The 55791-nt window shown below is 71.5% G+C and carries 54 protein-coding genes (2 of these 54 running past the window's edge); 25 read left to right on the top strand and 29 right to left on the bottom strand.

What is annotated here, in order from left to right; all coding sequences use genetic code 11:
- The 6 genes from ACTMVF_RS10380 to ACTMVF_RS10355 all read left to right on the top strand — a co-directional run.
- Positions 1-514: the 3' portion of an HpcH/HpaI aldolase/citrate lyase family protein gene (locus tag ACTMVF_RS10380; protein WP_030948307.1), read on the top strand. Its footprint begins 449 nt before the window's first position; the window shows 514 of its 963 coding nt (coding positions 450-963); its start codon lies beyond the left edge, outside the window; the stop codon is at positions 512-514.
- Positions 515-519: 5 nt separating this feature from the next.
- Positions 520-1032 carry a MaoC family dehydratase gene (locus ACTMVF_RS10375; protein WP_030948303.1) on the top strand — a complete coding sequence of 171 codons (513 nt, stop codon included), beginning with the start codon at positions 520-522 and terminating at the stop codon, positions 1030-1032.
- 2 nt (positions 1033-1034) lie between these two features.
- Positions 1035-2240, top strand: coding sequence for an acyl-CoA dehydrogenase family protein (locus ACTMVF_RS10370; protein ID WP_031475707.1), 1206 nt, complete (start codon positions 1035-1037; stop codon positions 2238-2240).
- Between the two features lie 170 nt (positions 2241-2410).
- On the top strand, positions 2411-3070 hold the full coding sequence (locus ACTMVF_RS10365; protein WP_301995591.1) for a phosphatidylserine decarboxylase: 660 nt from the start codon (positions 2411-2413) through the stop codon (positions 3068-3070).
- Positions 3071-3092: 22 nt separating this feature from the next.
- Positions 3093-3911: a CDP-diacylglycerol--serine O-phosphatidyltransferase gene (gene pssA, locus ACTMVF_RS10360; RefSeq protein WP_441270947.1), complete on the top strand. Its 819-nt coding sequence runs from the start codon at positions 3093-3095 to the stop codon at positions 3909-3911.
- 201 nt (positions 3912-4112) lie between these two features.
- Positions 4113-5327: an alpha/beta hydrolase gene (locus ACTMVF_RS10355; protein WP_441270653.1), complete on the top strand. Its 1215-nt coding sequence runs from the start codon at positions 4113-4115 to the stop codon at positions 5325-5327.
- Positions 5328-5331: 4 nt separating this feature from the next.
- Here the strand turns inward: ACTMVF_RS10355 and ACTMVF_RS10350 are convergent, their stop codons facing one another.
- The gene (locus tag ACTMVF_RS10350) at positions 5332-6450 is read right to left on the bottom strand and encodes a glycerate kinase (RefSeq protein WP_441270946.1); all 1119 of its coding nucleotides are present in this window, start codon (positions 6448-6450) and stop codon (positions 5332-5334) included.
- A 235-nt stretch (positions 6451-6685) separates the two neighbouring features.
- Between ACTMVF_RS10350 and ACTMVF_RS10345 the strand changes: the two genes are divergently transcribed.
- The gene (locus ACTMVF_RS10345) at positions 6686-7765 is read left to right on the top strand and encodes an ADP-ribosylglycohydrolase family protein (protein ID WP_441270652.1); all 1080 of its coding nucleotides are present in this window, start codon (positions 6686-6688) and stop codon (positions 7763-7765) included.
- A gap of 80 nt (positions 7766-7845) precedes the next feature.
- Positions 7846-8340 (top strand): NUDIX domain-containing protein, encoded by a 495-nt coding sequence (locus ACTMVF_RS10340; protein ID WP_441270651.1) that lies wholly within the window; start codon positions 7846-7848, stop codon positions 8338-8340.
- Positions 8341-8353: 13 nt separating this feature from the next.
- Here the strand turns inward: ACTMVF_RS10340 and ACTMVF_RS10335 are convergent, their stop codons facing one another.
- Positions 8354-8554 carry a DUF2191 domain-containing protein gene (locus ACTMVF_RS10335; protein ID WP_441270650.1) on the bottom strand — a complete coding sequence of 67 codons (201 nt, stop codon included), beginning with the start codon at positions 8552-8554 and terminating at the stop codon, positions 8354-8356.
- Positions 8555-8593: 39 nt separating this feature from the next.
- On the opposite strand from ACTMVF_RS10335, the gene ACTMVF_RS10330 reads away from it, so the two are divergent.
- The 3 genes from ACTMVF_RS10330 (at position 8594) to ACTMVF_RS10320 (ending at position 9934) form a co-directional block, all read left to right on the top strand.
- Positions 8594-8731 carry a hypothetical protein gene (locus ACTMVF_RS10330; RefSeq protein ID WP_441270649.1) on the top strand — a complete coding sequence of 46 codons (138 nt, stop codon included), beginning with the start codon at positions 8594-8596 and terminating at the stop codon, positions 8729-8731.
- A gap of 64 nt (positions 8732-8795) precedes the next feature.
- The gene (locus ACTMVF_RS10325) at positions 8796-9521 is read left to right on the top strand and encodes an SIR2 family NAD-dependent protein deacylase (RefSeq protein WP_441270648.1); all 726 of its coding nucleotides are present in this window, start codon (positions 8796-8798) and stop codon (positions 9519-9521) included.
- A gap of 44 nt (positions 9522-9565) precedes the next feature.
- On the top strand, positions 9566-9934 hold the full coding sequence (locus tag ACTMVF_RS10320) for a VOC family protein (RefSeq protein WP_441270647.1): 369 nt from the start codon (positions 9566-9568) through the stop codon (positions 9932-9934).
- Positions 9935-9944: 10 nt separating this feature from the next.
- Here the strand turns inward: ACTMVF_RS10320 and ACTMVF_RS10315 are convergent, their stop codons facing one another.
- The gene (locus ACTMVF_RS10315; protein WP_441270646.1) at positions 9945-10433 is read right to left on the bottom strand and encodes a methylated-DNA--[protein]-cysteine S-methyltransferase; all 489 of its coding nucleotides are present in this window, start codon (positions 10431-10433) and stop codon (positions 9945-9947) included.
- 13 nt (positions 10434-10446) lie between these two features.
- Positions 10447-11928, bottom strand: coding sequence for a DNA-3-methyladenine glycosylase 2 family protein (locus ACTMVF_RS10310; protein WP_441270645.1), 1482 nt, complete (start codon positions 11926-11928; stop codon positions 10447-10449).
- A gap of 155 nt (positions 11929-12083) precedes the next feature.
- Between ACTMVF_RS10310 and ACTMVF_RS10305 the strand changes: the two genes are divergently transcribed.
- Positions 12084-12452, top strand: coding sequence for an ArsR/SmtB family transcription factor (locus ACTMVF_RS10305; protein WP_128434192.1), 369 nt, complete (start codon positions 12084-12086; stop codon positions 12450-12452).
- Positions 12453-12494: 42 nt separating this feature from the next.
- On the opposite strand, the gene ACTMVF_RS10300 is transcribed toward ACTMVF_RS10305, so the two are convergent.
- Together ACTMVF_RS10300 and ACTMVF_RS10295 are read right to left on the bottom strand one after the other, a co-directional pair.
- Entirely contained in the window at positions 12495-12941 is a 447-nt protein-coding gene (locus ACTMVF_RS10300) for a hypothetical protein (RefSeq protein ID WP_441270945.1), read from the bottom strand.
- Between the two features lie 107 nt (positions 12942-13048).
- Positions 13049-14581, bottom strand: coding sequence for an FAD-dependent monooxygenase (locus ACTMVF_RS10295; protein ID WP_441270644.1), 1533 nt, complete (start codon positions 14579-14581; stop codon positions 13049-13051).
- Positions 14582-14865: 284 nt separating this feature from the next.
- On the opposite strand from ACTMVF_RS10295, the gene lanKC reads away from it, so the two are divergent.
- The 4 genes from lanKC (at position 14866) to ACTMVF_RS10275 (ending at position 21393) form a co-directional block, all read left to right on the top strand.
- A complete protein-coding gene (lanKC, locus tag ACTMVF_RS10290) occupies positions 14866-17493 on the top strand; it encodes a class III lanthionine synthetase LanKC (RefSeq protein WP_441270643.1) in 2628 nt (875 codons plus the stop codon).
- Positions 17490-17630, top strand: a complete 141-nt coding sequence (locus ACTMVF_RS10285; RefSeq protein WP_441270642.1) for a SapB/AmfS family lanthipeptide — start codon at positions 17490-17492, stop codon at positions 17628-17630. Before lanKC ends, ACTMVF_RS10285 begins: the two co-directional genes overlap by 4 nt.
- Before the next feature lie 128 nt (positions 17631-17758).
- Positions 17759-19480 carry an ABC transporter ATP-binding protein gene (locus ACTMVF_RS10280; protein WP_441270641.1) on the top strand — a complete coding sequence of 574 codons (1722 nt, stop codon included), beginning with the start codon at positions 17759-17761 and terminating at the stop codon, positions 19478-19480.
- Positions 19480-21393: an ATP-binding cassette domain-containing protein gene (locus ACTMVF_RS10275; protein ID WP_441270640.1), complete on the top strand. Its 1914-nt coding sequence runs from the start codon at positions 19480-19482 to the stop codon at positions 21391-21393. Before ACTMVF_RS10280 ends, ACTMVF_RS10275 begins: the two co-directional genes overlap by 1 nt.
- Here ACTMVF_RS10275 and ACTMVF_RS10270 read toward each other — a convergent pair.
- From ACTMVF_RS10270 to ACTMVF_RS10225, 10 genes are all read right to left on the bottom strand, one after another.
- On the bottom strand, positions 21323-21919 hold the full coding sequence (locus tag ACTMVF_RS10270; protein ID WP_441270944.1) for a response regulator transcription factor: 597 nt from the start codon (positions 21917-21919) through the stop codon (positions 21323-21325). The two genes, ACTMVF_RS10275 and ACTMVF_RS10270, sit on opposite strands and share 71 nt — an antisense overlap.
- A 108-nt stretch (positions 21920-22027) precedes the next feature.
- Positions 22028-22537, bottom strand: a complete 510-nt coding sequence (locus ACTMVF_RS10265) for an O-acetyl-ADP-ribose deacetylase (RefSeq protein ID WP_441270639.1) — start codon at positions 22535-22537, stop codon at positions 22028-22030.
- A 41-nt stretch (positions 22538-22578) separates the two neighbouring features.
- Positions 22579-23763, bottom strand: coding sequence for a cytochrome P450 (locus ACTMVF_RS10260; RefSeq protein WP_441270638.1), 1185 nt, complete (start codon positions 23761-23763; stop codon positions 22579-22581).
- A complete protein-coding gene (locus tag ACTMVF_RS10255; protein ID WP_441270637.1) occupies positions 23760-25181 on the bottom strand; it encodes an alkaline phosphatase family protein in 1422 nt (473 codons plus the stop codon). Before ACTMVF_RS10255 ends, ACTMVF_RS10260 begins: the two co-directional genes overlap by 4 nt.
- Positions 25178-26335 carry a metabolite traffic protein EboE gene (gene eboE, locus ACTMVF_RS10250; RefSeq protein ID WP_441270636.1) on the bottom strand — a complete coding sequence of 386 codons (1158 nt, stop codon included), beginning with the start codon at positions 26333-26335 and terminating at the stop codon, positions 25178-25180. The genes ACTMVF_RS10255 and eboE overlap by 4 nt, the downstream gene beginning before the upstream one ends.
- A gap of 7 nt (positions 26336-26342) precedes the next feature.
- Positions 26343-27197 carry a TatD family hydrolase gene (locus tag ACTMVF_RS10245; RefSeq protein WP_441270635.1) on the bottom strand — a complete coding sequence of 285 codons (855 nt, stop codon included), beginning with the start codon at positions 27195-27197 and terminating at the stop codon, positions 26343-26345.
- Positions 27198-27199: 2 nt separating this feature from the next.
- Positions 27200-27877, bottom strand: a complete 678-nt coding sequence (locus tag ACTMVF_RS10240) for an EboA domain-containing protein (protein ID WP_441270634.1) — start codon at positions 27875-27877, stop codon at positions 27200-27202.
- 64 nt (positions 27878-27941) lie between these two features.
- Positions 27942-28802 carry a sugar phosphate isomerase/epimerase family protein gene (locus tag ACTMVF_RS10235; RefSeq protein ID WP_441270633.1) on the bottom strand — a complete coding sequence of 287 codons (861 nt, stop codon included), beginning with the start codon at positions 28800-28802 and terminating at the stop codon, positions 27942-27944.
- Positions 28803-28837: 35 nt separating this feature from the next.
- A complete protein-coding gene (locus ACTMVF_RS10230) occupies positions 28838-29944 on the bottom strand; it encodes an SCO3242 family prenyltransferase (RefSeq protein WP_441270632.1) in 1107 nt (368 codons plus the stop codon).
- Between the two features lie 162 nt (positions 29945-30106).
- Positions 30107-31519 (bottom strand): phytoene desaturase family protein, encoded by a 1413-nt coding sequence (locus tag ACTMVF_RS10225; protein WP_441270631.1) that lies wholly within the window; start codon positions 31517-31519, stop codon positions 30107-30109.
- A gap of 97 nt (positions 31520-31616) precedes the next feature.
- Here ACTMVF_RS10225 and ACTMVF_RS10220 point away from each other — a divergent pair, with 97 nt between their 5' ends.
- A complete protein-coding gene (locus ACTMVF_RS10220) occupies positions 31617-32219 on the top strand; it encodes a hypothetical protein (protein WP_441270630.1) in 603 nt (200 codons plus the stop codon).
- On the opposite strand, the gene ACTMVF_RS10215 is transcribed toward ACTMVF_RS10220, so the two are convergent.
- The 4 genes from ACTMVF_RS10215 to ACTMVF_RS10200 form a co-directional block, all read right to left on the bottom strand.
- The gene (locus ACTMVF_RS10215; protein ID WP_441270629.1) at positions 32155-33000 is read right to left on the bottom strand and encodes an inositol monophosphatase family protein; all 846 of its coding nucleotides are present in this window, start codon (positions 32998-33000) and stop codon (positions 32155-32157) included. The two genes, ACTMVF_RS10220 and ACTMVF_RS10215, sit on opposite strands and share 65 nt — an antisense overlap.
- 167 nt (positions 33001-33167) lie before the next feature.
- Positions 33168-34994, bottom strand: coding sequence for a gamma-glutamyltransferase family protein (locus ACTMVF_RS10210; protein WP_441270628.1), 1827 nt, complete (start codon positions 34992-34994; stop codon positions 33168-33170).
- 274 nt (positions 34995-35268) lie between these two features.
- Positions 35269-35958, bottom strand: coding sequence for a response regulator (locus ACTMVF_RS10205; RefSeq protein WP_441270627.1), 690 nt, complete (start codon positions 35956-35958; stop codon positions 35269-35271).
- 19 nt (positions 35959-35977) lie between these two features.
- Positions 35978-37081: a sensor histidine kinase gene (locus ACTMVF_RS10200; protein WP_441270626.1), complete on the bottom strand. Its 1104-nt coding sequence runs from the start codon at positions 37079-37081 to the stop codon at positions 35978-35980.
- Positions 37082-37248: 167 nt separating this feature from the next.
- Here ACTMVF_RS10200 and ACTMVF_RS10195 point away from each other — a divergent pair, with 167 nt between their 5' ends.
- Positions 37249-38256 carry a carboxymuconolactone decarboxylase family protein gene (locus tag ACTMVF_RS10195; RefSeq protein WP_441270625.1) on the top strand — a complete coding sequence of 336 codons (1008 nt, stop codon included), beginning with the start codon at positions 37249-37251 and terminating at the stop codon, positions 38254-38256.
- A 150-nt stretch (positions 38257-38406) separates the two neighbouring features.
- On the top strand, positions 38407-39069 hold the full coding sequence (locus ACTMVF_RS10190) for a hypothetical protein (protein ID WP_441270624.1): 663 nt from the start codon (positions 38407-38409) through the stop codon (positions 39067-39069).
- 30 nt (positions 39070-39099) lie between these two features.
- Here the strand turns inward: ACTMVF_RS10190 and ACTMVF_RS10185 are convergent, their stop codons facing one another.
- The 9 genes from ACTMVF_RS10185 to ACTMVF_RS10145 all read right to left on the bottom strand — a co-directional run bounded on the left by ACTMVF_RS10185 (position 39100) and on the right by ACTMVF_RS10145 (position 50440).
- A complete protein-coding gene (locus ACTMVF_RS10185; protein ID WP_441270623.1) occupies positions 39100-40647 on the bottom strand; it encodes an NCS1 family nucleobase:cation symporter-1 in 1548 nt (515 codons plus the stop codon).
- 166 nt (positions 40648-40813) lie between these two features.
- Entirely contained in the window at positions 40814-41836 is a 1023-nt protein-coding gene (locus tag ACTMVF_RS10180) for a TIGR03842 family LLM class F420-dependent oxidoreductase (protein ID WP_441270622.1), read from the bottom strand.
- Between the two features lie 11 nt (positions 41837-41847).
- Positions 41848-43251 (bottom strand): dihydropyrimidinase, encoded by a 1404-nt coding sequence (hydA, locus tag ACTMVF_RS10175; RefSeq protein WP_403334036.1) that lies wholly within the window; start codon positions 43249-43251, stop codon positions 41848-41850.
- Positions 43252-43282: 31 nt separating this feature from the next.
- Positions 43283-44125, bottom strand: a complete 843-nt coding sequence (locus tag ACTMVF_RS10170) for a nitrilase-related carbon-nitrogen hydrolase (protein ID WP_441270621.1) — start codon at positions 44123-44125, stop codon at positions 43283-43285.
- Positions 44126-44280: 155 nt separating this feature from the next.
- The gene (locus ACTMVF_RS10165) at positions 44281-45849 is read right to left on the bottom strand and encodes a PucR family transcriptional regulator (protein WP_441270620.1); all 1569 of its coding nucleotides are present in this window, start codon (positions 45847-45849) and stop codon (positions 44281-44283) included.
- A 23-nt stretch (positions 45850-45872) separates the two neighbouring features.
- Positions 45873-47156, bottom strand: coding sequence for an aspartate aminotransferase family protein (locus ACTMVF_RS10160; RefSeq protein WP_441270619.1), 1284 nt, complete (start codon positions 47154-47156; stop codon positions 45873-45875).
- Complete coding sequence (locus tag ACTMVF_RS10155; RefSeq protein WP_441270618.1) at positions 47153-47995, bottom strand: nitrilase-related carbon-nitrogen hydrolase; 843 nt, start codon at positions 47993-47995, stop codon at positions 47153-47155. Before ACTMVF_RS10155 ends, ACTMVF_RS10160 begins: the two co-directional genes overlap by 4 nt.
- A 180-nt stretch (positions 47996-48175) precedes the next feature.
- Positions 48176-50047: a hypothetical protein gene (locus ACTMVF_RS10150; RefSeq protein WP_441270617.1), complete on the bottom strand. Its 1872-nt coding sequence runs from the start codon at positions 50045-50047 to the stop codon at positions 48176-48178.
- Positions 50048-50179: 132 nt separating this feature from the next.
- Positions 50180-50440, bottom strand: coding sequence for a helix-turn-helix domain-containing protein (locus tag ACTMVF_RS10145; protein WP_062700034.1), 261 nt, complete (start codon positions 50438-50440; stop codon positions 50180-50182).
- 65 nt (positions 50441-50505) lie between these two features.
- Between ACTMVF_RS10145 and map the strand changes: the two genes are divergently transcribed.
- The 6 genes from map to ACTMVF_RS10115 form a co-directional block, all read left to right on the top strand.
- The gene (map, locus tag ACTMVF_RS10140) at positions 50506-51282 is read left to right on the top strand and encodes a type I methionyl aminopeptidase (RefSeq protein ID WP_441270616.1); all 777 of its coding nucleotides are present in this window, start codon (positions 50506-50508) and stop codon (positions 51280-51282) included.
- A 343-nt stretch (positions 51283-51625) separates the two neighbouring features.
- Positions 51626-51736 carry a keywimysin-related RiPP gene (locus tag ACTMVF_RS10135; RefSeq protein WP_441270615.1) on the top strand — a complete coding sequence of 37 codons (111 nt, stop codon included), beginning with the start codon at positions 51626-51628 and terminating at the stop codon, positions 51734-51736.
- A 25-nt stretch (positions 51737-51761) separates the two neighbouring features.
- A complete protein-coding gene (locus tag ACTMVF_RS10130; RefSeq protein ID WP_441270614.1) occupies positions 51762-53606 on the top strand; it encodes a lasso peptide isopeptide bond-forming cyclase in 1845 nt (614 codons plus the stop codon).
- A gap of 30 nt (positions 53607-53636) precedes the next feature.
- A complete protein-coding gene (locus ACTMVF_RS10125; RefSeq protein WP_441270613.1) occupies positions 53637-53891 on the top strand; it encodes a lasso peptide biosynthesis PqqD family chaperone in 255 nt (84 codons plus the stop codon).
- A complete protein-coding gene (locus ACTMVF_RS10120) occupies positions 53888-54313 on the top strand; it encodes a lasso peptide biosynthesis B2 protein (RefSeq protein ID WP_441270612.1) in 426 nt (141 codons plus the stop codon). Before ACTMVF_RS10125 ends, ACTMVF_RS10120 begins: the two co-directional genes overlap by 4 nt.
- Positions 54310-55791, top strand: the 5' portion of a protein-coding gene (locus ACTMVF_RS10115; RefSeq protein ID WP_441270611.1) for an ABC transporter ATP-binding protein. Its footprint extends 363 nt past the window's final position; the window shows 1482 of its 1845 coding nt (coding positions 1-1482); it begins with the start codon at positions 54310-54312; the stop codon falls past the right edge of the window. The genes ACTMVF_RS10120 and ACTMVF_RS10115 overlap by 4 nt, the downstream gene beginning before the upstream one ends.

The following is a 55791-nucleotide window of genomic DNA, read 5'->3' as shown; positions in this document are numbered from 1 at the left end:
GACGGCGTCCCAGCGCGTCGAGACGATCATCTTCGGCCCGGCCGACTTCATGGCGTCCATCAACATGAAGTCGCTGGTCGTGGGCGAGCAGCCGCCCGGCTACCCGGCGGACGCCTACCACTACATCCTGATGAAGATCCTCATGGCGGCCCGCGCCAACAACCTCCAGGCGATCGACGGCCCCTACCTCCAGATCCGCAACATCGACGGCTACCGCGAGGTCGCCCAGCGCGCCGCGGCCCTCGGCTTCGACGGCAAGTGGGTGCTGCACCCGGGCCAGGTCGAGGCGTCCAACGAGATCTTCTCGCCCTCGCAGGAGGACTACGACCACGCCGAGCTGATCCTGGACGCGTACGACTACTACACGTCCGAGGCGGGCGGCAAGAAGGGCTCCGCGATGCTCGGCGACGAGATGATCGACGAGGCCAGCCGCAAGATGGCGCTGGTCATCTCCGGCAAGGGCCGTGCGGCCGGCATGCAGCGCACCAGCAAGTTCGAGATCCCGGAGGCCTGACCGCCATGCAGTTCGGACGCACCTACGAGGAGTTCGAGGTCGGGGCGACGTACAAGCACTGGCCGGGCAAGACGGTCACGGAGTACGACGACCACCTGTTCTGTCTCCTCACCATGAACCACCACCCGCTCCACATGGACACCAACTATGCGGAGAAGACGACCGACTTCGGCAAGAACGTCGTCGTAGGCAACTACATCTACTCCCTCCTGCTCGGCATGAGCGTGCCGGACATCTCCGGCAAGGCGATCGCCAACCTGGAGATCGAGTCGCTCAAGCACGTGGCGCCGACCTTCCACGGCGACACGATCTACGGCCAGACGACCGTGCTCGACAAGTGGCCGTCCAAGTCGAAGAACGACCGCGGCATCGTCTACGTCGAGACCAAGGGCTACAAGCAGGACGGCACGCTGGTCTGCGTGTTCCGCCGCAAGGTCATGGTGCCGACCGAGACGTACATCAAGGAGCGCGGCGGCGAGCAGCCGGGCCGCCCCGAGCTCAAGGAGCAGGAGAAGTAGCCATGGCGCGACTCGCCCAGACCGCCGGTCTGACCGACATTCAGCAGGAGATCCTCTCCACCGTCCGCGACTTCGTGGACAAGGAGATCATCCCGGTCGCGACCGAGCTGGAGCACCGCGACGAGTACCCGCAGCAGATCGTCGACGGCCTCAAGGAATTGGGCCTCTTCGGTCTGATGATCCCCGAGGAGTACGGCGGTCTGGGCGAGTCCCTCCTGACGTACGCGCTGTGCGTCGAGGAGATCGCTCGCGGCTGGATGTCGGTGTCCGGCATCATCAACACGCACTTCATCGTGGCGTACATGCTCAAGCAGCACGGCACGCAGGAGCAGAAGGACCACTTCCTGCCGAGGATGGCGGCCGGCGACATCCGTGGCGCCTTCTCGATGTCGGAGCCGGGCCTGGGCTCCGATGTGTCGGCCATCACGTCGAAGGCGGTGAAGGACGGTGAGGAGTACGTCCTGAACGGCCAGAAGATGTGGCTGACGAACGGCGGAACGTCGTCTCTGGTCGCCGTACTCGTCCGAAGTGACGAAGGACACCCCGAGGGCACCGCGCCCCACAAATCGATGACGACCTTCCTGGTGGAGAAGGAGCCCGGCTTCGGAGAGGTCCGCCCCGGCCTCACCATCCCGGGCAAGATCGACAAGATGGGCTACAAGGGCGTCGACACGACCGAGCTCATCATGGACGGCCTGCGCATTCCGGCCAATCGGGTGCTGGGTGGCGTAACGGGCCGAGGTTTTTACCAGATGATGGACGGCGTCGAAGTCGGGCGCGTCAATGTGGCGGCGCGTGGCTGTGGCGTCGCTCAGCGTGCGTTCGAGCTCGGCGTCCAGTACGCCCAGCAGCGACACACCTTCGGCAAACCGATCGCCCAGCACCAGGCGATCCAGTTCAAGCTGGCCGAGATGGCTACCAAGGTCGAGGCCGCGCATGCCATGATGGTGAACGCGGCACGCAAAAAGGATTCAGGGGAACGAAACGACCTTGAGGCTGGGATGGCGAAGTACCTCGCCTCCGAGTACTGCAAGGAGGTCGTGGAGGATGCCTTCCGGATCCATGGCGGCTACGGCTTCTCCAAGGAGTACGAGATCGAGCGCCTCTACCGTGAGGCTCCGATGCTGCTTATCGGTGAAGGTACCGCCGAGATCCAGAAAATGATCATCGGTCGCAGGTTGCTCGAAGAGTATCGGTTCCAGGGCTGATTATCCGCATACGGGGTGTTTTCTTGGAGAAGAAGATCACACCCCGTCAGCACTCTTCAGCCGCCGACTCGACTTCCTGGCTTGCCCAGTTGTGGCCCGCGACCGGTACGATCCCGGGAAAGCCGCCGTCCCCTGATACCGCGCGGCATCATCCGCTACGAAGGTCATCCATGCCCCACAGCCAAACCTCTGCACCACGCGACAGCCAGGTCGGCGGCGTACGCCTCGCGCGCGGAGCATCGCCGTGGCTTCTCCCGACTGTCGCCACCGCAGCCGTCAGCCTGCTGCGCGCACGCCGCTCCGGCGTCGCCAAGGCCGTCGCCGTGCCCGCCACCGCTCTCGCGGCGGGCATGCTGTGGTTCTTCCGCGACCCCGAGCGCGAGATCGCCCAGGGCCGGGTCATCTCGCCCGCCGACGGTGTGGTGCAGAGCATCATGCCGTGGAAGGACGGCCGCACCCGCGTCGCGATCTTCATGAGCCCGCTCAACGTCCATGTGAACCGCGCGCCGCTCTCCGGCACGGTCACGTCCGTGGAGCACATCCCCGGCGGGTTCGTTCCGGCGTTCAACAAGGAGAGCGAGAACAACGAGCGCGTTGTCTGGCACTTCGACACCGAACTCGGCGACATCGAGATGGTCCAGATCGCCGGCGCGGTGGCCCGTCGCATCGTCCCCTACATCCCGCAGGGCACGAAGGTCGAGCAGGGCGACCGTATCGGTCTGATCCGCTTCGGCTCGCGTGTCGACATCTACCTGCCCGAGGGCGTGGAGGTCGCGGTCGAGGTGGGGCAGAAGACCGTGGCTGGGGTGACTCGCATTGACCGTGATTGATCCTGAGACCCAGGCGGGCTGGGTGCCCGAGGCCGACGAGGTGGACGACGAAGAGGAGATGCCCCTCTCTCTCCGCCTGTCGATAGCGGACACCCTCACGCTCGGCAACGCCACGTGCGGCTTCATGGCGGTGTACTTCACCACCACCGGCATCCTGATCCCGGACCTCACCGGTAGCACGGAGACCGGCATGACCCGCCACAGCGCGGCCACGGCGGTCATCCTGATGCTGTGCGCGGCGGTCTTCGACCTGTTCGACGGCCTGGTGGCGAGGAAGCTGCGCTCCTCGCCCATGGGCGCGGAGCTGGACAACCTCTCGGACCTGATCAGCTTCGGGCTGGCCCCGGCGTACTTCGTCCTGGTCTACGGCATGGTCGCCGACGACGCGCACCAGCGGGTGGCGGCGGTCGGCGCGATCGTCGTTCTGCTCGCGGTGGTGCTGCGGCTCGCGAGATTCTCCTGCGTGACGCCGCCGAACGGCATGTTCCAGGGGATGCCGTCGCCGTTCGGCGCGCTGACCGTGGTCTCGATCGTCCTGCTGGAGCTGCCCTTCGTGGCGACGCTGCTGGCGATCCTGGGCACCGCGTGGCTGATGGTGAGCCGGGTCGAGTACCCGAAGCCGCGGGGGCGGCTCGCGGTGGCGATGCTCGCGTGGATCGTGGTCAGCATGGGCCTGCTCGCCGCCTGGGCCTTCGACGCCCCGAGCGGCCAGCTGCTGCTGCAGACGGGCTGCGCGCTGCAGCTGGTCATGGGCGCGGTGATCCCGCTGTTCGCCACGGCTCGCCGGGTGAACAACTTCCGTGACAATCGGCGTGAGGCGCGGGCGGCGCAGCTGCCCTGACCTTCGCTCCGTTGCTGACAGGTGTGGCCCGAGCCTTCCCGGCTCGGGCCACACCTGTTTCCGGTTCAAGGGCGTCGGGGGTTTGCCCTTGAGGGGTCAACTACCTCGTGCGGGTGCCCAGTTGCTGGGGGTGGGGAAGGGGAGGACGGTGGAAGGGGGAGATTTCACAGCAGTTGCCCCCTTTCATCCCGGGAGATGAGCATGTCTTCATACGAACTCAGGGAGCACAAGGTCAAGCACCTCTCGAAGATCCCAAACTTCGAACACGAAGTGGAGCTCCCTGTGCGGGAGTACGACGGCACCCCCACCGGGCACGACCGCAGGCCGGTGCTGATGCTGCACGGCCGCAGCGTGCCGGCGCTGGCGGGCTTCGACCTCGCGCCGGTGCCCGGCGGCGACCCCAACCGGTACAGCTGGGCTCAGGAACTGGCGCAGGCCGGTCTCGACGTCTTCATCATGGAAATCCGGGGCTCCGGACGGTCGCCGCGCCCGGGGGTGATGGACGATCCGTACAACACCAACCCGGTCCAGCAGCAACCGGTCCTCGTGGACCACACCATCCCGGCGCCCGGCACGCCCTCGTACAAGTCCGAGCTGGGCAATTCGGAGAGTGAATGGGCAGAGCTGGCGGCGGTGGTGGCGTTCATCAAGACCCAGGTCGGCTCGGAGAAGCGCATCCACTTCGTCGGCTGGTCCGCAGCCTCGTTCGTCATGGGCCCCTACACCCTCAACCACCCCGACCATGTCGAGAGCCTGTTTCTGCTCGCCCCGATGTTCCCGCCGCGGGGACGGTGGTCGGGAACGCTGGATGCCCCCTTCGGGCGCCCGCCGGAGGCCGCGACACTGCCTGTGGGCAAACCGCCCGAACAGTTCGGTTTTCCGATGAATGTCACCAGCAAGGTCGGATTCAAGAGGTCGTTGAGCGGCACTCCCGCCCTGTGGGAGCCCGGCATCGACGAGCTTGCATGGGCGGCCTGCATGGAGGACGACCCCGTCGGCAGCAAGTGGGGCCGCAAGGTGAATGGCGAGCCCGAGGGCGTCCTGCGCTCCCGGAACACCTACTGGTGGGGCTGGAACAGCAAGACGGCGCCGCTCAAGGACTCGCAGGGCAAGCACATACTCGGCGACCGGGTACCCGTACTCATCCTCTACGGGGAGCTGGACCGGACGGCCAACAGCCCGACGCTGATGCAGGACAACCTGCACTTCTCCGTTCCGGACCTTTATGCGGCCATCGGGGGATCCCGGAAGCTGATGTTCTGCTTCGAGGGATCGAGCCACTCCCTGGTCTGGGAGACCACCGCCGAAGCCATCCACCACTACTCGAAGCTGTGGTTCAAGCACGGCAAGGTGGAGGGCCTCGACAGCGGCAAGTACTTCAGGGAACTGGACGGCAATCTGATTCCCCTGCCGTAGCGGATCAGCCCAGGAAGTCCCGCCCGATCCGCTCCGCCACCCGCTCCAGAATCGGCCCGGCGTCCGCGATGCACTTCGCGACGTCGGGCTCGACCTCCGTCAACGGGTACGCCCGGCGGATCCCTGCCCGGCCCAGCGCCTCCGGCGGGAGCGCGAGGCGGCCGCACACCGCGACGACCTCCTTGTTCGCGGCCCGGGCCGCCGCCGCGACCCCCGCCGGGGCCTTGCCGTGGAGGGTCTGCTCGTCCAGGGAGCCCTCGCCGGTGATGACCAGGTCGGCCCGCTCCAGGGCGGGCGCGAAGCCCAGGACGTCCAGCATGACCTCGATGCCGGGGCGGAAGCGTGCGCCGATCAGGAGGGCGCCGTAGCCGATGCCGCCCGCGGCGCCGGCGCCGGGGGCAGCGGCATGCTCGGCGGCCCGGGGGCCCACGGCTTCCTCCAGCACCTTCGCGTAGTGCGCGAGCGCCGTGTCCAGCGTCTCCACGTCGTCCGGCGAGGCACCCTTCTGCGGGCCGTACACCGCCGGCGCGCCCTTAGGGCCGGTGAGGGGGTTGTCGACGTCGCTGGCGAGCACCAGTTCGACGGAAGCCAGTCGCGGGTCCAGGCCCGACAGGTCGGCCGTGGTCAGGTCACCCAGGCCCCCGCCGCCCGGCGTCACCGGCTCCCCGTCCGCGTCCAGGAAGCGCGCGCCCAGCGCGGTCAGCATGCCGGCGCCGCCGTCCGTGGTGGCGCTGCCGCCGACGCCGAACACGATCGTGCGGGCGCCCGCGTCCAGCGCGGCCCGCAGCAGTTCACCGGAGCCGTACGTGGAAGCCGTGAGCGGCGCGAAGACGCCCGCGGGCAGCCGCTGCAGGCCGCTGGCCTCCGCCATCTCCACGACCGCCGTGTCGCCGCGCAGCGCGAACGCCGCCGTCACCTCGTGCCCGAGGGGCCCGGCGACCCGTACCTCGCGGCGCTCGAACCCGGCCGCGACCGCGGCGTCCACGGTCCCGTCACCGCCGTCGGCCACGGGCATGGCCTCGACCTCGATGCCCGGCACGACCCGGCGCAGACCGGCCGTCACCCGCTCGGCGACCTGCACGGCCGTGAGCGAGCCCTTGAACTTGTCCGCGGCGATGAGCACCCTCTGGGCACCGTTCACTGCAGCGTCCGCCACCTTGTCTTCCCCTTGCTCTCCGGGCCCGGCGCATGCCAGGGCCAGTCGCGCCGCTGTGACCTTAACCGGAGGACACCCCCGCCGTCATGCGCTGCCCGGACCGTGAGAACGCCGTACGAGCGCCCCGTGAACGTCCTGTGCGCCCCCTGAGCGGCCGGCCGGACCCCGCGCGGACGCCCCCGGAATTGGGTAAACCGGTCCTATGACCCCTGTGGGCACTGAGCCAGAGCTCGCCGACCGCGTCCTCGGGGGCTGGCTGGGCCGGATCGCGGGCAACATGCTCGGCAAGCCGGTCGAGCAGGGCGACCTGTGGACGCGGGACCGTATCGATCAGTATCTGCGGCAGGCCGCCGCCCTGCCCCTCACCGACTATCTTCCCGAGCCGATCAGCGAGGACGACGGCTTCGAGCTGCGCCCCGAGTGGCGCCAGTGCGTGCGCGGCCGGATCCACGGCAGCTGCCGCGACGACGACGTCGACTACGCCATCCTCGGCCTCGACCTGCTGGAGACGCACGGCTTCGGCTTCAGCACCGAGCAGGTCGGCGACCTGTGGCTGCTGCGGCTGCCGTATCTGCAGACCTTCACGGCGGAGCGGGCCGCGTACCGCAACCTCGCGAACGGGCTGAAGCCGCCGCTGACGGCGACGTACGACAACCCGTACCAGGAGTGGATCGGCGCCCTCATCCGCGCCGACATCTACGGCTGGACCTGCCCGGGCGACCCGCGCCGCGCCGCCTCCCTCGCCCGCCGGGACGCGGTGCTGTCGCACACCGGCAACGGGGTGTACGGCGCGATGTGGGCGGCGGCGCTCGTCGCGGCGGCGTTCACGGCGTCCACGGTCCGGCAGGTGGTCGACCGGGCACTCGCCGTCATCCCGGCGAGCAGCCGCCTCGCCCGCACCGTACGCCGGGTCGTCTCGCTCCACGACACCCGGATGACCTGGGAGGACACGCTCACCACGGTCGCCGAGGAGACCGCCGGGCTCGGCTGGATCCACACCGTCCCGAACGCCGCCGTGCTCACCGCCGGGCTCCTGTACGGCGACGGCGACTTCACCCGCACCATCACGCTCACCGTGCGCGGCGGGCTGGACACCGACTCGAACGGGGCGACGGCCGGTTCGGTGGCGGGTGTGCTGACGGGGGCGGCGGCGATCCCGGGCCAGTGGACCGAGCCGCTGGAGGACACGGTGCGCAGTGCGGTGTTCGGGTTCGACGGGGTGCGGATCAGCGAGCTGGCGGAGCGGACGGTGCGGCTGGCGGAGACGGAGGCGGAGGTCTAGCAACGGTGCGCCCGGGAGACGCTTCCCTGCGCGGGGCGTGCGGCCGAGGCACGGTCGGGCAGGCTGGTTACCCTTCCTCAATGACCACCACGCCAGACTTCGCCACGTACATCGCGAGTCTCCCCCGCGTCCTCGCCGGCGCCGCCGCCCTCTTCCGTGACGCGGAGGGCCGCGTCCTGCTCGTGGAGCCCAACTACCGTGAGGGCTGGGCGCTTCCGGGCGGCACGATCGAGTCCGACGACGGTGAGACCCCGCGGCAGGGCGCACGCCGTGAGACGGCCGAGGAGATCGGCCTCGACCGCGAGCTGGGCCGGCTGCTGGCGGTGGACTGGTCGCACGGCACGGGACGGCCGCCGGTGGTGGCGTATCTGTACGACGGCGGAGTCCTCGGCGAGGACGACTTCAAGGCGATCCGGTTGCAGGAGGAGGAGCTGCTGTCCTGGCGGCTGGTTCCGCGCGAGGACATCACGGCTCATCTGCCCGGCTCCCTGGGCCGCCGTGTCCTGGCCGCCCTGGACGTCCTCGCGGACGGCGGGGGGACGGTGGAGCTGGAGAACGGTCACCGGGTGGGGTGACCGGAGGGCGGTTTCAGCCCTCGACGTCCCGGGGCTTGGCATCCACCGCGCGCAGCGCCTCGTCGCGTTGGGCGAGCCGGGCCTCCGTGCGGTGGCTGCGCTCGATGTAGTCGCGGACGACGAGCTCGACGGCGTCCTGCGGGTTGCCGACCCCCGCGAGGACCATGACTTCCACGACGAGTTCGGCATCGAGTGACACGGTGACCTTGGCCATGGCGGGACGCTAGCACCACATCGGCCCCGTCGGATATGCATGCGCCGCCGGGAGAACCGGGCGCCACATGGGCCGGAGGGCGGCCGCCGTGACCTGACCACCGAGGCCGGCGAGACGGTCACGGTCCTGGGCCACAGCCCCGAGTGGATCCACCGCGACGCCGTCATCACGGACTGACGAGCCCTCGCCCCTGACGGATACTCGCTCGCCGCACGGCGGTCCACCGCCTTACTCTCGGCCCATGAACAGGCCCCTCGTAGCCATCCTCAGCGGCGCAGGCATCTCCACCGATTCCGGGATCCCTGACTATCGCGGGCCGAACGGGCTGTGGCGGCGGGATCCGGAGGCCGAGAAGCTCGTGACGTACGAGTACTACATGGGCGATCCGGAGATCCGGCGGCGCTCCTGGCAGATGCGGCGGCAGAACCGGACGCTCAAGGCCGAGCCCAACGCCGCGCACCGGGCGGTGGCCGAGCTGGAGCGGTCCGGGGTGCCGGTGCGGGTGATCACGCAGAACGTGGACGGGCTGCACCAGCTCGCCGGGATGCCGGCCCGCAAGGTACTCGAACTGCACGGCAGCGCGCGCAGTGTGCTCTGCACGAAGTGCCATGCGCGCGGGCCGATGGAGGACGCCCTCGCGCGCGTGGCGGCCGGGGAGGAGGATCCGGCGTGCCTGGAGTGCGGTGGCATCCTCAAGTCGGCGACCGTCATGTTCGGTGAGCGGCTCGATCCGGTAGTCCTCGGTGAGGCGGTCGCGATCACCAAGGCGTGCCAGGTGTTCATCGCCGTCGGCAGCAGCCTGCAGGTCCAGCCCGCCGCCGGGCTCGCCGGCGTCGCCGCCGACCACGGGGCCCGGCTGATCATCGTCAACGCCGAGCCGACGCCGTACGACGACCGCGCCGACGACGTCGTACGGGAACCCATCGGCACGGCGCTGCCGAAGCTGCTGCGCGAACTCGCCGGGTAGAAATGCGGGTGCGGGGGCTCACCGAGCAGATCAGAATCCGTGTCATGACTTCTGCGATCCGCCATGTGACGATCGACTCCACCGACGCCTACACCCTCGCCCGCTTCTGGTCCCAGGTGCTGGACCTGCCCGTGCACGAGGACGACAAGCCCGGCGACGAGGACGTGCTGATCGAGGGCGCGGGCCTGCTGTTCGTCACCGTCCCCGAACCCAAGACGGTCAAGAACCGGGTGCATGTGGACCTTCAGCCGCAGGACCGCACCCGTGACGAGGAGGTCGAGCGGCTTCTGGCCATCGGCGCCACGCTGGTCGACGACCGCCGCACCCCGGACGGCAGGGGCTGGGCGGTCCTCGCCGATCCGGAGGGCAACGAGTTCTGTGTGGAGCGCGGTGCGGCGGAGCGGGCCGACTGAACCGACGGGTTCAGAACAGCGCCGCTCCGCTCTCGAAGTCCAGCAGCCGCTTCTTGCGGTCCAGGCCGCCGCCGTACCCGGTGAGGCCGCCGCCCGCGCCGACGACGCGGTGGCAGGGGACGATGATGCCGATCGGGTTCCTGCCGTTGGCGAGGCCCACGGCGCGGGAGGCGGCCGGGTTGCCGAGGGCGTCGGCCAGTTGGCCGTAGGAGCGGGTCTCGCCGTAGGGGATGTGGCGCAGCCGGTCCCAGACGCGGCGCTGGAACTCGGTTCCGTTCAGCCGCAGTTCGAGGGTGAACTCCTTCAACTCGCCCACGAAGTAGGCCTCCAGCTGGTCGATCGCCGTACCGAAGGGCCTGTCGTCTCGCTCGCCGAAGGTCTCCTCGGGTGGGCGGTGGCGCTGTTCGGTCATGTAGAGGCCGCTCAGGACGCCGTCGTCGGCGACGAGGGTCAGGGGGCCGTACGGGCTGTCGATGACGGTGTGGTGCTTCGTCGGCATGTCCTTGAGGTCCTTATACGGGGAGGAAGTTGATCGGGTGGCTGTCCGTCGCCCACAGGTACTGGACGGCGTACGCCCGCCAGGGGCGCCACGCGGCTGCCCGGGCCGTGAGGGCCGCCGGGGTCGAAGGCAGGCCCAGCTCCTGGGCGGCGCGGCGAATTCCGAGGTCGGTGGGGAGGAAGGCGTCGGGGTCACCGAGGGCGCGCATCGCGATGACGTCGACCGTCCAGGGCCCGAAGCCGGGGAGGGCGAGGAGGCGGGCTCGGGTCTCCGGCCAGTCACTGTCGGGCCCCAAACGCACCGCGCCGTCGGCGAGTTGGCGTACCAGTGTCGTGAACGTCGTGCGGCGTGTGCGGGGCATCGCCAGTGACTCCGGGTCCACGGACGCCAGTGCCTCGGGGGACGGGAAGAGATGGGTGAGGCCGCCCTCCGGGTCGTCGACGCGCTCGCCGTGGGCGCTGACCAGGCGGGCCGCGTGGGTGCGGGCGGCGGCCGTGGAGACCTGCTGGCCGAGGACCGCCCGTACGGCGAACTCGGCCTCGTCGACCGTGCGCGGAACCCGGCGGCCGGGAGCCTTGTCGACCAGCGGGGCGAGCAGCGGATCCGTGCGCAACTGGTCGTCGATGGCGACCGGATCGGCGTCCAGGTCGAGCATCCGGCGGCACCGGCTGATCGCGACGGTCAGATCGCGCAGGTCGCTGAGGATGAGGCGGCAGGCGATGTGGTCGGGCTGCGGGGTCAGGGCCACGATGCCGTGGCCGTACGGCAGCCCGAGCGTGCGCCGGTACGCGCCGTCCCGCCACTCCTCGACCCCGGGGACGGCGGTCGCCGCGAGGTGGCCGAAGAGGTTGTCGGGGTTGAGGGGGGCGCGGAACGGCAGGCGCAGGGTGAGCGCGCCGGCGGCGTTGCCCGGACTGCTGCGGGGTGCGCGGGCGCGCAGGTCGGTCGGGGCGAGGGCGAAGACCTCGCGCACGGTGTCGTTGAAGGTGCGGATGGAGGCGAAGCCCGCCGCGAAGGCGATGTCCGCCATGGGCAGGGGCGTCGTCTCGATGAGGAGGCGGGCCGCCTGGGCGCGCTGGGCCCGGGCCAGGGCGAGCGGGCCGGCGCCCAGCTCGGCGAGCAGCTGGCGTTCGATCTGCCGGGTGCTGTAACCGAGCCGGGCGGCCAGGCCGGGCACGCCCTCGCGGTCCACGACGCCGTCGGCGATCAGCCGCATCGCGCGGGCCACGAGGTCGGCGCGCTGGTTCCACTCCGGGGAGCCGGGGCTGGTGTCCGGGCGGCAGCGCTTGCACGCCCGGAACCCGGCCTGCTGGCAGGCGGCCGCGCTCGGGTGGAAACGCATGTTCTCCGGCTTGGGCGGGACCACCGGGCAGCTGGGCCGGCAGTAGATCCCGGTGGTCACGACCGCCGTGAAGAACCAGCCGTCGAAGCGGGCGTCCTTGGACTGGACGGCGCGCACGCAGCGCTCCGTGTCGATGTGCATCCCCTTCTGCATGCGTCCAGCATCGACCAGCGGGGGCGCCGAGGGCTGGCGAGAATCCGACATCGACCTCGGCTGGGCTGGGCGCTGCCGGATCGCCGGAGTCGAAGAACCCGGAGACACATGAAGGATCATTCATGTGTTCAGGTACGATGAGTAAGATACCCGCCATGGGTCATGGAGCCGTCACCGCCGCGCAGGACGCCACCGAGCGCGTACGTCTGGACGCGGCCAACGTAGCCAAGGTGGCCACCACCCTCCAGGCCCTGTCCACCCCCTCCCGCCTGTTGATCCTGGCGCGGCTGCGGGAAGGTCCGCTGCCCGCCACGGAGTTGGCCGCCGAGGTGGGCATGGAGCAGTCCGCCTGCTCGCACCAGCTGCGGCTGCTGCGCAATCTGGGCCTGGTGGTGGGTGAGCGGCGCGGCCGGTCGGTCGTGTACGCGCTGCACGACCACCATGTCGCCGAGCTGCTCGACCAGGCCGTGTACCACGTGGAGCATCTGCGGTTGGGAATCAGCGACGCGGCCGAGGCCGAGTGAGCCGCGTCGGTCGTCGAGTGAGCCGCGCGGCCGACCTGGGCCTTACGACGCCGTCGGAGCGGGGGTCGGGCCCACGCCCCGCAACTGCTGGATCTTTCCGCCCAGTTGGGGCCGGAGCCGCTCCAGCACCTCCGGTTTCGCGCTGACCACCCAGCGGGTGCCGACGAGGTACTGGCCGCCGTAGACGGCGGCGGCGTCCAGCCAGGTCAGCTTGTACTTCTCCTGGGGGAACGTCGTGATGAGGTAGTCGCCCTGCTTCGTCCGGCAGACGCCCTCGCGCAGTTCGTCCGCCTCGGTCCGGATCCTGACCTCGCAACCCGTCAGGTCGGCGATCACCTCGACCTTCGCCGGCGCCACGACGCCGGCCACCGTGGCGGAGACGTTCGTCGGACTGCTCTTCGCGGCGGCGCCCTCGTCCCCACTCCCGCCGCACGCGGTGGCCAGGAGCAGAAGAACCAGACTGCCGGCCGCCGTCGCGGTACGGCCGATGGCCGCGACACGGCCGGTGCTTCCTCGGCCGCTTCCCCGGCCGCTTCCTGGGTTGATTCCTCGCTGTGACTGCACGAAAAGTGGTACGGATCAACGCCGGGAGCCGTTCACCCCGTGGTGTCGGTCGGCAGCCAGCGGGCGGCATAGGCCCGCAGCCCCTCCAGCTGGGCACCGCGTGCGACGTAACCGACGTGGCCGTCGGGCCGTACGAGTCCCTGGGCGACGTCCGGCCAGGGCCCGCGGTCGTCGAGGCGGTGCACGGTGATCAGGTCGGCCCGACCGGCCAGGACCGGGGCGAGCCGCTGGTCCGGCCAGAGGTGCGGCGGGCCGGTCAGGAGCAGGTGCCAGCCGGGAGCGGCGGTCCTGGCCTGGATCCCCCGCGGCAGGTCCGGGAGCCGGTCACCGGCTCGCGGGCCATGACGGGGCGGTCGTCCGCCCGTCGTGGAGGCCGGACTGCGCCGGTAGTGGATGCCCAGTTCGGAGACGGTACGGAAGACCCACCGGCGGGGCGCCCTCGCACGCACCGCCAGCGGGGCGAGGCGCGGAACGAGCCGGGCACGGGCGAAGCGGAGGAGGGGATGAGGGCTGGTGCCGACGGCGAACGCGCGGTCGGTGAACCGCCGTACCTCGCGGCCGACGGGGGCGCGTTCGATGCCGTAGGTCTGAAGGAGTTCCTCCGGTGCGGCGCCCCGGCACACGAGGGCGAGCTTCCAGCCCAGGTTGAGGGCGTCCTGGATGCCGGTGTTCATGCCCTGTGCCCCGGCCGGGCTGTGGATGTGGGCGGCGTCGCCGGCCAGGAAGCAGGGGCCGGACCGGTACCGGTCGGCACCGCGGTTGTGGAGCCGGAAGTCGGTCATCCAGACCGGATTGCGCAGCGTCAGCCCCTGAGCCCCGTACCGGTCGGCGATCTGTTGCAGGAGCGGCAGTGTCACCTCGCCGGCGGGGGCGTCGGACGGCCGGATGGCGAGCATCCGCCAGGGCGCCGGTGAGCCGAGCGGGAAGAAGATGAGCATCCCGGCGCCGGTCAGGTACGAGTGCACGGCACCCGGCTCCAGCCCGTCGGCGTCCAGGTCCGCGAGCAGGTACGTCTGCGGGTAGGCGTAGCCCTCGAAGCCGATGCCCGCCTGGGCTCGCACGGTGCTGTGGGCGCCGTCGCAGCCGACGACGTAGCGCGCCACCACGTCTTCCTCCGTGCCGTCGCGGCCGCGCAGCCGGCACAGGACGTCGTGATCCCGTCGGTCCAGCCGGATCAGCTCGGTGCCGCGTTCGATCGGGACGCCGCGCGTGGCCAGGTGCTCACCGAGGACGTTCTCCGTCTCGGCCTGCGAGAGGAACAGCAGGAAGGGGTAGGGGGTGTCCGTCAGCCCGATGTCGAAGAGCGGTACCGACACCGTGCGCCGCTTCAGGTGCAGGCGCAGCCGCATGGCGGGGTTGCCGCGGGCCACCAGCCGCTCGGTCACGCCGAAGCCCGCCAGCGCCTCCAAGGTGCGGGGCTGGATGCCGAGTGCCCGGGACTCGCGCACCCGGTCGAGGGAGCGGTCGACGAGGCGGAACGTGATGTCGTAGGCGCGCAGTTGCGCGGCGAGCGCGAGCCCTGTGGGCCCCGCGCCCACCAGCAGTACGTCCAGCGATACCGGCATGCAGCCACGGTAGAAGCCGGGCCATGAGCACGGCCACGACCGCGGGACCGTAACCCGCCGCATACAAACAGCCTGGGCGAGCCCTCGTTTCTCCCGGCCCCGAGGAGACAGTCTCACCGCGCAGGCGTGATGAACGGTGGTGTTCCACCGCGGGCGGAGTCTGCAATCCTCGGTAGTGATCCCGGGTGAATGTCCCCCTCGAGCTCCGAAAACGGTTCTCGGACCACCGGAGCAATTGTCTGTCCACGGGCCGCGAGCCCATGAGCAGAGAATGTGGTGACCCCGTGGATGTGCGCTACGAGGCCTATTGCCTCATGGACCCGGACTTTTACGACACGCCTGCTCGTGCGAAAGGCCGCGGTGACGACTTCGAGCTGGCCCTGTGTCCGGCGCCGGACGGGTGGGTGCGGTCGGATCTGGACAACTGGGTGGTTTTCACTCCCGAGGGTGTGGACCTCCCCCTACAGGGCTGGAAGATCCACGTATCGGCGTGCCTCGACGACGCACGGGACACCCTCACCGCCGTGTGGGACTACTGCGTCCCCCGCCGGGTCGCCTTCAAGTTCCTCCCCAGCGTGGACAACCTCCTCCTCTCCAACGCGAAGTACGCCCCCCGTGAAGCCAGCGGCAAGTTCGTGACGATCTATCCAGCGGACGAGGCCCAGCTCGAGACGGTCCTCCACGAGCTGGGCTCCGTCCTGGCCGGCCGACCCGGCCCCTACGTCCTCAGTGATCTGCGTTGGGGATCCGGCCCGCTGTACGTCAGGTACGGCGGGTTCGCCATGCGGACCTGTGTGTCCCCCGATGGGGAGCTGGTGCCGGCGATCGAGGACGCGTCCGGCCGGCTCGTGCCCGATGTGCGCGGACCCGCGTTCCGGGTGCCGGACTGGGTGACGCTGCCTGCCTTCCTCGAACCCCACCTCACCGCACGCAACAGCACGACCGTCGCCGACCTGCCCTACCGCATCGAGAGCGCCCTGCACTTCTCCAATGGGGGTGGCCTCTACACCGGTCAGGACATACGGACGGGGCAGCGGGTCGTGCTCAAGGAGGCCCGGCCGTACGCGGGGCTCACCCTGGACTGCGCGGACGCGGTCACCAGGCAACGCCGCGAGCGGGAAGCCCTCGAACGACTGCGCGGGCTCGACTGCGTGCCCGCTCTGCTCGACCACTTCGTCCTGGGGGAGCATCACTTCCTGGTCGAGGAGTTCATCGACGGGCCGACGCTCAACAGCCTCTTCGTCGACCGATGTCCCCTCGTCCTTCCGGAATCCGTGGACATGGACACCGCCGCGTACACGTCGTGGGCCGTCGACATGCTGGACAAGGTCGAGCGCGCCGTTGACGCCGTGCACGCAAGGGGCATGATCGTCGGCGATCTCCATGCCGACAACATGCTGGTCCGCCCCGACGGCCGGGTGGTACTGATCGACTTCGAGGGCGCGGCGGACGTGACCGACCAGGGGGACCAGCGCCTCGCCGCCCCCGGCTTCGTGGTCCCGAGTGGCCGGACCGGTATCGACATCGACCGCTACGCACTGGCCTGTCTGCGCTTCTTCCTGTTCCTGCCGCTCACCAGCCTGTTCCCGCTCGACGCGGGAAAGGCACGGCAGTTCGCCGACGAGATCCCCCGGACCTTCCCGGTTCCCCGCGGATTCTTCGACGACGCGGTGCGAGTGATCGCCGGGGAAGGCGCCGGCACACGGGCGGGCCCCGGCACGCCGGCGCTGCTGGAACCGGACCACCAGGGCTGGGTACGCACGCGCGAGTCCATGACCGCCGCCATCCTGGCGTCCGCCACACCCGACCGTGACGACCGGCTCTTCCCGGGTGATGTCGAGCAGTTCGCCACACCGGGCGGGGGCCTGGGCTTCGCGCACGGTGCGGCGGGCGTGCTGTACGCGCTGGACGCGGTCGATGCCGGCCGCTACCCGGAGCACGAGGAGTGGCTCGTCCGGCATGCCCTGCGCCCCGAGCCCGGGACGCACCTCGGCTTCTACGACGGCCTGCACGGCATCGCATACGCGCTCGACCACCTCGGCCACCGCGACGTGGCGATGAAAGTCCTCGACATGGCTCTGGGCGAGCAGTGGCAGCAGCTGGGGCCCGATCTGTACGGAGGCCTGGCGGGTATCGGCCTGAACCTCCAGCACTTCGCCGCGGCCACCGATGACCCCGCGCTGCGTGACGCGGCCTTCTCGGTGGCGGGCATCGTCGCCGACCGGCTCGGATCGGCGGACGACGACGGCGCGAGCCCGTACGCCGGACTGCTGCGTGGCGCGACCGGGCCCGCGCTGATGTTCCTGCGGCTGTACGAGTACACCGGCGACCGGGAGTTCCTCGACCTGGCCGACCGGGCGCTCCGTCAGGACCTGCGCCGCTGCGTCGTCCGTCAGGGCGGGGCCATGGAAGTCGACGAGGGCTGGCGGACCCTGCCGTATCTGGCGGTCGGCAGCGCGGGTATCGGCCTCGTGCTCGACGACTACCTCGCCCACCGAGAGGACGAGCCGTTCCACGAGGCCGCCGCCGCCGCGATCCGCCAGGCGGCCACGGCCCGGTTCTTCATCCAGTCGGGACTCTTCCAGGGGCTGGCCGGAATGATCCTCTGCCTCAGCCGGCCGCATCCTGCGGGCACGGCCGCACAGCGGGACCCGGTGGTCGCCGAGCACATACGCCGTCTGTCGCGGCACGCGCTCACCTACCAGGGCCACCTGGCCTTCCCCGGCGATCAGCTGATGCGCCTGTCCACCGACCTGGCCACCGGCAGCGCGGGCGTCCTGCTCGCCGTGGGCTCCGCGCTGCACAACAGCCCCGTGCGACTGCCCTTCCTCGCTCCCAGCGAGCGACGCGCCGAGCCGCACGGCCACATCCCCCCGTCCCCACGAGGTCACGGAGGAGGTGAAATCCCATGACACTCCTCGAACTGCAGGCAATCGATCCGACTGTCGCCTACGGCAGCAAGCCGCCGAAGCGGCACAGCAACCTCAGCGTTGCGCTGTGCAATGGAGGGGCGAGCACCCTCAGCGTCGCGCTCTGCAGCGGCAAGTAGTTGTCCGGCGCGGGGGCGCCTCGTGCGCCCCCGCCATAACCGTCCCCCACATCCGTCCTCTTCGATCCCGCACGACTTCCATCCCTCACGACTTCCATCCCTCACCACCGGGACGACCGGGAGGTGCCATGAGCCTTGGTGCGGCCGATCGCCTGCTGTTGGCGTCAGCCCGACGGGGCGGCGTCTGGGTGGGCGTCACGGTGGTCACCTCGTTGCTGCTCACCGGCGCCGCCCTCGCGCTGCCGGCCGTCATGGGCCGCACTCTCGACGCCGTCCTCAGTGGGGGCGACTCGGCGCGCTGGCTCGCCTTGACCGGAGTGCTGATCTTCGTCCTGGTGGCCGTCGACGCCGTGGACGACCTCGTCGGGCAGATCGCCGAGGCCCGGTCGACCGCCTGGCTGCGGCACACACTGCTGGGGCACGTGCTGGCGCTGGGCACCCGGGCCACCCGCAGGTTCACGCCGGGCGACCTGGTCAGCCGTCTGGTCGGCAACGCCGCCCGGACCGGGAACAGCGCGTCGAGCCTGGTGTGGGTCGTCATGGGCCTCATCCCTCCGCTCGGCGCGATCTTCGCCCTGGCGTTCATCGACTACTGGCTGTGTCTCACCTTCCTGGCCGGGATGCCGATCGTGGTGCTCCTGGTGCGGGCCTTCCTCCATGACATCTCCGACGCCAACGAGGGCTACTTCCGTGTGCAGGGCACCATCGCCGCACGGCTCGTCGATGCCCTGGGCGGAATCCGGACGATCACCGCGGCCCGGACCGTCGACCGCGAGGCGCACCGTGTCCTCTCGCCCCTTCCCGAGCTGCGTCGGCACGGGCTGAGCGCGTGGGACGCGATCGCACGGATCTCGGCGCGCGGAGATCTGGTCGTCCCCCTGCTGGTGGTCGCCGTCCTGGCAGTGGCCGGACTGGGGCTCACGCAGGGCCGGATCACGCCCGGCGACGTGCTCGCGGCGAGCGAATACGTGGTCATGGCGGCCGGCATCGGTGGCGTGCTGTCGTCGCTGAGCCAGCTGGCCCAGGCGCGTACGACAGCCGGCCGGATCGCCGAGGTGATCGCCGAACCACCCGTGGCGTACGGCCGGGAGCGCCTTGCCGAAGGCCCCGGAGAGCTGGAGTTCCGGCACGTGACCGTTCAGGGGACGGACGGCCCCGTGCTCCAGGACCTCAGCCTGATCGTCCCGGGCGGCGCCCTCGTCGCCGTCGTGGGCCGTTCCGGGGTCGGCAAGTCGCTGCTGGCCGCGCTGGCGGGGCGCCTCGTCGACCCGGACGAGGGTGAGGTGCTGCTCGACGGCGTGCCGCTGCGCAGCCTCGGCCGCGGTGAGCTCAGGCGGGCGGTGGCATACGGCTTCGAACGCCCGGTGCTGCTCGGCGAGACCTTCGCCGACGCCATCGGGTTCGGCCCGCGGACCCCCTCTGCCGAGGAACTCGTGGCACAGGCCAGGGCGGCCCGTGCCGACGCGTTCATCCGCCACATGCCCGCCGGATACGCGAGCCGCGTCGCCGACACCCCGATCTCCGGCGGCGAGGCGCAGCGGGTCGGGCTGGCCCGCGCGTTCGTCCAGTCCGGGCGGGTGCTCGTGCTCGACGACGTGGCCGCCAGCCTGGACACCGTGACCGAGCACCACATCAGCCAGGTCCTGACCAGTGCGCTCGCCGCCCGCACGCGGATCGTCGTGGCGCACCGGGCCTCCATGGCGGCACGGGCGGACATCGTGGTCTGGCTCGCCGACGGCGCGGTCCGGGGGCGGGGACCGCATCGGGCGCTGTGGGCGGATCCCGAGTACCGTGCCACGTTCCAGCCGTTCAGCCCTGCCGCCGCCGAGATGGTGGGGGGCGCACGGTGATGCGGCGGTCCGTGCAGATCCTGCGCTCCTCGCTCAGCCGTCGGCGTCGGGAGTACCGCCGACTCGTGGCCTGGTCACTGGTGCAGGCCGCGCCCGCCTTTCTCTCCGGGTGGATCGTGGCCCGCGCCGTCGACCAGGGGTTCCTGGCCGACCGGCCCGGCACCGGCTTCCTCTGGCTGGGCGCGCTGGCGGGCGCCTTCCTCGTCGGAGCCTGGGGGACCCGGCACGCCGTGCTGGGACTGGCCTCACTCATCGAACCGTTCCGGGACGAGCTGGTCACCCTCGTGACCACGGGCACGCTGCACCGGTCCGCCCGGCTCGGCGAGCCCGCCGACACCGCGGGCGTGGCACGGCTCACCGAGCATGTGGAGCGGGCCCGGGACGCCTACGGCGCGATCGTGCTCTTCGTCCAGGGCTTCCTGGTCACCGCCGGAGGCGTGCTGCTGGGTCTGGCCGGCCTCGACCCGGTGCTGCTCGCCCTCGTCGTGCCGCCCCTCCTGATCGGCCTCGCCCTGTTCGCCGCTGCGCTGCGGGCCATGGCCGCACGACAGCGGGAGGTCATCCTGGCGGACGAGCGCATCGCCGAGTCCGCGAGCGCCCTGACCGGCGGGCTGCGGGACGTGGTGGCCTGCGGCGCCGAGGACCGCGTACGCGCCGAGACGGGTGCGCACGTCGATGCCGCGGCCCGGGCGACCGTGTCGCTGGCCCGGCTCACCGCGGTACGGACCGCCGCTCTGGGCATCAGCGGCTGGGTGCCCCTCCTGCTGATCCTGCTCGCAGCGCCCTGGCTGGTGCGGAGCGGCGTGACGACGGGGGCGATCCTGGGGGCGGTGACCTATGTGTCGCAGGCCCTCCAGCCCGCCCTGCAGGGCTTTGTCCAGGGGCTTGGCAGCAGCGGGCTGTGGCTCCTGGTCACCGTCGGCCGGATGGCCGAGATCGCGGTGGAGCCCGGCGAATCCGGGACGACGGGACCTGAGGCCACCGAGGCCGGGTCCGGCGCGGCGACGGGTCGCATGCCGGTACGGGCCGGTGGTGCCCGGGTGGAGGTCCGCGGTCTCACCTTCGGTTACGCACAGTCCGCGGAGCCGGTGATCCGCGACCTGGACCTCGTCCTGCGCCCGGGCGAGCACCTCGCCGTGGTGGGACCGAGCGGCGCCGGGAAGTCCACGCTCGCCGCGCTGCTCGCGGGGGTGCTCGAGCCGCAGGCGGGGCAGGTGCGCCTCGACGACGCGCCGGTTCTCGCTCTGGGCGGCGGCGACGACCTGGCCCGGCGCCGCGTGCTCATCCCGCAGGAGGCGTACGTCTTCGCCGGCACCCTGGAGGAGAACCTCACCTACCTGGTACCGGGCGCCGCCCCGGCGGACGTGGAGGCGGCAGTCCGTGCCGTGGGCGCGGCACCGCTCGTGGCACGCCTGGGCGGCTACGACGCGCCGGTGGACCCGCGAGACCTCTCGGCCGGGGAGCGTCAGATCGTCGCCCTGGCCCGCGCCCTCCTCCCGGCACCGCGACTGGCCCTGCTGGACGAGGCGACCTGCCATCTCGATCCGGTCGCCGAAGCGGTCGCAGAGGAGGCATTCGCCCGCCGCCCAGGGACCCTGATCGTCGTCGCCCACCGCATCAGTTCGGCACTGCGGGCCGACCGGATCCTCGTCATGGACGGTACGCGGGTCGCCCTCGGCACCCACCAGGAGTTGCTCGCCGACTCCGCTCTCTACCGTGACCTGGTCGGCCACTGGGGCGCGGCCAGCGCCTCTTGGCCGGCGGTCGGGGCGATGGCACGTCCGGGACGGGTACGGGATGCGGTCCGTGTCCTGCTACGGCTCACCGCTCACCTCCGAACGATCACACCCAGCCCGATTCCCTGGCGATCCGGATCGCGTCGATCCGATTACGTCCGCCCGTCTTCCTCGTGATCGCCGACAGATGGTTGCGGACCGTGGCCACGGACAGGGACAACCGCTCGGCGATCTCCCGTGTGGGTGCGCCGTCGGCGGTCATACTCAGGATCTCCACGTCCCGCGGGGTCAGCGGGTTCTCTCCGGCGTCGAGCGCGGCCAGTGCGAACTCGGGGTCGATGAACCGCTGGCCCCTGACCAGCTTGCGGACGCCGTGGACCAAGCGGTCCGCCGGCGCGTTCGTGCTGATGACCCCCGCAGCGTGCAGGTCGAGGATGCGGCGGAGCCGCTCGGGTGTCGTCGAGGCCATCAGCAGCAGCATCCGGCAGTCCGGCAGCCGCACCCTCAGCTCACTGCGCGCGGCGAGGTCCTCGCCCTCCTTGGAGTCGACGTCGATCACCAACACGTCGGGGCGGCACATCAGTGCCCGCGCGACCCCCTGCCCATTGCCTTCGACTTCGGCGACGACTTCGATGTCCTCTTCGCGAGACAGGAGGGCGGCGACCGCTCCCCTCATGAGGCGGGCTTTGCCGATCAGAAGCACGCGGATCAATGTCGCTCCCACCTGGCGCTACGCGGCCTTCGAGACACCTCACCCTGCGTTCCGCACTCTTCAGACGCCTTTGGAGCCAATTATCCGGCCGCCCCGCGATCAGCGCACGTGCCGGGCGAACACCTCGTACGCCCGCTCGTCGAAGAGCACGAACCGCACCTCTTCGACCGCCGTGTCCGCCGCCCGCACCGTCTCCACCGCGATCCGGGCCCCGTCGTCCATCGGCCAGCCGTAGACGCCGGTGGAGATCGCCGGGAACGCGACCGTCCTGGCGCCCAGTTCGTCGGCCACGCGCAGCGACTCCCGGTAGCAGGAGGCCAGCAGGTCCGAGCGGTCCTCGGTGGACGACCAGACCGGGCCCACCGTATGGATCACGTACCGGGCGTCCAGCTCGCCCGCCGTCGTGGCGACCGCCTGTCCCGTGGGCAGACCCTTGCCGTACCGGGAGGCGCGCAGCTCGCGGCACTCGGCGAGGATCGCGGGGCCGCCCCGGCGGTGGATGGCGCCGTCGACTCCTCCCCCGCCGAGGAGGGAGGAGTTCGCGGCGTTGACGATCGCGTCGGCGGTCTCTCGCGTGATGTCGCCCTGAACGAGCCTGAGGGTGGTCATGGCTGTTTCTATAGCAGCCCTGGCCACCGAGGGCCGGTTCATTACCAGGCGACAGGAAGCGAGCGCACCCCGTGCACCGTGCTCGTGGAGAGAGCCAACGACTCCGGCGGGGCCGTCATGCGCAGGTCCGGGAGCCTGCGGAACAGGGTGGACAGGCCCAGGCGGAGTTCGGTGCGGGCCAGCGACTGGCCGAGGCACTGGTGCAGGCCGTGCCCGAAGGCGAGGTGGCCGGCGGCGTCGCGGCGGACGTCGAGGGCGTCGGGGGCGGCGTACACGGAGGGGTCGCGGTTGGCGGCCTGCAACGCCACCACCACGCCCTCCCCCGCTCGGATGCGGACGCCGGACAGCTCGACGTCCTCCGTGGCGATCCGCCGTATGCCGGAGTGGATGACGGTCAGATGGCGCAGGAGCTCCTCCACCGCCCCCGGCCACAGGGAGTCGTCGGCGCGCAGCGCGTCCAGTTGGGCCGGGTCGTGCAGCAGGGCGATCACGGCGAGCGGGAACATGTTCGCCGTGGTCTCGTGGCCCGCCAGCAGGAGCAGGGAGACCATGCCCGTGGCCTCGTCGAGCGTGGCCTCGCCGGTCGCGACGCGCTCGGTGGCCAGGCGGGAGACGAGATCGTCGGCGGGGTCGTGCGTGCGGCGCTCGATCAGGGCGCGCAGATAGCCGTAGAGCGCTATGCGGGCCGCCATCGCCTCGGCCGGGTCGCCGGCGACGCTGGTGAGGGCGTTGGACTTCTCGCGGAAGAAGCCGTGGTCCTCGTAGGGGACGCCGAGCAGTTCACAGATGGCGAGGGTGGGGAGGGGCAGCGCGTACGACGCGACCAGGTCCGCCTGCGTCGCGTCGGCGTCCGTCATCGCGTCCAGCAGGTCGTCGCAGATCCGCTGGACGGCACCCTCCATCTGCTCGATGCGCCGGAAGGTGAAGTCGGGGATCAGCATGCGGCGCAGCCGGGTGTGGTCCGGCGGGTCCATCTGGTGGAAGAGACCGGGGGCTTGGGGTGGGGCTCCGGGGCGGGTGTGGGGGAAGGCGGGGTGGTTGGCGTCGGCGCTGAAGCGCGGGTCGGCCAGGACCGTGCGGGCGTCCTCGTGCCGGGTGATCAGCCAGGGGCTGTTGTCGCCCCAGATCGTCACCCGGCGGACCGGTTCCTCGGACTGCCACTTGGCGTACTCGGGGGCCGGGTCGAGCAGGGGGCGGATCGTGGGGAGGGGCGGGTGGGTCGTCACTTCTGCGTGCCTTCCGTCGCATCGGGCGTCTCGTGCAGGCCGGCGAGGCCCAGCAGCAGGGACTTGACCTCGGTGGCCGCGTAGGCTTCCCGGGCCCGCTCCGGCTGCGAACACAGCAGTACGGGGCCGTGGTCGGGGTCGGCGGGCAGGCGGCCGTGGCTGCCGCGGACGCCGGACGGGTCCAGGGGGACGGTCTTCAGGCGGTAGCGGAAGCCGAGCTTCTTGCGGGCGACCTGGCCGACGGCGCGCAGCTTCACCGCGGGGACGGTCTCGTCGTAGAGGAGCTCGGCGGGGTCGTAGCCGGGCTTGCGGTGGATCTCGACCTGGCGGGCGAAGTCGGGGGCGCGGTCGTCGTCCAGCCAGTAGTAGTACGTGAACCAGGCGTCGGGGTCGGCGAGTGCGACGAGTTCGCCGGAGCGCTCGTGGTCAAGGCCGTGGGCGGACTTGCCCTCACCGTCCAACACCCGCTCCACACCGTCGAGTTCACCGACGAGTTTCGCGACCGCCTCGACGTCGGCCGGGTCGCGGACATAGACGTGGGCGACCTGGTGGTCGGCGACCGCGAAGGCGCGTGAGGTCCAGGGGTCCAGGTACTCCATGCCGTCCTGCGTGTACACCTCCAGCAGCCCGGCCCGGCGCAGGGCGCGGTTGATGTCGACCGGGCGGGAGACCGGCGTGATGCCGTACTCGCTGAGCGCCACGACCGTCGCGCCCTCGCGCAGGAAGTGGTCGATCAAGGGGCGCAGGGCGTTGTCGAGTTGGCGGGCGGCGCGGATGGTTTCGGGTGAGTCGGGGCCGGAGCGCTGGGGCTCGTAGTCCATCTGCGGGATGTAGACGAGCGTGAGGTCGGGGCGGTGTTCGTCGAAGACCTGGCGGGCGGCGGCCAGGATCCACTGGGTGGAGGGCATGCCCGCGTTCGGGCCCCAGTAGGTGAACAGGGGGAACGGGCCCAGCCGGTCGGTGAGTTCGTCGTGCAGGGACGGCGGCCAGGTGTAGCAGTCGGGTTCCTTGCGGCCGTCCGAGTAGTAGACGGGACGCGGGGTGACCGTCCAGTCGACGTCGGCGCCCATCGCGTACCACCAGCAGATGTTGGCGACCTTGTAGTCGGGTTTGGTTCTCCGGGCCGTCTCCCAGATCTTCTCGCCGCCGACGAGGGCGTTGTGCTGGCGCCACAGCATGACTTCGCCGAGGTCGCGGAAGTACCAGCCGTTCGCCACCGCGCCGTGTGCGGACGGGGGTGCGCCGGTGAGGAGGGTGGACTGGACGGTGCAGGTGACGGCGGGGAGCACGGTGTCGAGCCGGGCCCGGAAGCCGCGGTCGCCGAGGGCGGCGACGGACGGCATGTGCTTCAGGAGGTTCGGGGTGAGGCCGACGATGTCGAGGACGACAACGCGGTTCCCTGGGTGGTCGGTCGTCATGAGGGGTCCTCCTTGAGGCCGAGGCCGGTCAACCGGTCGCGGGCCCAGGCGAGTTCGGCGGCGATGCCGCCGGGCAGGTCGGCGGGCGGTTCGGGGAGGACGGACCAGGTGTAGGTCTCGACCTCGATGTGGTCGCAGTCGGCCGAGGCCCCGCCCAGCAGCCCGGCGAGGACCTGGTCGAGCTGGTCGGCCGTCGTACGGAGCGGGGCTTCCGGCTCGGTGTGCAGCGGGGCGTGGAAGTGGACGCGCCAGGGACCGCCGTCGGCGGGAAGGGCGCCGTCGAGCGCGTCCGGGAGGTCATCGGCGCCGAGGACGTCCCCGTCGGTCGGCGTGCGGGTCTGGTGCAGGAACCGGGGTTCGGCGAGCCGGTGCAGGGCGGCCCGGGCGGCGGGGTCGGCCGGGTCCGGGGCCTCCACGGCGCAGGACGCCTGGAGTTTGACGACGGGCAGCCCGGCTTCCGTGAGCCGCCGCAGTGCCTCGGCCGGTTCCTCGAACTGCACGGCGAGATGGCAGGCGTCGAGGCAGATGCCGAGCCGGTCGGGGTCCAGTCCGCCCAGTTCCCGTACGGCCTGCGTGGTGGTCTCGACGACGCACCCGGGCTCCGGCTCGAAGCCGACGCGGATACGGCGGCCCGTCCATGCCTCCAGCGCGGCGAGCCCGGTGGTCAGCCGGTCCATGGCGTGCCGGGCCTCCTCGGCACAGACGGGCGTCCACGGGGTGCGCCAGGCGATCGGGAGGGTGGAGACGCTGCCGTGGTCGACGTCGTCCGGGAGGAGGGCGGCGAGGACGCGGGCGCAGTCCAGCGTGTACTTCAGCCGGGCCTCGTCGGCCCAGTCGGGTTCGTACACGTCCTTCTTGACGACCTGGCGGTGGAAGCCGGCGTACGGGAAGGCGTTGAGGGTGACGGTCTCCAGGCCGCGCGCCCGCAGCTCGGTCCTCAGGCGCGTCAACGCGCCTTCGTCGTCGGCGAGTTCGGTGACGACGGGGCGGGCCAGCCACAGCCCGATGCCGAGCCGATCGGTGCCGAGGCGTTCACGCACGGGCTCGGCGTAGTCGGCGAGCTGGGCGATGACACCCTCCAGGTCCTCCGCCTGGTGGACGTTGCTGCAGTAGCCGAGGTGGACGGTCGTACCGTCCGGATGCAGAAACCGCATGGACCGCTCACGCTCCCCCGCGACGTATGGAGTTGCCGCGGAAGGTGGCCTCCTCGTCCGGCTTGGGTTCCTCCAGCCCCAGCCGCCCGCTCTGGCCGTAGAAGGCGACGGGGTTGCGCCACAGCACCTCGTCGACGGCGTCGTCGTCGAACCCGGCGGCGAGCATCGCGTCAGCCGTCTTGCGGGTCTTGAGCGGATCCGAACGCCCCCAGTCGGCGGCGGAGTTGACGAGCACCCGCTCCGTCCCGTGCTCCTTGAGGACCTCGACCATCCGGTCCTCGCTCATCTTGGTCTTCGGGTAGATCGAGAACCCGGCCCAGCAGCCGCTGTCGAGGACCATGCCGACAGTGAGCTCGTTGAGATGGTCGAGGACGACGAGTTCGGGGGCGATACCGGACTCCCGTACGACGTCCAGGGTGCGCCGGGTGCCGCCCGCCTTGTCGCGGTGCGGGGTGTGCACGAGGGCGGGCAGTTCGTGCTCGATGGCGAGCTGGAGCTGCCGGGCGAGCGCCTCGTCCTCCTCCGGGGTCATCGAGTCGTAGCCGATCTCCCCGACGGCGACGACCCGGTCCTTGGCGAGATAGCGGTCCAGTTCGTCGAGGACCGGGAGGCAGCGGGGGTCGTTGGCCTCCTTCGGGTTGAGCGCGATCGTGCAGAAGTGCTGGATGCCGAACTGGGCGGCCCGGTACGGCTCCCAGCCCAGCAGCCCGTCGAAGTAGTCGTAGAAGCTCTCGGGCGAGGTGCGGGGCTGGCCCAGCCAGAAGGCGGGCTCGACGACCGCGCGCACCCCGGCGGCGTACATCGCCTCGTAGTCGTCGGTCGTCCGGGAGGTCATATGGATATGGGGGTCGAAGATGCGCACGGTCAGCCCTCTTCCTTGAGTGCGTGCTGAAGTTCTGCTCGGCCGCCGACGACGTCCGGGAAGGCACGGACGACGGGCAGGATGTCCTGGGGTACGTCCCGTCCCGCGACGATCCGCTCGTGGGCGAAGTCGGCGAGCATGCGGGCCAGTTCGCGGTCGGCACGAGAGTCGAGGCCGGTGACGCGGTCCAGCGGGATCTCGTAGAACACGCACTTCAGTACGGCCTGGCGGTACTCGGCGTCCGGAAGGTGCGCGGCGGCGTACGGGCCGAGGGCGGCCTCGATCAGGGTGGTGTCGTTGCCGCGCAGGCTCTCCCGGACCAGGGGCAGGGCGAGGTCGCCCAGGTCGAGCAGCGGCAGGGTGCGCAGGACGGCGCGTTGTTCCGCCGGGTCGCCCTGGCGGTGGAGGCGGGTGACCTCGTCGGCGAGGGCCTGGCCGCGCAGGGGCAGTGCGGTGAGCAGGGCGGCCCGGGCGGCCTCGTCGACGGTCCAGTAGGGACCGAGGCGCCCGTGCCCGCAGCGCCTACGGGCGGCGGGGAAGAGCCTTCCTACGGCGGCGGGGTCGGCGGCGACCTTGGCGACGCTCGCGTCCAGCCAGGTACGGGCCGTGTCATCCAGTACGGCGATCAGGGCGGGGTACGGATCGGGCGGAGCCGAGGGCGAGGCGGTCGTGACAGCCATGGGCGTGCAACTTCCGAAGAGGTGGGCGGACTTGAGCTGAGCCAGAAGGCATGCCGCGCGGTGGCTACTGGCCCGCCGCGGTCTTCACGGCCGCGCGCAGGAACTCGATCGAGCGGCGGGCGACGTCGGGCGCGTCGAGCGAGCCGCCCTGGATCTCGACGGAGACCAGGCCACGATGGCCGAGGTCACGCAAGGCGGCCAGGACGGGCGGGAAGTCGATCTCGCCGGCGCCGAATTCGAGGTGCTGGTGGATGCCGCGCCGCATGTCCTCGATCTGCACGTTGCGCAGAAGCGGTGCCGCCTCGCGGACACAGTCGAGTACGGAACGTTTCTCCACGCAGTGCGCGTGACCGACGTCCAGGGTGATCCCGAACAGCTCGTGCCCGTCGACCAGTTGGGCGAGGTGCAGGCACCGGTCCACGGTGTCGACGAACATGTACGGCTCCGGCTCGAAGGCCAGCGCCACCCCGTACGTCTCCGCCGTCTCCAGGACGGTCTCCACACCGGCCGCGAGCCGCTTCCACGCGTCCCGCTCCGGCAGCCCGTCCGGCGCCGGGCCGCTGCACAGATGGACGGTGGGCGAGCCGAGGTCGGCCGCGACACGCAGGGCGCGGCGCAGCAGGTCGACCCTGCGCTCGGAGCCGTCCGACATCAGCGTGGGCAGGTGCTTGCCCCACGGGTCGAGGAAGTACGGCGCACCGGTCTCCACCGTCACATCCAGGCCGTGCCGCGCGAGTTGCCGGGCGAGAGCGGCGACACGCCGGGACAGATCGTCGGCGTACGGGTCGAGGTGGCCGTGGTCGAGGGTGAGGGCGACACCGTCATAGCCGAGGTCGGCGAGAACGGCCAGGACGTCGGTCAGCCGGTGATGGGTGAAGCCGTTGGTGCCGTAGCCGAATCTGAGATCGGTGGGGGGAGGTCTCATGGTGCCGGTTCCTCACACGGAGGGTGTGGTAGGTCTCAGGTGGGCGATATGCGCCGGGCCAGCCGTCGCGCGAGGGGATGGACGACACCGAGCGCCGCGGCAACGCCAGGCGCCCCACCGCGCGCGGTGAGCGCCGCCTGAAGGGGCATCAGCCCCAGAATCCCGGCCCCGACAGCCCGCCGGACGTTCTCCCCCGAGGGTTCCTTCACGGCGCGGGCCTGGGCGGCGCCGTAGGTACCGAGGTAAGCGAGGACGGCGGTGGCGGTGACGGCGGTGCGGAGCTTCGCCGGAGAGGTGGCGGTGAGGGCGGCGCGGAGCTTCTTGGAAGGAGCGGTGCCGCCCACGCCCTTAAGGGGCGCGGGGCCGTGTCGAACAGCGGCTCCGCCGCGGGGCGCGACAAGCCACGACGGCGCAGCAGACGCCAGACGACCGTTTGCGGCACTTGCTACGGCGACTCGCGCGACCGGAACGGCCGTCGCGACCGCCGTAGCCGCCGACACGGCAAGAGTCGCAACCGGAACCCGCACCGGCGCCCCGCCGACCTCGTGCCGACTGAGCGCCATCAACGTGCCGGTATGAACTCCGACCAGCCCGGCAGGCACCGCGGCACGCCGCAGCGCGACGCCGACCGACACGGCACCGGGGCCCGAGCCGGCGGCAACCGCTCCAGCCAGCACGTCCACAACCCGAGCCCCGGCCATGGCCACTCCGCCCAGCGGCGTGGACTTGAGCTTCAGGTCATACGCCCACACCAGCCCGGCCAGAGGAAGCGCGGCGCACACACTGCGCCGGCCCCCCGCGGCGGCGGCGAGACCGAGCCCCGCCACGGTGAGCCCACCGGCCACACCGAGCGCGGTACGGCGCGGAACACGCCCCGAGGGCACAGGTCGGCCCGGCCTCTCGACGGCGTCCACCGTGGCGTCGGCGTAGTCGTTGAGGGCCATGCCGGCCCAGTACAGGCACACGGAGGAACCGATCACTCCGAGGGTACGGGCGCCCAGCGGACGTCCGGCGGCGGCCGCTCCCGCGATCACGTCACCGGGGACACTCAACGCCGCCGGCGCTCTGACGAGCAGGGCGAGGTCGCTGAGGCGCACGGCAGACCGGGATCCGAAGCGGACAACCGCTTTCCGATCTTTCATGGCGGCACCTTACTCGCGGCTGTTGAGCACCCAGGTACCTACCCCCCGGTAAGGGGAGTGACAAAGAAGACACAGATTTCTCTTACCGTTCGGCCCGAACTGCCGGTAAAAGTGGGCCGTTTGAGCAGACGCGCAGCGCCCGGCACTCACAGCACCCGGCACTCACGGCTCCTGACGCAGCCGCCGCCACACCGCCTTGGCCGCGTTGTGCCCCGACATGCCGTGCACGCCCGGTCCGGGCGGGGTGGCCGACGAGCAGATGTAGACCGCCGGGTGCGGAGTGGTGTAGGGGAAGAGCGACAGCTTGGGGCGCAGCAGGAGTTGGAGCCCGGAGGCCGCGCCGGAGGCGATGTCCCCGCCGACGTAGTTGGCGTTGCGGGCGGCGAGTTCGGCCGGCCCGGCCGTGGCGCGGGCGAGGACGCGGTCGCGGAACCCCGGGGCGAAGCGCTCCAGTTGGCGCTCGATGACGTCCGTGAGGTCTCCGGTCCAGCCGTTCGGCACATGCCCGTACGCCCAGAAGGTGTGCTTGCCGTCGGGAGCCCGGGTGGGGTCGACGACGCTGGGCTGAACCGTGATCATGAACGGCTTGTCGGGCGCCCGGCCCTCCCGGGAGGCGGCGCGCAGTGCGGTGTCGATCTCCGCGCTGTCCGCGCCGATCTGCACGGTGCCGGCGCGGCGGGCTTCCGGCGCTGTCCACGGCACCGGGCCGTCCAGCGCATAGTCGATCTTGAAGGCGCCGGGGCCGTAGCGGTAGCCCTCGTAGTACCGGCCGAGGCCGGCGATGCGGGCCAGCGCGGTGGGTGAGGTGTCGAAGACGTACGCGCGCGCGGGCGGCAGGTCGTCGAGCCGCTTGACCTCGTAGTCGGTGTGGACGGCGCCGCCGAGGTCCTCGAGATACGCGGTGAGTGCGTCGGAGATGGACTGGGAGCCGCCGCGGGCCACGGGCCAGCCGCGGGCGTGCGCGGAGAGGGCGAAGACCAAGCCGATGGCGCCGGTGGCGAAGCCACCCAGCGGCGCCATGACGTGGCCGACGAGGCCGGAGAACAGGGCCTTGGCCCGCTCGTCGCGGAAGCGGCGCATCAGCCATGTGGACGGCGGCAGCCCGACGAGGCCGAACCGGGCGAGGGTGACGGGGTCGCGTGGCAGCGCGGTGAGGGGCAGGGACATGAAGTCGCGGGCCAGGGTGTCCCACTTGGTCAGGAACGGCTCGACCAGTCTGCGGTACGTCCCCGCGTCGCGCGGGCCGAAGGAGGCGGCGGTCTCGGCGACGGAACGGGACAGCACGGCGGCGGTGCCGTCGGTGAAGGGATGCGCCATGGGCAGCTCGGCGTGCAGCCAGTCGAGGCCGTAGCGGTCGAGCGGCATGGTGCGGAAGACGGGCGAGTTGATGCCCAGGGGGTGCGCGGCGGAGCACGGGTCGTGCCGGAAGCCGGGCAGGGTCAGCTCTTCCGTGCGGGCACCCCCGCCGACGGTGTCACGTGCCTCGAACACGGCCACGGAGAAGCCACGCCGGGCCAGCTCCACGGCAGCGGTCAGCCCGTTCGGCCCCGCACCCACCACGACCGCATCGAGCATCGACGGCACCTTCGGACTCCTTCGTCAGCCGACGGCCTTGAAGGATCAGGATATGCCGGGCCACTGACAGCGCAGGGGCGTGGGTAAAGTCCGCCGGGTGACGCGCCGCTTCCGTTTCCCTGCGCCCGAGGACGATCTGTGGCACTGGTTCGAGGTGGGAGACGCCGGTCGGGTGGTGCGGCAGATCTCCTTCCGGGGGCCCGATTCGGTGCCCGTGGTGGCCGCCGAACCGCTTGAGATGGCGCGGACACGGCAGGTGTGCGGGGAGTGGGGCGTACGGCTGTACGAGACCGTGTACGGGGTGCCGGTGCGGGAGCCGGTCGTGGAGCCGCCGGGCGCCCGGTCGGTCGACTCGCGGGAGTTCGATGTGGCGTGGGGCTGTGCCCGGTCCTTCCGCCGGTGCCACGTCCGCCACGACACCGGTCCCCTGCCGGTCGGGACGCGCCTGCCGGGGACGTTCACCGTGTCGCCCTGGGGTCCCGGGCTCACGGGAGTGGTCGTCGACGTCGGTCTGCCCGCCGCCGGCTTCGTGGACGCCCTGGTGCTGCTGCGCGCGGAATGCGAGTGGCCCGCGGACGGCACCCCCGCCGAGTTCGAGGTGGTCGACCTCCGTGTCGGCGGGGGCCGCCCCCAGATCAGACTGCGTCCGACAGCAGTTCCCGCACCCGGCGAGCCGTGGCCGCGTCCCGGGCCGCCGTGAACGGCAGGACATTGCCGCCGGTGATACGGAACGGCTCGCCCGCGCGGGTCAGGTGGGCGCCGCCCGCCTCCTCGACCAGGAGAATGCCCGCCGCATGGTCCCAGGCGGCCTCCCAGCTGAATGCAGTCGCATCCAACTCGCCCCGGGCGACGGCGAGATACTCCAACCCCGCGGAACCGCACGCGCGCGGCGCGACCCCGTCGGTCCACAGGCCGAGCAGGGCGCGCTTCTCCTCGTCGGTGGTGTAGTCCGGGTGGGACGTGGCGACTTCCAGGTCGCGGCCGGGTTCCGGCGCGCCGGAGTGCAGCCGCTCGCCGTCGAGGAAGGCGCCCCGGCCCCGTATCGCCGTGGCCAGCAGGTCACGGGCGGGGGCGTAGGTCCAGGAGGCGAGCAGGACACCGCGCTGTGCGAGCGCGACCAGTGTGCAGAAGCCGGAGTCTCCGTGCACGAACTGGCGGGTGCCGTCGACGGGGTCGACGATCCAGACCGGGGCGTCGCCCTGGAGCGCGTCGTACGACGCCGGGTTGGCGTGCACCGCCTCCTCGCCGACCACGACCGAGCCGGGCAGGAGAGCGGCGAGCGCCTCGGTGAGGTACTGCTCGGCGAACCGGTCGGCGTCGGTCACCAGGTCGTGCGGTCCGGCCTTCTGGTCGACCTCGTGCGCGGCGAGCTGCCGGAAGCGCGGCATGATCTCGGCCGCGGCCGCCTTGCGGACGGCGTCCGCCACGTCGGCCGAGTGCTGTGCGAGAAACTCGTCGATGGTTTCGTTGTCTTCGATCACCCCTCCATGAGAGCACGCCCCACTGACAAACCCCGCCCGCCCGGTGGACGCCGGATGGCATCGGCGTGAATAGGAGGGGCACGTATCAGCAGGTCAGAGGCGCTCCTCGGCCGTCCGACGGGCGCCCACAGCGCCCAAATCGCGCCCACACCGCCCGAGGCAAACCCTCAGCGCCCGACCGCGTATCCCTGCATCCCCCGCGGATTCGCCGCCGCCGACAGGACCCCGGTCTCCGGATCCCTCGCGACCGCGCACAGCCGCCCCTCCGACCAGGCGTCACCCACGGTCACCTCATGACCGCGCCACCGCAGCTCCTCCACCACCTCGGCGTCCATCCGTGACTCCACGGTGACGCTGCCCGGCCGCATACCGCGCGGGTAGAAGGAGCCCGGGAAGCTGTCGTTGTGCCAGTTCGGGGCGTCGATCGCGCCCTGGAGATCGAGGCCGCCGCGGACCTGAGCGCGCAGCGCCACGGCCAGGAAGAAGTGCAGCTGCCACTGGTCCTGCTGGTCCCCGCCGGGCGTGCCGAAGGCCATGACGGGCACGCCGTCGCGCAGGGCGATCGAGGGGGTGAGCGTCGTACGCGGCCGCCGACCAGGGGTGAGCGAGTTCGGCAGGCCCTCCTCCAGCCAGGTCATCTGGAGCCGGGTGCCGAGCGGGAAGCCCAGTTCGGGCACGACGGGGTTGGACTGGAGCCAGCCGCCGCTGGGGGTGGCCGCGATCATGTTGCCCCAGCGGTCGACGACGTCGAGATGGCAGGTGTCGCCGCGGGTGCCCCCGTCGGCGGCGACGTCGGGCTCGCCCGGCACCGGGGACGTCGGGCGCTTGGCGACGGTCGGCTCGCCGACGCCGAGCACGTCGAAGCCGGGGTCGTCGAAGGCCACCACGCGCGCGTGCGCGCACAGCCGCGGGGCGCGTCCACCCGGGCTGCCGGGCCGCAGCTCGTGCGAGGCCTTCTCGCCGACCAGCTCCCGCCGAGCCCCGTTGTACGGCTCCGACAGCAGCTCGGCGAGCGGTACCTCGGCCGCGTCGCCGTACCAGGCCTCCCGGTCGGCCATCGCCAGCTTGCAGCCCTCGATCAGCAGATGGACGTACTCGGCGGACCCGTACCGCGGCAGCTCGGGCGGGAGCAGCGCGAGCTGTTGGAGGAGGACCGGCCCTTGGCTCCAGGGGCCGGCCTTGCACACGGTCCAGCCGCGGAAGTCGTACGTCGCCGGCGCCTCGTAGGTCGCGGACCAGCCCGCGAGGTCGGCGGCCGTGAGGGTGCCGGAGTGCCGCTCACCGCTGGTGTCCATGGTGGGCCGCCGGGCCTGCCGTACGAGGGCCTCGGCGATGAACCCGGTGCGCCACACCTCCCGCGCGGCCTCGATCTGCGCGACCCGGTCCCCGGCGTCGGCGACCTCGTCGAGCAGCCGCTTCCAGGTGGCGGCGAGGGCGGGATTGCGCAGCAGTTCCCCGGGCCGGGGTGCCTCTCCGCCCGGCAGATACACCTCGGCCGACGAGGTCCACTCCGTCTCGAACAGCTCCCGCACGGTCTCGACGGTCTCGCCGACGCGCTCCACGGGTGCGTGGCCGTGTTCGGCGTACCCGATGGCGTACGCGAGCACCTCGGCAAGCGTCCTGGTGCCGTGGTCCCGCAGCAGCAGCATCCAGGCGTCGAACGCCCCGGGTACGGCGGCGGCGAGCGGCCCCGTCCCCGGCACGAGCTCCAGCCCGAGCCCCCGGTAGTGCGCGACCGTCGCCCCGGCGGGTGCGACGCCCTGCCCGCACAGCACCCGCACCTCACCGCCCGCCGGCGCGAGCAGGATCGGCACCTCACCGGCCGGCCCGTTGAGATGCGGCTCGACGACGTGCAGCACGAACGCGCCGGCCACGGCCGCGTCGTACGCGTTGCCGCCGCTCTCCAGCACGGCCATCGCCGACTGCGAGGCGAGCCAGTGGGTGGAGGACACCATTCCGAAGGTGCCCTGGAGGGTGGGTCGGGTGGTGAACACGGGCGGACTCCTCACTCGACGGCAGCCGATCTTGCGATCGTACGCAGCGGCGGTGTAGCCGAGTTGCGCGGGAGCGGAGGAGAGCGTGCAGGACCGCTCCTGACGATCGACCAATCGACCAGCAGATAGAGCGGGGCTCCGTATTCCGCGTAGTGCCTTCGCTTGACGATGCAGCACGAACGCGCCGGCCACCGTCCCCGGGAGGTCCAGATCGCCGGAACCGGCGCGGCACCCCGGCCTCGCACACTTACTCCAGGACGATTCACAGGACGGATCACTCCGACCGGTGATCCCCACCCCGCACTGCCACCAGCCCCGACTCATAGGCGAACACCACCAACTGCGCCCGGTCCCGCGCCCCCAGCTTCGTCATCGCCCTGCTGATGTGGGTCTTCGCCGTGAAGGGGCTGATCACCATGTGCTCGGCGATCTCCTCGTTGGTCAGACCCCGCGCCGCCAACGCCGTGACCTCGCGTTCGCGGCGCGTCAGGCACTCCAGGCCGGGGGCGGTGGCCCGGTCGGGTGGGCGGGAGACGAACTCGCCGATCAGGGTGCGGGTGACCGACGGGGACAGCAGGGCCTCGCCGCGTGCCACCACCTCGATCGCCTGGAGCAGGTCGGCCGGTTCGGTGTCCTTCAGGAGGAAGCCGCTCGCGCCGGCCCGCAGGGCCTCGAAGACGTATTCGTCGTGGCCGTAGTTCGTCAGGATCACCACGCGGACCGCCGCCAGTGCCGGATCCGCGGCGATCCGGCGCGTCGCCTCGATGCCCGTCATCACCGGCATCTGTACGTCGATCAGCGCGATGTCGGGGATCTGGGCGCGGACCAGCTCCAGGCCCCGCTCCCCGTCCGCCGCCTCGCCGACCACCTCGATGCCGTCCTCGGCGTCCAGCAGGGCCCGGAAGCCCGCCCGCATCAGCGCCTGGTCGTCGACGAGCGCCACCCTGATGACGTGGTCCGTCATGCCGTCGTCACCCCCGCCCTCATCCCGCCTCCCCCAGCGGTAGCCATACCCGCACCGCGAACCCGCCCTCCGCGCGCGGGGCGGCGTGCAAGGTGCCGCCGAGGGCCGTGACCCGTTCACGCATGCCGCTCAGACCGATGCCGGGGGTGGGAGGGTCGGCCGGGTCGGCGGAGCCGTCGTCCTCGACGCATATCGTCAACTCGCCCTCGCCGTAGATGAGTTGCACGGACACCTTCGCCGGGCCCGCGTGCCGTGCCGCGTTCGTCAAGGCTTCCTGGACGATGCGGTACATCGCCCGGTCGACCGTCGCCGTCAGCGGCCGCTCCTGCCCCGTCACCGTCAACTCGACGGCGAGGCCCGCCGCCCGCGCCCGCTCCACGAGCAGCGCGGGTGTGCCGGTGGGCTCGTCCGTGCGCAGCACCTCCAGCGTGGCGCGCAGCTCGCGCATCGCCTCCCCGCTCGCCTCCTGGATGGCGAGCAGCGCGGGCGGCACCTCCTCGCCGCGCTTGCGGGCCAGGTGCACGGCGACGCCCGCCTGGAGCTTGACGATCGAGATGCTGTGAGTGAGGGAGTCGTGCAACTCCCGTGCTATGCGCAGGCGTTCCTCGCCCGCTCGGCGCAGCGCCGCCTCCTCCCGGGTGCGTTCGGCCTCCAGGGCGCGCTGCTCGGTCTGGCGCAGATACGCCTGCCAGTTGCGGTCGGCCAGGCCCGTCACCACCGCGCACAGGAACCAGCCGGCGAGCAGCAGCGCCTCCCGCGTGACGTCCGAACTCGCCGAGCCCGCCGCCACATATCCGCCGAGGAACACGGCGGCGGCCGCCGCGGCCGTCCCCCGGTGCCCGGTCCGCGACGCCGTGTGCGCCGCCCCCACCACGGGAATGGCCAGACCCGCGGCGGGTCCTGCGTGGACGACCTCGGCGAGCAGGCAGCCGGTGGCGACGGCGAGAACCGCGCGAGGAGCGGTGCGATGCGCGGCCAGGGCCAGCGAACCGGCCCCGATCAGCGCGCAGTCCACGAGCCCCGCGCGGTCGTCCGCCACGGCGGCGAGCACGGTGATCACGCCGACCACGACCGCGACAGTCAGGTCGGCGAGCCGCTCGCGTGTGATCCGATACCCGCTCATGCACGCACAGTAGACGGCCCCACCGACAGCGACGTCAGCCCTGTGGACGGCTCTGCGACTACTCCCCGGGGAGTAGGGCCGGGCACCCGCCCGCCCCGCCGTCGCAGCGCCGACTGCCTTCGGCGGTACGACGACCCGGACGGCCTCCGCGGCGCACGCTGATGCCCATGCCCACACCCTTCCGATACACCGAACCCCTCCCGGCGAAGTCGGCCACCGGCACCGTCGCCGAGGTGTACGCCCAGATCGCCCTGGACTTCGGCATCGCCGAGCCCGTCACCTTCGCGGTGCTGTCCTCCGCACCCGAACTCCTCGCCCCCACCTGGGCGTTGATGCGCGAGTCGCTCATCGCCGGGGCCGGCAGCCGGACCGGCAAGGAGCTGGTGGCCCTCGGGGTGTCGCTCGCCAACAAGTGCCCGTTCTGCGTGGACGCGCACACCGTGCTGCTGCACGCCACTGGCGACCACGCGCTCGCCGAGCGCCTGGCCCGCGGGGAGCGGCCGCACCACGAGGAGCACGCACGCCTGCTCGCCTGGGGTCAGCACACGCGCGTGCCCGGCGCCACCCTGGCGCCGTACCCCTTCCCACGCGAGCACGCCCCCGCCTATCTCGGCACCGCGCTCACCTTCCACTTCATCAACCGGATCGCGTCGGCCCTGCTGACCGAGAACCTGCTCCCCGCGGGCGCCCAGCGCTTCCGGGCGGTACGCAGCCTCGCCGGCCGTACGCTCGCCCGGACCGTGCGCCGCCCCGCCCGGCCCGGCACCGCCCTCGCCCTGCTCGACCACGTCGACCCCGGCGAGGCACCCGCATGGGCGGGCGGCACACCCGTCGGCCTCGCGTACGCGGCGCTGCTCAGGGCGGCGATGAGGGGCGCGGGCCTGCTCGACACCGACGACCACCACATCGTGGAGCAAACCCTCCAGGACTGGGACGGAACACATCCGCCGCTCACCCTGGCCGGGTTCCCGGACCGCCGGGAGCGACCGGCGGCGCGCCTTGCCCTGCTGGCCGCCCTCGCGCCGTACCGCATCACGGACGAGGACGTGGCGGCCTGGCGCCGGCCGGGGCACACCGACCACTGCCTGGTGCATCTCGTCGCGTACGGCGCCTTCGTGGCCGTGGACCGCATCGAAAGCTCACTTTCTACCCAAATCATGCGGCAACCTATGTAACTCACCCAGGGCGCCACGTAATTACGACCGTCCCGTAACAGCGTCAGCACGGAGCGAGTTGGCACTTCCGCCTCACAGGGAGTCATGTGACACTGGCGTCCCGTCCGCAGTGCGGACTCCCTCCGCACCGTCCCCCACGAAAAGTGCGCCGTGCGTTCTCTTCCCTTGCCGCTCGCTCTCACCGCGCGTCTGTCGCCCGTCGTCGTGCTCGCCGTGGCGGGCTGGACACTGTCGTCCGGACCCGCGACGCAGGCCGCCGACGCGCCGGCGACGCAGAAGAGCGGCGACGATGCGCCCTCGGCCCCCGCGACGGCGGCGGTGTCGAAGACGTACGCCTCCGCTCCCGCGCCGTGCGACAGCCTGAGTACGAAAACGGTCAAGTCGCTCGTGCCGGGCGCCAAGACGGCCGGCAAGGAGATCCCGTCGACGGACTCGAAGCTGCGCCGTACGTGCTCGTGGAATGCGCTCAAGGGCTACGACTACCGGTGGCTGGACGTGTCCTTCGAGATCACGGCGTCGGACGACGCGGCGGAGAAGTCCTACAAGGAGCGCGTCGCGAACAAGAGCGGCGGCGGCGCCGTCCCCGGCGTCGGCGACTCGGGGTACTCCGTCGTGAACCTCACCACCGAGGACAAGCAGCAGACCCGTGAGGGCGTGGTGATGATCCGCGCGTCCAACGCGCTGGTCTCCGTCACCTACAGCGGAAGCGACTTCGAGTCGAAGAAGGCGCCCAGCACGGACGAGATCAACAAGGGCGCCATCAAGGCGGCCAAGGAGGCGGTGGCCGCACTGGAGGACGGCCAGAAGAGCTGACCGTCCTCCAAGCTTCCTTTCACGGTGGGTTCAGGCCTCGACGCGTTCCTTGTGTCCGGCCATCAGCACCACGTACAGCACCAGCGAGGCGCCCAGGCCCACCGCCCAGCCGTAGTCGGCGAGCGGCTTGAGGAACGGGATCAGTCCGTCCACCGGGAACGGTCCGGTCTTCGCGCCGTCGGCGCCGACGCCCGAGTACGAGCCGCCTACCGCGAGAACGCCGCCGACCAGGAAGGCGACGATGGCGCGCCAGTTCCAGCCGGACGAGTACCAGTAGCGTCCGCCGGGTGTGTACAGGTCCGCGAGGTGCAGGACCGTGCGGCGGACGATCCAGTAGTCGGCGATCAGGATGCCCGCGACCGTGCCGAGCAGGCCGCCGACCACGCCGAGCCAGGTGAAGATGTAGAACTCCGGGGTGGAGATCAGCTTCCACGGGAAGATCAGCACGCCGATGACACCGGTGATCAGCGCGCCCGTACGGAAGTTGATGAGCTTCGGCGCCAGGTTCGCCAGGTCGTACGCCGGGGAGACCACGTTCGCCGCGATGTTCACCGAGATCGTGGCGACCAGGACGACGATGAGGGCGAAGAGCAGACCGAAGGCGCTGTCCGTCTTGGCGGCGAGGGTGACCGGATCCCAGATCGCCTCGCCGTAGACCACCTCGGAGCCGGAGGTGACCAGCACGGCGAGGACCGCGAAGAGGGTCATCGTGGTGGGCAGGCCGAGGGACTGGCCCCAGGTCTGCGCCTTCTGGCTGGCGCCGAAGCGGGTGAAGTCAGGGATATTGAGGGACAAAGTAGCCCAAAAGCCGATCATTCCCATGAGGGACGGGAAGAAGACCGGCCAGAAGTCGGGCCCCCAGCCCAGCTTCGAGGGCTGGTCGAGCAGCGCGCCGAAGCCGTCCGCCTTGACCGCGATCCAGATCAGCAGCACGAAGGCACCGACGATCACGAAGGGCGCGGCCCAGTTCTCGAAGTGCCGCAGGAAGTCCATGCCGCGGTAGATGATGGCGATCTGCGCGGCCCAGAAGAGGAGGAAACACAGCCACAGCGGCCAGGGGTTGCCCGCGATCTTGCTCGCGTTCTCCCATCCGCCGCCGGTGAGCTTGGAGCCGAGGGCGAAGATACCGCTGCCGCCGATCCAGGTCTGGATGCCGAACCAGCCACAGGCCACGGCCGCCCGGATCAGCGCCGGGATGTTGGCCCCGCGCAGCCCGAAGGAGGCCCGCGCCAGCACCGGGAACGGTATGCCGTACTTGGGTCCTGCATGCCCGGTGGCGAGCATCGGCAGCAGCACGATGACGTTGGCCAGCGCGATGGTGAAGACGGCCTGCTTCCAGTCCATGCCGAGCGCGACCAGGCCGGAGGCCAGGGTCCAGCTCGGGATGCAGTGGGCCATGGAGATCCACAGGGCCGCGAAGTTGTACGTCGTCCACTTGCGCTCGGCGACCGGGACGGGACGCAGATCCTCGTTGGCGAAGGGGCTGTCGGCGGGGAACGCCTCGGGGGCGAGTTCGATGCGTCCGCCGGGGTCGGCGGACTGGGATATCGGTGACCCCGTGGGGACTGTGTCGGTCATGGGCAGGCCAATCGATCAGGGCGGGACGGGAAAGGCCGTGCGGGGGCCTTGGGCCCCTCCCCGGGGCGGTGGCGGGGAGGGGCCGGGACCGCGGGGAGGGAGACAAGGTGGGGGGTCGGGTGGAGCGGTGTTGCCGTGTTGACGTGCGTGAACTCGTGGACGGGGGTCAGGAGTTGACCGCGGGGATGACCTTCGAGCCGTACGCGTCGATGACGGCTTCCTGCGCGTCGTGCATGTCGTAGACGGCGAACTGGTCGACGCCCAGCTCACTCAGCGCGTTCAGCTTCTCGATGTGCTTCTCGACCGGTCCGATGAGGCAGAACCGGTCGACGATCTCGTCGGGCACGAACTGGGTGTCCGGGTTGTCGGCGCGCCCGTGGTGGGAGTAGTCGTACCCCTCACGCGCCTTGATGTAGTCGGTGAGTTCGTCGGGTACGGCGGCGGAGTGCTCCCCGTACTTGGCGACCAGGTCGGCGACGTGGTTGCCGACCATCCCGCCGAACCAGCGGCACTGCTCGCGCGCGTGGGCGAGCGCCTCGGGCGAGTCGTCCTCGGTGACGTAGGCGGGAGCCGCGACGCAGATCTTGACGTCGTCGGGGTCACGGCCGGCCGCGATCGCCGCGTCCTTCACCGCCTTGACCATGTACTCGGTCAGATAGAGGTCGGCGAGCTGCAGGATGAACCCGTCGGCCTCCTCACCGGTCATCTTCAGGGCCTTGGGCCCGTACGCCGCCATCCATACGGGGAGTTCGGCGCCCTCCTTGATCCACGGGAACCTGACGACCGTGCCGCCGCCGAGGTCGGCCTCGTCGCCGCGGCCCAGCGCCCGGATGACCTTCATGGCGTCGCTGATACGGGCGAGCGTGTTGGGCTTGCGGCCCGCGACACGCATCGCCGAGTCGCCGCGGCCGATGCCGCAGACCGTGCGGTTGCCGAACATGTCGTTGAGGGTGGCGAACGTGGAGGCGGTGACCTCCCAGGTGCGGGTGCCCGGGTTGGTCACCATCGTGCCGACCTTCAGCTTCTCCGTGTTCGCGAGGATCTGGCTGTAGATCACGAACGGCTCCTGCCACAGCACGGCGGAGTCGAAGGTCCAGCCGTAGGTGAAGCCGCTGCGCTCGGCGCGCTTCATCAGGCTGACGACCCGCGAGGCCGGCGGGTCGGTCTGCAGAACGAGTCCGAAGTCCATGAGCTCCGCTCCTAGTTGAGGTACTGACAGGTGGAGCGGGGGGTGTAGACGCCGTGCCCGGCGTGCCCGGTGTACTCCCGCTCGGTGATGACGAGTTCGCCGCGCGAGAGGACCGTCTCGACCCGGCCGGTGGTGCGCTTGCCCTCGTACGCCGAGTAGTCGACGTTCATGTGGTGCGTGACGGCGGACATGACCTGCTCGGCCTGCGGGTCGTAGATGACGATGTCGGCGTCGGCGCCCGGCGCGATGGTCCCCTTCTTCGGGTACATGCCGAACATCCGGGCCGGCGTCGCGCAGGCGATCTCGATCCAGCGGCGGCGCGAGATGTGGCCGTCGACGACGGCCTGGTGGAGCAGGTCCATGCGGTTCTCGACGCCGGGGAGGCCGTTGGGGATCTTCGAGAAGTCCCCGCGCCCCAGCTCCTTCTGGCCGACGAAGCAGAAGGGGCAGTGGTCGGTGGAGACGACCTGCAGGTCGTTCGTCCGCAGCCCTTGCCACAGCTTGGCCTGGTGCTCCTTCGGGCGAAGGGGCGTGCTGCACACGTACTTGGAACCCTCGAAGTCGGGCTCGGCGAGGTTGTCGGTGGACAGGAACAGGTACTGGGGGCAGGTCTCGCCGAAGACGTTGAGGCCCTCGTCGCGCGCCCTGGCCAGCTCGGCGACCGCCTCCATCGCCGAGACGTGGACGACGTACAAGGGCGCCCCGGCCACCTGGGCCAGCTTGATGGCACGGTGGGTGGCCTCGGCTTCCAACAGGGCCTTGCGCACCTCCCCGTGGTAGCGGGGGTCGGTCTCCCCCCGCGCCAGCGCCTGTTCGACCAGCACGTCGATCGCGATGCCGTTCTCGGCGTGCATCATGATCAGGCCGCCGTTCTCGGCGGAGCGCTGCATGGCGCGCAGGATCTGGCCGTCGTCGGAGTAGAAGACGCCCGGGTAGGCCATGAACTGCTTGAAGCTGGTCACGCCCTCCTCGACCAGCAGGTCCATCTCCTTGAGCGTCTCCTGGTTCACATCGGAGACGATCATGTGGAAGCCGTAGTCGATGGCGCAGTTGCCCTCGGCCTTGGCGTGCCAGGCGTCCAGGCCCTCGCGCAGCGAGTGGCCCACGCTCTGCACGGCGAAGTCGATGATCGTGGTCGTACCGCCCCAGGCGGCGGCCCGGGTGCCGGTCTCGAAGGTGTCGGAGGCGAAGGTGCCGCCGAACGGCAGCTCCATGTGGGTGTGGGCGTCGACGCCACCGGGGATGACGTACTTCCCGGTGGCGTCGATGACCCGATCGGCAGTGAACGATTCGGCTGCCGGCGTGCCGGAGGCGGCGAGGGCCGCGATGCGGCCGTCCTCGATCAGCACGTCGGCGTGGATCTCGTCGGACGCGGTGATGACGAGACCACCGCGGATGACGGTACGGCTGCTCATGATCCCTCTCCTGCCAGGGTGGATGATGCGGTCAGGGTGCGGTCAGCGGGGGGTACGCGTCCGGACGGCGGTCGCGGTAGAACTGCCAGCGGTCGCGGACCTCGCGCAGCTTGGCCATGTCCAGGTCGCGGACGACGAGTTCGGTCTCCTTGTCGCCGGCCACCTCGCCCACGAACTGGGCCTCCGGGTCGACGAAGTACGTCGTCCCGTAGAAGTCGTTGTCGCCCAGTTCCTCGATGCCGACCCGGTTGATCGCGCCGACGAAGTACTCGTTGGCGACCGCGGCCGCCGGCTGCTCCAGCTGCCACAGGTAGGCGGACAGCCCTCGCGAGGTGGCCGACGGGTTGAACACGATCTCCGCGCCCGCGAGCCCCAGCGCCCGCCAGCCCTCCGGGAAGTGCCGGTCGTAGCAGATGTAGACGCCGATCTTCCCGACCTTGGTGTCGAAGACGGGCCAGCCGAGGTTGCCCGGGCGGAAGTAGAACTTCTCCCAGAATCCCGGTACTTGGGGAATGTGGTGCTTGCGGTACTTGCCGAGGTACGAGCCGTCCGCGTCGATCACGGCGGCCGTGTTGTAGAGGACGCCGGGCTGCTCCTCCTCGTACATCGGCAGGATCAGGACGATGCCCAACTCCTTGGCGAGCGCCTGGAATCGCTGGACGATCGGCCCGTCCGGAATCGCCTCGGCGTACTCGTAGAACGCCTTGTCCTGGACCTGGCAGAAGTACGGTCCGTAGAACAGCTCCTGGAAGCACAGGACCTGAGCACCCTGCGCGGCCGCGTCGCGGGCCGCCTGCTCGTGTACCTGGATCATCGATTCCTTGTCGCCGGTCCAGGCGGTCTGGAAGAGGGCGGCACGGATCACTCTGCTCATCGGGACCTCCGGTCGCTCGGTGTGCGAGAAGGCTAGGAAGTCGACAAGCGGGCTTTGAGTTGCACGGTGTCACGTCTGCGGGCGTGCGGCGTGCCACGGTGTCACCCTGCCGTGGGCCCATGTTTCACCGCCGTTTTCCCAGGTCGTCGCATGTTTCACCCCTGTTGCGCATCGTGCGCGAGGAGCGCGATGTGCACCGAGGCGGCCTGCTCGAAGTCGTCGAGGTCCACGCCCAGCCGTGTCTGTATCGCCTCCAGGCGCCGGTACAGGGCGGGCCGGGAGACGTGGTGGAGCTGGGCCGTACGCGACTTGTTGCGGCCGGTGGCGAGATACGTCCGCAGCACGGCGAGCAGGTCGTCGCCGGACCCGCACAGCAGCCCGTCCAGCTCCCGCTCCGCGAACGACTGGACGTGCGGATCGTCGCGCAACAGCCGGACCAGGCCGCGCAGATGGACGTCCTTGAGACGTACGACGGTCGGCAGGTCGAGAGCGGCCGGGGTGTCCGCCACCGCGTCCGCGACGTGCTGCGCCTCACGCAGGCCCGCCGGCAGGTCGTCCCAGGCGGTACGGGGGTCGGCCGCGGCCACCACGGTCCGTACCGCCTCCGAGCGCACCCGCGCCGCGAAGTTGGCCGTCAGCACCGAGGCGTCCTGGTCCCGGGCGAGACTCAGCAGGACCGCGACGGCACCGTCCGCCAGCTCGGCGACGAGCCCGGGCAGCCCCAACATCCGTATCGCCCGGTCGAGTTGGGCGGGCTCGACGTCCCGTACGACCAGCGGCACGAAGGTGCGCCGGTTGACCGGCAGCCCGGCGGCACGCGCGCGTGGCAGCAGCTGCCGCGCCGGTACGACCCCGCTGACGAGGTCGGTCAGCAGGCTCTGCGCGGACTGCTCCTCCCAGGTGTGCGCGGAGTTGCCGCCGAGCATGCGGTGCAGGACGAGGGCCTCGGCGGCGCGTTCGGCGAGGAGCCGTCCGGTGGCGGTGTCGCCGCGGTGCCCGCACAGCACGATCTGGCCCCACCGCTCGCCGCGTCCGCCCAGTTCGGCGCGGATCCAGCCGTCGCCCTCGCTGCCGCCGGCCTGACGGGAGATGCGCTCCCAGTCGCGCAGCACGTCGTCCACCGCGGAGCGCTCCCCCGCCGTGGCGAGGACGCGGTGGGCGAGGTTGGTGACGACGACGGGACAGGCGCTGTGCGTGGCGACCTCGTCGAGGAGCCGTTGGAGCGGGGCGCCCGCGGTGATGAGTCCGGTGAGCGCGGTCCGTACGGCCTCCGAGAGGCTGACGGCCGCGAACTTCCGCCGGACGAGCCGGGACTGCACCTCCTCGGTCAGCTCGGCGAAAGGGAAGGGACGGTGCAGGACGACCATGGGCAGCCCGCACCGCTCGGCCGCCCGGCGCATCACGTCCGGCGGGGCGGGAAACGCCCGGCCCAGGCCCAGTACGACGGCCGCGGCCTCCGCCCGGTGCAGGGATTGGATGTACTCGGCCTGCTTGCCCTCGTCCCCGGCGAGCAGCACCCCGGTGGTCAGCACCATCTCGCCGCCGCTGAGCATCACGCCGACGTCCGGCGCCTCGGCGACATGCACCCAGCGCACCGGACGGTCGAGCTGACCGGCACCGGCCACCACCTCGGGCTCTCCGGCCAGCACCCGTTCCAGGGTGAGGACCTGTCGGACGGACAGGACCGGTTCGAGGCGCTCCCAGGTCTCCGAGGTGGTGGTCATGGTGGTTCCCTTGCTCAGCCGGTTCAGATGCTCCTCAGAGCGCTCTCCAGGATCTCGGCGCCTTCCTCGGCCTCCGCGACGGTGAGGGACAGGGGCGGGGCGACGCGCAGCGACGTGGTGTTGTGGCCGCCGCCCTTGCCGATGAGGAGGCCGCCCTCGCGGGCCGCTTCCAGCACGGCCGACGCCGCGTTCGGGTCGGCCTCGTCCGTACCGGGCCTGGTGATCTCGATGCCCAGCATCAGACCCCGGCCGCGCACCTCGCGTACGTGCGGGACCTGCGCCGCGACGGCCCTCAGCCGCTCGACGAGCAGTCCGCCGACCCGCCGGGCGTTGCCCTGGAGGTCGTGTTCCAGCAGGTAGTTGAGGTTGGCGAGGCCGGCCGCCATGGTGATCTGGGTGCCGCCGAAGGTGGAGATGCTGTTGGCGTCCAGGCAGTTCATGATCTCGGCGCGGGCGACGACTCCGCCGATGGACATGCCGTTGCCGATGCCCTTGGCGAAGGTGAGGATGTCCGGCGGGCCGTTCTGCCCGTGTGCCTGCCAGCCCCAGAAGTGGTCGCCGGTGCGGCCCCAGCCGGTCTGCACCTCGTCGGCGATCCACAGGATGCCGCGCTCGGCGAGCACCTCGCGGAACGCGGCGTACAGCCCGTCAGGACCCGAGGTGAAGCCGCCGACGCCCTGGATGGGCTCGGCGATGAGGGCCGCGGGCGGACGGGTGTGGCCGAGGATGTCCACCAGGTCGTCGACACAGGCCGCGATGAAGTCGTCGTCGCTCAGTCCGGCGTACGGCCCACGCGTGCGCACCCCGCCGTGGACGTACAGCGTCTGCAGCGGCGACAGCGAGGTCGGTGACCAGCCGCGGTTGCCGGTGATGCCGACCGCGCTGAACGAGCGGCCGTGGTAACTGTTGCGCATCGCGAGGATCGTGTTGCTCTGTCGGTAGGTCGTCGCGAGCAGCAGGGCGGTGTCGTTGGCCTCGGTGCCGGAGGTGGTGAAGAAGACGCGGGCGTCCGGGATGCCGCTCAAGTGGGCGATGCGCTCGGCGAGTTCGAGCATGGGCCGGTTGAGGTACAGGGTCGAGGAGTGGATGATCCGCCCGGCCTGTTCGCTCACCGCCTTCGTCACCTCGGGCAGCGCGTGCGCGGTCATCGTCGTCAGGATGCCGCCGAAGAAGTCGAGGTACCGGTTGCCCTCGGAGTCCCACACGTGGCGGCCCTCGCCGTGGGTGATCTCCAGCGGCTCCTCGTAGTAGAGGGCGAGCCAGTCCGGCATGACGGCACGGTGGCGTCCCAGCAGGTCCTTGGTCACGGCTGCACCAGTCCTTCGTAGGCGTCGGGTCGGCGGTCACGATAGAAGGCCCACTGCTGCCGTACCTCTTCGATCAGGTCGAAGTCGAGGTCCCGGACGACGAGTTCCTCACCCTTGTCACTGGCGACCTCACCGACGAACTGGCCGCGCGGGTCGACGAAGTACGACGTCCCGTAGAAGTCGTTGTCCCCGTACGGCTCCTGCCCGACGCGGTTGATCGCGGCGACGAAGTACTCGTTGGCGACGGCCGCCGCGGGCTGCTCCAGCTGCCACAGGTACGCGGACAGGCCGCGCGAGGTGGCCGACGGGTTGTACACCAACTGGGCGCCGTTGAGCCCGAGTTGGCGCCAGCCCTCCGGGAAGTGGCGGTCGTAGCAGATGTAGACGCCGACCTTGCCGACGGCGGTGTCGAAGACGGGCCAGCCGATGTTGCCGGGCTTGAAGTAGTACTTCTCCCAGAAGCCCTTGACCTGCGGGATGTGGTGCTTGCGGTACTTGCCGAGGAAGGTGCCGTCGGCGTCGATCACGGCCGCGGTGTTGTAGTAGAAGCCGGACTGCTCGACCTCGAAGACGGGGACGACGACCACCATGCCCGTCTCGCGGGCGAGCTCCTGCATACGACGCACGGTCGGCCCGTCGGGTACCGGCTCGGCCCAGCGGTAGTGCTCCGGTTCCTGGACCTGACAGAAGTAGGGAGCGTTGAAGACTTCCTGAAACCCGATGATCTTGGCGCCCTGCCGGGCCGCCTCGCGGGCGTGCTCCTCGTGTTTCGCCACCATGGACTCGGTGTCGCCGGTCCAGGTGGCCTGGACCAGAGCGGCACGTACGACGTTGGCCATGAGCTGCTCCTTCGACGGGACGTCAGAGCCTCTACGCCCGTAGAGGTGGCCGTAGAGGCTTGAAAGTAAGCCCCCGGAACAGCCTTGCCAAGACCATCGTCGTTAACCCGCTGAGTCGATCACGTTTCACACTCCAGTGGGGGACGGATGAGGCGGGCGGGGCCGGTGCGGCGGACGGTCTCAGGCCGTGAAGCCCGCCACCCGCAGGGCGTGGACGAGATCCCAGTGGCGCTCGTCCGACACACCCCGGGCGGCCTCCACCAGCAGCGGTACGAGCGTCTTCGGGTCGGGCTCGGCGCTGCGGGCGGCCTCCTCCGGGGTACGGACGCGGACGTACGCGTCGAGCAGCGCCCGGACCTCACGGTGCCGCCCCCCGCCGAGCAGCCCCACCACGGCCTGCCCGATCTCGTGCGCGGGCCGCGCCACGCCCTGCCGCAGGATCTGCTCCCCGTCGTCGGCACGCCCGGCCCCGGTCAGCGCGTCGGCCGCGGCCACGAGCCGCTCTGCGGGCAGCGAGGCGGCCTCCCAGAGCAGGGTCGCCCAGTCGGCGCCGAGTCCGGCGCGCTGCATCTCGGCGGCGAGCAGGGGGAAGCGTACGGCGGGCCAGTACGCGGCCTCCACGAGCAGCACATGCGCCTCACCGGTGCGCCCCTCACCACGCAGCCGCACCAGGGTCTCCACGGTCCCGACGACCTCCCGCCGGTCCGCCGGGTCCATCGTCTCGGCCTGCGGCTGCGGCGACGTGTGCACGGCCCTCTCGGCGGCGGCCCCGGCGAACCGGGCCCCGCGTGGCCTACGGCCGGTGGTGGCGGGCCGAGCGGGGAGGGCGGGTTCGGCGGCCGGCGGTACGACGACGGGGGCCGCCTCCTCCTCGACCATCCCGGCGAAGCGGGCGCTGCCTCGGCGGCGCTTGCGCTGCTTGGGGGCGGGGTCGGGGTCGGGGGTGATCGAGGGGGCCTGCGGGTGGTCTTCGGGCGTCGAGTCGGCGGAGTGATGTTCTTCCGGCCAGTCGGACGCCGCGGCGGCGCCGAAGGGGGCGGTTCGGGCCGTGGGACGTGCGGCGGGGCGGTCGGTGTCGATGCCCGCCCCCTGCGTGTCCGGCCAGTCGGACGGCTCGGCGATGCCTCCGGGCGCATAGGGGTCCGCGGGCCGCCCCTGGAAGGAGCCGTGACCCTCCACCGGCGCGGCACCGGAGCGCCGCCGCGCTGCGCGCCACTGGGCTGCTTCGGCGGCCGAGGTGGCGGCTCGGCGCCCCTCGTGCCGGTCTGCGGGCGCCCCGGCAGAGGCTGCCCCCCGCCCTTCGGACGGGCCCGCCACCGGGGCCGTCGACCGCGCGTCGCGCTGATGCGGCATACCCGGGAATCCGCCGGGAGAGCCGGCCGCGCCCGACTGCCTACGGCCCGCCCCGGACGCGACGTCCTCGGACCCGAGGTCCCCGAACCCGTCGTCCCGCAACCTCCCGCCCTCGACCCCGGCGTCGACGCGGAACACGGACCCCTCCCCCACCCGGTCCCGCCGTATCGCCTGACCCCGTTCGCTCGCCGCCCGGCGGTCCAGGTCGGCCATCCGGGCGCGTATTTCGGCGCACCGGGCGGTGGCGCGTTCGTGGTCGTCGCGGGCCCAGGCGAGGTCGAGACGGATGGTGTCGGCCTCCTCCTGGCTGGTGGCGGCGGCGAGCGATCGGCCCAGCTCCACCTGCCGTTCGGCGGCGTACCGCTGCTCGCGGAGCATGACGTCGAGCCGGTCGCCGAGGGCGTCGTGGCCGCCGGGCCGGGAGTCGTACGCGGCGAGGGCCGCAGCGTGCAGGGCGCGGGCGCGCTCCGCCTCGGGGCCGGCGCCGCCGGGGCCGTACTGGCCGGCGAGGTCGTGCAGGAGTGACTCCACCACGTCCCAGGGCGGCACTTCCCGTCCGTCGAGGCAGGCCTGCATGCCCTCGGGGTCGCGCTGCCAGAACACCCCGCACCAGCCGCCGCCCTGATCCAGGCGCGCCAGAAGGCCGTCCAGGTAGTTCACGAACTCCCGTACGCGAGCCGGGAGTTGATCCACTGACATCGCCCAACTCCCGCCAGACCGGAGTACTCCGGTCCGCTAGGCAACACCAGCCATGTTACGAACGCGCTACGGGAAGTTTTCCGAATGGCCGCAGAGTACGCCGCACCTGCCGGAACGTGACGTGCGTGCCCGTCAGGCGGCGACCTCGACAACAGGAGTGCAGCGCCCGGCGAGTTCGTCCATCGACAGACCCAGGGCGTGTGCCAGTGCGGCCACCGTGAAGAAGGCGGGGGTCGGCGCCCGGCCGGTCTCGATCTTGCGCAGCGTCTCGGCCGAGATGCCGGCGCTCGCCGCGACCTCGACCATGCTGCGGCCGCCACGCGCCTCGCGGAGCAGCCGGCCGAGCCGCTCGCCGCGTTCACGCTCTTCGGGGGTGAGAGGAGTGCGCACCATGGCGCCCATTCTAATACCGCATCCCCCCGACCGCCCCCTATTCAAATACCGGTATAGTAATTGGCATGGTGGAACTGAAGACGGACACGTCGATCGATGAGATGTATGCGGCCGGGCAGGTCGTCGGCCAGGCCCTCACGGCCGTACGCAAGGCGGCCGACGTGGGGGTTTCCCTGCTGGAGCTGGACGAGGTGGCGCGTGAGGTGCTGAAGGCGGCGGGCGCGGCCTCCCCCTTCCTCGGCTACCGGCCCTCCTTCGCCCCCGTTCCCTTCCCCGCCGTCATCTGCGCCTCGGTGAACGACGCGATCGTGCACGGCATCCCGACCGGTTATCGCCTGCGCGACGGCGACCTCGTCTCCATCGACTGCGGCGCCGAACTGGGCGGCTGGGCGGGCGACTCGGCGATCAGCTTCACGGTCGGCAGGGCGCGACCCGCCGACGTACGCCTGGTCGAGACGGCGGAACGGGCGCTGGCGGCCGGCATCGAGGCGGCCGTGGTCGGCAATCGCCTCGGCGACATCGCGCACGCGATCGGCTCGGTGTGCCGGGCCGCCGGGTACGGCATCCCGGACGGTTTCGGAGGGCACGGCATCGGCCGCAAGATGCACGAGGATCCGTCGGTGCCGAACGAGGGCCGGCCGGGCCGGGGCATGCCACTGCGGCACGGCCTGGTCCTCGCCATCGAACCGATGCTCATCGCGAGCGGCGAGGACGGCTACCACGCCGCCCCGGACGGCTGGACCCTGCGCACCAACGACGGCTCCCGGGCGGCGCACGTGGAGCACACGGTGGCGATCACGGAGGCGGGACCGCGCATTCTCACCGCCCGGGAAGCCCTCTGACCACACCGCCCGCCGCGCTCTGCACCCTGCGTGCGTGGTGCACGCCGACGGCTGCGCCATGCGCCCCGGCGGCTCCCCTCACCGGTGTTCGTGCACGGCACGCGCGACCACGGAGAGGTCACACTTGGGAACGTTTCTTCGCACATGCGCACGGCAAACCTCGACAGAAGCAGCACCTCATGCCAGGCACATGTGCGCCGACACCAGGCCGGAGTCATCTGCCTTTTCATACCGTCACACTTTCGTGCCGCGCCTTGCCCCACCCTCACGTTCCGCAGCTAGCTGGGTGCTGCGCCCGTTCTCCATCCGGGGAGTGGGACCACACCCGCAGTGAGGAGTAGTCATGAAGAAGGCATACGAAGCACCGACGCTCGTCCGGCTCGGCACGTTCCGCAAGGAGACGGGGCTCCTGGGAAGCTCCGGCAACGACCGGCTGATCCTGAGCAAGAACTGACGGGCGACGGCGCTGACCCGACGTCATGACTGAACTGCACGAAAGTGCGGGGACGGGCCCCGGCGACGCGGACTTCGCGGTCTTCACCGACCGTGCGGACGCGGCCGCCGTGGCCCGCTCCTTCGCCCGGCCCGGTCTCCGCACCCTCACCCACGCGTCGGGCCGGCCCTGGCTGGTCGGCCGCTGGCACGACGGGGAGCTCGTCACGGCGAGCGCCGGAGCCACAGCCCTCGCCGTCGTCGGCTGCTGCCCGGTCGACGCGGGCGAACTGCGGCGAAGGGCCGCACGGCTGAGGGACGTCGCGGAGCTCGACGCACTGGCCCGCTCCCTGCCCGGCAGCTTCCACCTCGTCGCCGCCCTCGACGGACAGGTCCGGGTGCAGGGCACCGCCTCGGGTCTGCGGCTGGTCTTCCACGCGGAGATCGACGGCATACGGGTGGCCGCCACCCGCGCCGACACGCTGGCCGCCGCCCTCGGCCTCGAACCCGACCCTCAGGAGCTGGCCGTCCGGCTGCTGTGGCCGACCCCGTACCCCCTGTACGAGACCTCCCTGTGGCGCCCGGTCACCGCCGTGCCCCCGCAGGACGCCGTGATCGTCGCCGCGGACGGGCGCTCCGTACGGCACACCCGCTGGTGGACACCGCCGGAGCCGGTCCGGTCCCTCGCCGAGGCGGCGCCGGTGATCCGGGCGGCTCTGGAGGAGGCCGTTCAGGCGCGGACCCGGCAGGGCGGCGTGGTCAGCTGCGACCTGTCCGGCGGGCTGGACTCCACGTCCGTCTGCTTCCTCGCCGACCGCTCCCCCGCCCGCGTGGTGGCCAGTACCTGGCCGGGCCGCGATCCGGCCGACACCGATCTGCAGTGGGCGGAACGGGCCGCGGAGCACCTCCCGGACGTCGAGCACGTCATCTGGGACCCGGACGCCTCACCGCTGGTCTACGACGACCTGCTCGGCATCGACGACCTCCTCGACGAGCCCACCATCGGCGTCATGGACCGCTCCCGCGTCCTGCACCACCTGCCCGACCTCGCCGCGCGCGGCAGCCGGGTACACCTGACCGGCATCGGCGGCGACCACGTGGCCTGGTGCTCCGAGGCCTACTACCACCGGCTGCTGCGCACCCGCCCGCTGTTCGCCGTGCGGCAGCTGCGCGGGTTCCGGGCCCTGTGGCAGTGGCCGCTCGGCGGCACGGTCCGCGCCCTCGCGGACTCGCGGTCGTACGGCAGGTGGCTCGCCGACGCCGCGGGCACGCTGCGCGACCCGTCGCCCTCCTCCGTCGCCACCGGGCTCGGCTGGGGCAGGGCACCGCGGCTGTTCGGCTGGGTGACCGCCGACGCCGAGCGGCTGGCGCGCCGGGCCCTGCTCGACGCCGCGGCGACGGCGGCACCGCTGCATCCGGACCGGGGGATGCACGCGGATCTGGAACAAATCCGCTCGACCACGCGCGTCATCCGCCAGTGGGACCGGATGGCGGCCCGCGCCGGTCTGCCGATGGCCTCCCCCTTCCTCGACGACCGCGTCATCGAGGCGTGTCTGGCCGTACGCCCCGGCGAGCGCGTCACACCGTGGGCGTACAAGCCGGTGCTGACCGCCGCGATGAGCGGCCTGGTGCCCGAGGAATGCCTGCGCCGCACCACCAAGGCCACGGCCTCCATGGACGCCTCCGACGGGCTGCGCGCCCACCGCGCCGACCTGCTGGCGCTGTGGGAGGACTCCCGGCTGGCCGGGCTCGGTCTGGTGGACGGCGCCGAGCTGCGCCGGCTCGCCCAGCGGCCCGCCTCGCCCGGTCTGTCCGACGCCATCCTCTACTCCACGATCGCCGCCGAGGTGTGGCTGCGGGGGCTGTCCCGCAGCCGTGCCCGCACCCCTTGAGAACCCCCACCGCGTCAGAAAGGCGAGCGCATGCCCTTGCGGTTCGACGCACATGTCTCCACGGCCGAGACCGACTACGGCACCGTCCTGCTGGACGAACGGGCCGGTACCTACTGGGAGTTGAATCCGACCGCCACTCTCGTGGTCCGCACCCTGCTGGACGGCGGCGAGGAGGCCGACGCGGCCGCCGCCTTGGTCCGCGAGTTCGATATCGACCGGGCGCAGGCCCAGCGGGACGTCGAGGCGCTCGTCGGCCACCTGCGCGAGGCGGGGCTGGCCTCATGACGACACCCAGCGCGCTTCAACGCCCCACCGGTGTGCCGTTCGGCCGCCGCATGGCCGCACGCCTCGTGCTGCTTCCCGCCGTCGCGCTCGCCCTGCTGCCGCCCCGCCGCATCCGCGCCGTCCTCGGTGTCCTGCGCCGCGGCGCCACGCCCGCCACCACCGCGCAGGCCCAGGCCGCGCGGGACGCCATCTGCGCCGTCAGCCTGCGCTGCACCGGGCCGAAAGGGTGCCTGCCGCGTTCCCTGGGCGCCGCGTTGCTGTGCCGGCTCCAGGGGGTGTGGCCGACGTGGTGCGCCGGGGCCCGGATCGTCCCGCCCTTCGCCGCGCACGCCTGGATCGAGGCGGAGGGCCGCCCCGTCGGCGAGGGCGTACCGGACGGCTACTTCGCCAGGCTGGTGGCCGTCGAGCCGACCCGGCGATGAGCGGCGGTGCGGCCGCGGGCGGCGCCACTGTCGCGGAGGACGGACCGCCGGAGCCCGCCTGCGACGACAGGTCGACCCGTGCGGCGGTGGTCACCTTGTTCCGGCTCACCGCCGGGCACCGGGCCGCCGTCACCGTGGCCGGCCTGCTGACGTTGGCCGGCTCCGCCCTGGGGCTGGCCCAGCCGCTGGTGGCCCGGCACGCGGTGGACGCGAGCGGGCGCGGACAGGTCGTCTGGCCGCTGCTGGCGCTCCTCGGCGCGCTGTTCCTCGTCGAAGCGGCGATCGGGTCGGCGGGACGCTACCTGCTGGAGCGGATGGGCGAGGGCGTCGTACGCCAGCTCCGGATGGGCCTGGTGGGACGTCTGCTCCGGCTGGAGATGCGGGAGTACGAGCGGCACCGGGGCGGCGACCTCATCTCCCGGGTCACCACCGACACCACCCTGCTGCGCGAGGTCGTCTCGCAGGCCCTCGTCGACCTGGTGACCGGAAGCCTCGTCGCCGCCGGGGCGCTGGTCCTGATGCTGTGGCTCGATCCGTTGCTGCTGCTTCTGGTGGCGCTCACCGTGGCCGTCGCGGCCGCCGTGGTCTCCTCACTCCTCCAGGGCATCCGGCGCGCCTCCGAGCGCATGCAGGACTCCGTGGGTGCCGTCGCCGCGGATCTGGAACGGGCCCTGGGCGCCCTGCCCATGGTCCGGGTGCACCGCGCCGAGGACCGCGAGGCGGCACGCATCGGGGCACGGGTCGAGGAGGCCTACGACGCGGGAGTACGCACCGCGAAGCTCGCCTCCGTCATGAGTCCCGCCGTCGAACTCGCCGTCCAGGGCTCCTTCCTCGTCGTCCTGGTCGTCGGGGGCCTGCGCGTCGGCGGGCAGGCCGGCTCCCTCGGAGACCTGGTCGCGTTCCTGCTGTACGCCTCCTACCTGGTCCTGCCGCTGTCCTCCGTGTTCCACGCGGTGGGCCTGATCCAGCGCGGCATGGGCGCCTACCGGCGTGTCGACCAGGCGCTGCGCCTTCCCATGGAACGCACGGGGCCGCCGGTCGCGCCGGCCCGCCTCCGGCCCGTACCGACCGTCCCCGCCGACCGGGCCGCCCTCGCGCTGCACGACGTCCGGTTCGGCTACGACCCGGAGCGGCCGGTGCTGTCCGGCGTGTCCTTCGCCGTCCCCCACCGCCGGCACGTGGCCCTGGTGGGGCCCTCGGGAGCCGGCAAGAGCACCGTCTTCGCACTGGTCGCGGGGTTCTACGAGCCGGACGCGGGGACCGTGCTGTTCGACGGCCGCCCCGCCGGGGAACTCGGCCGTGACGCCTGCCGCCGGCGCATCGCCGTGGTGGACCAGAACACCCATGTCGTCCACGGCACCCTGCGGGAGAACATCACCTACGCCGTGCCCGAGGCCCCGGAGGCGGAGGTCCGGCGGGTCCTCGCGCTGGCCCGCCTCGAGGAACTGGTCGACCGGCTGCCCGGCGGTCTGGACGCC

It is taken from the genome of Streptomyces sp. SD31 (genome assembly GCF_052068475.1).
Classification (GTDB): Bacteria; Actinomycetota; Actinomycetes; order Streptomycetales; family Streptomycetaceae; genus Streptomyces.
Note: the sequence above shows the minus strand (reverse complement) of the source record. Positions and strands in the feature narration are given on the sequence as shown.

Bases quoted from the DNA above. Each gene is read 5' to 3' on its own strand.
- ACTMVF_RS10240 (WP_441270634.1), bottom strand. From the start codon at position 27,877: ATGGCTGTCACGACCGCCTCGCCCTCGGCTCCGCCCGATCCGTACCCC.
- ACTMVF_RS10120 (WP_441270612.1), top strand. From the start codon at position 53,888: ATGACGACACCCAGCGCGCTTCAACGCCCCACCGGTGTGCCGTTCGGC.
- ACTMVF_RS10365 (WP_301995591.1), top strand. From the start codon at position 2,411: ATGCCCCACAGCCAAACCTCTGCACCACGCGACAGCCAGGTCGGCGGC.
- ACTMVF_RS10180 (WP_441270622.1), bottom strand. From the start codon at position 41,836: ATGGACTTCGGACTCGTTCTGCAGACCGACCCGCCGGCCTCGCGGGTC.
- ACTMVF_RS10125 (WP_441270613.1), top strand. From the start codon at position 53,637: ATGCCCTTGCGGTTCGACGCACATGTCTCCACGGCCGAGACCGACTAC.
- ACTMVF_RS10315 (WP_441270646.1), bottom strand. From the start codon at position 10,433: ATGCCGACGAAGCACCACACCGTCATCGACAGCCCGTACGGCCCCCTG.
- ACTMVF_RS10305 (WP_128434192.1), top strand. From the start codon at position 12,084: ATGGGTCATGGAGCCGTCACCGCCGCGCAGGACGCCACCGAGCGCGTA.
- ACTMVF_RS10295 (WP_441270644.1), bottom strand. From the start codon at position 14,581: ATGCCGGTATCGCTGGACGTACTGCTGGTGGGCGCGGGGCCCACAGGG.
- ACTMVF_RS10205 (WP_441270627.1), bottom strand. From the start codon at position 35,958: ATGACGGACCACGTCATCAGGGTGGCGCTCGTCGACGACCAGGCGCTG.
- hydA (WP_403334036.1), bottom strand. From the start codon at position 43,251: ATGAGCAGCCGTACCGTCATCCGCGGTGGTCTCGTCATCACCGCGTCC.
- ACTMVF_RS10370 (WP_031475707.1), top strand. From the start codon at position 1,035: ATGGCGCGACTCGCCCAGACCGCCGGTCTGACCGACATTCAGCAGGAG.
- ACTMVF_RS10330 (WP_441270649.1), top strand. From the start codon at position 8,594: ATGCGCCGCCGGGAGAACCGGGCGCCACATGGGCCGGAGGGCGGCCGC.
- ACTMVF_RS10275 (WP_441270640.1), top strand. From the start codon at position 19,480: ATGCGGCGGTCCGTGCAGATCCTGCGCTCCTCGCTCAGCCGTCGGCGT.
- ACTMVF_RS10170 (WP_441270621.1), bottom strand. From the start codon at position 44,125: ATGAGCAGAGTGATCCGTGCCGCCCTCTTCCAGACCGCCTGGACCGGC.
- ACTMVF_RS10340 (WP_441270651.1), top strand. From the start codon at position 7,846: ATGACCACCACGCCAGACTTCGCCACGTACATCGCGAGTCTCCCCCGC.
- ACTMVF_RS10255 (WP_441270637.1), bottom strand. From the start codon at position 25,181: ATGACGACCGACCACCCAGGGAACCGCGTTGTCGTCCTCGACATCGTC.
- ACTMVF_RS10285 (WP_441270642.1), top strand. From the start codon at position 17,490: ATGACACTCCTCGAACTGCAGGCAATCGATCCGACTGTCGCCTACGGC.
- ACTMVF_RS10165 (WP_441270620.1), bottom strand. From the start codon at position 45,849: ATGACCACCACCTCGGAGACCTGGGAGCGCCTCGAACCGGTCCTGTCC.
- ACTMVF_RS10225 (WP_441270631.1), bottom strand. From the start codon at position 31,519: ATGCTCGATGCGGTCGTGGTGGGTGCGGGGCCGAACGGGCTGACCGCT.
- ACTMVF_RS10320 (WP_441270647.1), top strand. From the start codon at position 9,566: ATGACTTCTGCGATCCGCCATGTGACGATCGACTCCACCGACGCCTAC.
- ACTMVF_RS10155 (WP_441270618.1), bottom strand. From the start codon at position 47,995: ATGGCCAACGTCGTACGTGCCGCTCTGGTCCAGGCCACCTGGACCGGC.
- ACTMVF_RS10280 (WP_441270641.1), top strand. From the start codon at position 17,759: ATGAGCCTTGGTGCGGCCGATCGCCTGCTGTTGGCGTCAGCCCGACGG.
- ACTMVF_RS10130 (WP_441270614.1), top strand. From the start codon at position 51,762: ATGACTGAACTGCACGAAAGTGCGGGGACGGGCCCCGGCGACGCGGAC.
- ACTMVF_RS10325 (WP_441270648.1), top strand. From the start codon at position 8,796: ATGAACAGGCCCCTCGTAGCCATCCTCAGCGGCGCAGGCATCTCCACC.
- ACTMVF_RS10150 (WP_441270617.1), bottom strand. From the start codon at position 50,047: ATGTCAGTGGATCAACTCCCGGCTCGCGTACGGGAGTTCGTGAACTAC.
- ACTMVF_RS10335 (WP_441270650.1), bottom strand. From the start codon at position 8,554: ATGGCCAAGGTCACCGTGTCACTCGATGCCGAACTCGTCGTGGAAGTC.
- map (WP_441270616.1), top strand. From the start codon at position 50,506: ATGGTGGAACTGAAGACGGACACGTCGATCGATGAGATGTATGCGGCC.
- ACTMVF_RS10355 (WP_441270653.1), top strand. From the start codon at position 4,113: ATGTCTTCATACGAACTCAGGGAGCACAAGGTCAAGCACCTCTCGAAG.
- ACTMVF_RS10185 (WP_441270623.1), bottom strand. From the start codon at position 40,647: ATGACCGACACAGTCCCCACGGGGTCACCGATATCCCAGTCCGCCGAC.
- ACTMVF_RS10345 (WP_441270652.1), top strand. From the start codon at position 6,686: ATGACCCCTGTGGGCACTGAGCCAGAGCTCGCCGACCGCGTCCTCGGG.
- eboE (WP_441270636.1), bottom strand. From the start codon at position 26,335: ATGCGGTTTCTGCATCCGGACGGTACGACCGTCCACCTCGGCTACTGC.
- ACTMVF_RS10195 (WP_441270625.1), top strand. From the start codon at position 37,249: ATGCCCACACCCTTCCGATACACCGAACCCCTCCCGGCGAAGTCGGCC.
- ACTMVF_RS10135 (WP_441270615.1), top strand. From the start codon at position 51,626: ATGAAGAAGGCATACGAAGCACCGACGCTCGTCCGGCTCGGCACGTTC.
- ACTMVF_RS10200 (WP_441270626.1), bottom strand. From the start codon at position 37,081: ATGAGCGGGTATCGGATCACACGCGAGCGGCTCGCCGACCTGACTGTC.
- ACTMVF_RS10310 (WP_441270645.1), bottom strand. From the start codon at position 11,928: ATGCAGAAGGGGATGCACATCGACACGGAGCGCTGCGTGCGCGCCGTC.
- ACTMVF_RS10145 (WP_062700034.1), bottom strand. From the start codon at position 50,440: ATGGTGCGCACTCCTCTCACCCCCGAAGAGCGTGAACGCGGCGAGCGG.
- ACTMVF_RS10265 (WP_441270639.1), bottom strand. From the start codon at position 22,537: ATGACCACCCTCAGGCTCGTTCAGGGCGACATCACGCGAGAGACCGCC.
- ACTMVF_RS10375 (WP_030948303.1), top strand. From the start codon at position 520: ATGCAGTTCGGACGCACCTACGAGGAGTTCGAGGTCGGGGCGACGTAC.
- ACTMVF_RS10235 (WP_441270633.1), bottom strand. From the start codon at position 28,802: ATGAGACCTCCCCCCACCGATCTCAGATTCGGCTACGGCACCAACGGC.
- ACTMVF_RS10230 (WP_441270632.1), bottom strand. From the start codon at position 29,944: ATGAAAGATCGGAAAGCGGTTGTCCGCTTCGGATCCCGGTCTGCCGTG.